This window comes from Youngimonas ophiurae (nom. illeg.) (assembly GCF_049803795.1).
Taxonomy (GTDB): Bacteria; Pseudomonadota; Alphaproteobacteria; order Rhodobacterales; family Rhodobacteraceae; genus Thalassobius.
Genome location: NZ_JBNAGJ010000009.1, coordinates 2,501 through 58,049, shown reverse-complemented (window position 1 = coordinate 58,049; position 55,549 = coordinate 2,501). Strand labels below are relative to the sequence as shown.

General features: G+C 61.1%; 61 protein-coding genes, 2 tRNA genes and 2 rRNA genes (1 of these 65 only partly in view). 42 read left to right on the top strand and 23 right to left on the bottom strand.

Translation table 11 applies throughout. From position 1 onward, the window contains the following. The 3 genes from ACP15O_RS16235 to folK all read right to left on the bottom strand — a co-directional run. Positions 1–532: the 5' portion of a RelA/SpoT family protein gene (locus tag ACP15O_RS16235; RefSeq protein WP_425097168.1), read on the bottom strand. Its footprint begins 1,601 nt before the window's first position; 532 of the gene's 2,133 nt are visible here — the first part of the coding sequence; the start codon lies at positions 530–532; the stop codon falls past the left edge of the window. Between the two features lie 28 nt (positions 533–560). After that, entirely contained in the window at positions 561–920 is a 360-nt protein-coding gene (gene rpoZ / locus ACP15O_RS16230) for a DNA-directed RNA polymerase subunit omega (protein ID WP_425097167.1), read from the bottom strand. A 76-nt stretch (positions 921–996) separates the two neighbouring features. Further along, complete coding sequence (folK, locus tag ACP15O_RS16225; RefSeq protein ID WP_425097166.1) at positions 997–1,563, bottom strand: 2-amino-4-hydroxy-6-hydroxymethyldihydropteridine diphosphokinase; 567 nt, start codon at positions 1,561–1,563, stop codon at positions 997–999. Between the two features lie 140 nt (positions 1,564–1,703). Between folK and ACP15O_RS16220 the strand changes: the two genes are divergently transcribed. The 5 genes from ACP15O_RS16220 to rnhA all read left to right on the top strand — a co-directional run bounded on the left by ACP15O_RS16220 (position 1,704) and on the right by rnhA (position 5,013). Next, entirely contained in the window at positions 1,704–2,270 is a 567-nt protein-coding gene (locus tag ACP15O_RS16220; protein WP_425097165.1) for a LabA-like NYN domain-containing protein, read from the top strand. 135 nt (positions 2,271–2,405) lie between these two features. Beyond that, positions 2,406–3,356, top strand: coding sequence for a 4-hydroxy-3-methylbut-2-enyl diphosphate reductase (gene ispH / locus ACP15O_RS16215; protein WP_425097164.1), 951 nt, complete (start codon positions 2,406–2,408; stop codon positions 3,354–3,356). A gap of 7 nt (positions 3,357–3,363) precedes the next feature. Continuing rightward, positions 3,364–3,978 carry a LysE family translocator gene (locus ACP15O_RS16210; RefSeq protein ID WP_425097163.1) on the top strand — a complete coding sequence of 205 codons (615 nt, stop codon included), beginning with the start codon at positions 3,364–3,366 and terminating at the stop codon, positions 3,976–3,978. Further along, positions 3,975–4,568 carry a class I SAM-dependent DNA methyltransferase gene (locus tag ACP15O_RS16205; protein WP_425097162.1) on the top strand — a complete coding sequence of 198 codons (594 nt, stop codon included), beginning with the start codon at positions 3,975–3,977 and terminating at the stop codon, positions 4,566–4,568. The genes ACP15O_RS16210 and ACP15O_RS16205 overlap by 4 nt, the downstream gene beginning before the upstream one ends. Then, positions 4,561–5,013: a ribonuclease HI gene (rnhA, locus tag ACP15O_RS16200; RefSeq protein ID WP_425097161.1), complete on the top strand. Its 453-nt coding sequence runs from the start codon at positions 4,561–4,563 to the stop codon at positions 5,011–5,013. Before ACP15O_RS16205 ends, rnhA begins: the two co-directional genes overlap by 8 nt. Before the next feature lies 1 nt (position 5,014). Here the strand turns inward: rnhA and ACP15O_RS16195 are convergent, their stop codons facing one another. From ACP15O_RS16195 to def (ACP15O_RS16175), 5 genes are read right to left on the bottom strand one after another with little or no spacing between them, the layout of a single operon-like run. Continuing rightward, on the bottom strand, positions 5,015–5,251 hold the full coding sequence (locus ACP15O_RS16195; protein ID WP_425097160.1) for a GlsB/YeaQ/YmgE family stress response membrane protein: 237 nt from the start codon (positions 5,249–5,251) through the stop codon (positions 5,015–5,017). Between the two features lie 9 nt (positions 5,252–5,260). Further along, the gene (locus tag ACP15O_RS16190) at positions 5,261–5,497 is read right to left on the bottom strand and encodes a hypothetical protein (protein WP_425097159.1); all 237 of its coding nucleotides are present in this window, start codon (positions 5,495–5,497) and stop codon (positions 5,261–5,263) included. Positions 5,498–5,512: 15 nt separating this feature from the next. Continuing rightward, the gene (gene fmt, locus ACP15O_RS16185) at positions 5,513–6,418 is read right to left on the bottom strand and encodes a methionyl-tRNA formyltransferase (protein ID WP_425097158.1); all 906 of its coding nucleotides are present in this window, start codon (positions 6,416–6,418) and stop codon (positions 5,513–5,515) included. Positions 6,419–6,459: 41 nt separating this feature from the next. Then, positions 6,460–6,957: a peptide deformylase gene (gene def, locus ACP15O_RS16180; protein ID WP_425097157.1), complete on the bottom strand. Its 498-nt coding sequence runs from the start codon at positions 6,955–6,957 to the stop codon at positions 6,460–6,462. Continuing rightward, positions 6,954–7,472 (bottom strand): peptide deformylase, encoded by a 519-nt coding sequence (gene def / locus ACP15O_RS16175; protein WP_425097156.1) that lies wholly within the window; start codon positions 7,470–7,472, stop codon positions 6,954–6,956. Before def (ACP15O_RS16175) ends, def (ACP15O_RS16180) begins: the two co-directional genes overlap by 4 nt. A gap of 258 nt (positions 7,473–7,730) precedes the next feature. Between def (ACP15O_RS16175) and ACP15O_RS16170 the strand changes: the two genes are divergently transcribed. Next, entirely contained in the window at positions 7,731–8,900 is a 1,170-nt protein-coding gene (locus ACP15O_RS16170) for a MalY/PatB family protein (RefSeq protein ID WP_425097155.1), read from the top strand. On the opposite strand, the gene ACP15O_RS16165 is transcribed toward ACP15O_RS16170, so the two are convergent. Next, a complete protein-coding gene (locus ACP15O_RS16165; protein WP_425097154.1) occupies positions 8,901–9,260 on the bottom strand; it encodes a hypothetical protein in 360 nt (119 codons plus the stop codon). A 256-nt stretch (positions 9,261–9,516) separates the two neighbouring features. Between ACP15O_RS16165 and ACP15O_RS16160 the strand changes: the two genes are divergently transcribed. The 5 genes from ACP15O_RS16160 to ACP15O_RS16140 all read left to right on the top strand — a co-directional run bounded on the left by ACP15O_RS16160 (position 9,517) and on the right by ACP15O_RS16140 (position 14,214). After that, positions 9,517–10,497 (top strand): glutathione S-transferase family protein, encoded by a 981-nt coding sequence (locus ACP15O_RS16160; protein ID WP_425097153.1) that lies wholly within the window; start codon positions 9,517–9,519, stop codon positions 10,495–10,497. Positions 10,498–10,560: 63 nt separating this feature from the next. Further along, positions 10,561–11,520 (top strand): threonine-phosphate decarboxylase, encoded by a 960-nt coding sequence (locus ACP15O_RS16155; protein WP_425097152.1) that lies wholly within the window; start codon positions 10,561–10,563, stop codon positions 11,518–11,520. Beyond that, a complete protein-coding gene (gene cbiB, locus ACP15O_RS16150; protein ID WP_425097151.1) occupies positions 11,517–12,434 on the top strand; it encodes an adenosylcobinamide-phosphate synthase CbiB in 918 nt (305 codons plus the stop codon). The genes ACP15O_RS16155 and cbiB overlap by 4 nt, the downstream gene beginning before the upstream one ends. A 62-nt stretch (positions 12,435–12,496) precedes the next feature. After that, complete coding sequence (locus ACP15O_RS16145) at positions 12,497–13,669, top strand: lytic murein transglycosylase (RefSeq protein ID WP_425097150.1); 1,173 nt, start codon at positions 12,497–12,499, stop codon at positions 13,667–13,669. Beyond that, entirely contained in the window at positions 13,669–14,214 is a 546-nt protein-coding gene (locus tag ACP15O_RS16140) for a hypothetical protein (protein WP_425097149.1), read from the top strand. Before ACP15O_RS16145 ends, ACP15O_RS16140 begins: the two co-directional genes overlap by 1 nt. Positions 14,215–14,269: 55 nt before the next feature. Here ACP15O_RS16140 and smc read toward each other — a convergent pair whose 3' ends face one another. Then, on the bottom strand, positions 14,270–17,725 hold the full coding sequence (gene smc, locus ACP15O_RS16135) for a chromosome segregation protein SMC (RefSeq protein WP_425097148.1): 3,456 nt from the start codon (positions 17,723–17,725) through the stop codon (positions 14,270–14,272). Positions 17,726–17,914: 189 nt separating this feature from the next. On the opposite strand from smc, the gene ACP15O_RS16130 reads away from it, so the two are divergent. From ACP15O_RS16130 to ACP15O_RS16120, 3 genes are all read left to right on the top strand, one after another. Beyond that, complete coding sequence (locus tag ACP15O_RS16130; RefSeq protein WP_425097147.1) at positions 17,915–18,370, top strand: GNAT family N-acetyltransferase; 456 nt, start codon at positions 17,915–17,917, stop codon at positions 18,368–18,370. A 191-nt stretch (positions 18,371–18,561) separates the two neighbouring features. Continuing rightward, positions 18,562–19,776, top strand: coding sequence for a TsoY family (seleno)protein (locus tag ACP15O_RS16125; protein WP_425097146.1), 1,215 nt, complete (start codon positions 18,562–18,564; stop codon positions 19,774–19,776). A 159-nt stretch (positions 19,777–19,935) separates the two neighbouring features. Continuing rightward, complete coding sequence (locus ACP15O_RS16120; protein WP_425097145.1) at positions 19,936–20,703, top strand: FadR/GntR family transcriptional regulator; 768 nt, start codon at positions 19,936–19,938, stop codon at positions 20,701–20,703. 52 nt (positions 20,704–20,755) lie between these two features. On the opposite strand, the gene ACP15O_RS16115 is transcribed toward ACP15O_RS16120, so the two are convergent. From ACP15O_RS16115 to ACP15O_RS16095, 5 genes are all read right to left on the bottom strand, one after another. Beyond that, on the bottom strand, positions 20,756–21,313 hold the full coding sequence (locus ACP15O_RS16115) for a F0F1 ATP synthase subunit B (protein WP_425097144.1): 558 nt from the start codon (positions 21,311–21,313) through the stop codon (positions 20,756–20,758). 4 nt (positions 21,314–21,317) lie between these two features. Then, positions 21,318–21,854: a F0F1 ATP synthase subunit B' gene (locus tag ACP15O_RS16110; protein WP_425097143.1), complete on the bottom strand. Its 537-nt coding sequence runs from the start codon at positions 21,852–21,854 to the stop codon at positions 21,318–21,320. Between the two features lie 80 nt (positions 21,855–21,934). Beyond that, positions 21,935–22,159, bottom strand: coding sequence for a F0F1 ATP synthase subunit C (locus ACP15O_RS16105; RefSeq protein ID WP_425097142.1), 225 nt, complete (start codon positions 22,157–22,159; stop codon positions 21,935–21,937). 78 nt (positions 22,160–22,237) lie between these two features. Beyond that, positions 22,238–22,996 carry a F0F1 ATP synthase subunit A gene (locus ACP15O_RS16100; protein WP_425097141.1) on the bottom strand — a complete coding sequence of 253 codons (759 nt, stop codon included), beginning with the start codon at positions 22,994–22,996 and terminating at the stop codon, positions 22,238–22,240. Between the two features lie 2 nt (positions 22,997–22,998). Next, positions 22,999–23,328 carry an AtpZ/AtpI family protein gene (locus tag ACP15O_RS16095; protein WP_425097140.1) on the bottom strand — a complete coding sequence of 110 codons (330 nt, stop codon included), beginning with the start codon at positions 23,326–23,328 and terminating at the stop codon, positions 22,999–23,001. A gap of 237 nt (positions 23,329–23,565) precedes the next feature. On the opposite strand from ACP15O_RS16095, the gene ACP15O_RS16090 reads away from it, so the two are divergent. Next, positions 23,566–23,901: an ArsR/SmtB family transcription factor gene (locus tag ACP15O_RS16090; protein ID WP_425097244.1), complete on the top strand. Its 336-nt coding sequence runs from the start codon at positions 23,566–23,568 to the stop codon at positions 23,899–23,901. Here the strand turns inward: ACP15O_RS16090 and ACP15O_RS16085 are convergent. Beyond that, the gene (locus ACP15O_RS16085; protein ID WP_425097139.1) at positions 23,898–24,779 is read right to left on the bottom strand and encodes a DMT family transporter; all 882 of its coding nucleotides are present in this window, start codon (positions 24,777–24,779) and stop codon (positions 23,898–23,900) included. The genes ACP15O_RS16090 and ACP15O_RS16085 overlap by 4 nt on opposite strands. 1 nt (position 24,780) lies before the next feature. Further along, the gene (locus tag ACP15O_RS16080) at positions 24,781–25,656 is read right to left on the bottom strand and encodes a LysR family transcriptional regulator (RefSeq protein WP_425097138.1); all 876 of its coding nucleotides are present in this window, start codon (positions 25,654–25,656) and stop codon (positions 24,781–24,783) included. A 117-nt stretch (positions 25,657–25,773) separates the two neighbouring features. On the opposite strand from ACP15O_RS16080, the gene ACP15O_RS16075 reads away from it, so the two are divergent. Continuing rightward, complete coding sequence (locus tag ACP15O_RS16075) at positions 25,774–26,367, top strand: FMN-dependent NADH-azoreductase (RefSeq protein WP_425097137.1); 594 nt, start codon at positions 25,774–25,776, stop codon at positions 26,365–26,367. Positions 26,368–26,453: 86 nt separating this feature from the next. On the opposite strand, the gene ACP15O_RS16070 is transcribed toward ACP15O_RS16075, so the two are convergent. After that, the gene (locus ACP15O_RS16070) at positions 26,454–26,693 is read right to left on the bottom strand and encodes a hypothetical protein (protein ID WP_425097136.1); all 240 of its coding nucleotides are present in this window, start codon (positions 26,691–26,693) and stop codon (positions 26,454–26,456) included. Positions 26,694–27,063: 370 nt separating this feature from the next. Here ACP15O_RS16070 and ffh point away from each other — a divergent pair, with 370 nt between their 5' ends. From ffh to ACP15O_RS15995, 15 genes are all read left to right on the top strand, one after another. Then, positions 27,064–28,584 (top strand): signal recognition particle protein, encoded by a 1,521-nt coding sequence (ffh, locus tag ACP15O_RS16065; protein ID WP_425097135.1) that lies wholly within the window; start codon positions 27,064–27,066, stop codon positions 28,582–28,584. A 146-nt stretch (positions 28,585–28,730) separates the two neighbouring features. Then, positions 28,731–29,291 (top strand): GNAT family N-acetyltransferase, encoded by a 561-nt coding sequence (locus ACP15O_RS16060; RefSeq protein WP_425097134.1) that lies wholly within the window; start codon positions 28,731–28,733, stop codon positions 29,289–29,291. Then, positions 29,288–29,815 carry a GNAT family N-acetyltransferase gene (locus ACP15O_RS16055; protein ID WP_425097133.1) on the top strand — a complete coding sequence of 176 codons (528 nt, stop codon included), beginning with the start codon at positions 29,288–29,290 and terminating at the stop codon, positions 29,813–29,815. The genes ACP15O_RS16060 and ACP15O_RS16055 overlap by 4 nt, the downstream gene beginning before the upstream one ends. Further along, positions 29,812–30,330: a GNAT family N-acetyltransferase gene (locus tag ACP15O_RS16050; RefSeq protein WP_425097132.1), complete on the top strand. Its 519-nt coding sequence runs from the start codon at positions 29,812–29,814 to the stop codon at positions 30,328–30,330. The genes ACP15O_RS16055 and ACP15O_RS16050 overlap by 4 nt, the downstream gene beginning before the upstream one ends. After that, the gene (locus ACP15O_RS16045; RefSeq protein WP_425097131.1) at positions 30,330–30,932 is read left to right on the top strand and encodes a GNAT family N-acetyltransferase; all 603 of its coding nucleotides are present in this window, start codon (positions 30,330–30,332) and stop codon (positions 30,930–30,932) included. The genes ACP15O_RS16050 and ACP15O_RS16045 overlap by 1 nt, the downstream gene beginning before the upstream one ends. Then, positions 30,925–31,221 carry a chorismate mutase gene (locus ACP15O_RS16040; RefSeq protein ID WP_425097130.1) on the top strand — a complete coding sequence of 99 codons (297 nt, stop codon included), beginning with the start codon at positions 30,925–30,927 and terminating at the stop codon, positions 31,219–31,221. Before ACP15O_RS16045 ends, ACP15O_RS16040 begins: the two co-directional genes overlap by 8 nt. Before the next feature lie 67 nt (positions 31,222–31,288). Further along, on the top strand, positions 31,289–31,666 hold the full coding sequence (gene rpsP, locus ACP15O_RS16035; protein WP_425097129.1) for a 30S ribosomal protein S16: 378 nt from the start codon (positions 31,289–31,291) through the stop codon (positions 31,664–31,666). A gap of 145 nt (positions 31,667–31,811) precedes the next feature. After that, on the top strand, positions 31,812–32,528 hold the full coding sequence (locus ACP15O_RS16030; RefSeq protein ID WP_425097128.1) for a dienelactone hydrolase family protein: 717 nt from the start codon (positions 31,812–31,814) through the stop codon (positions 32,526–32,528). A gap of 77 nt (positions 32,529–32,605) precedes the next feature. After that, on the top strand, positions 32,606–33,124 hold the full coding sequence (gene rimM / locus ACP15O_RS16025) for a ribosome maturation factor RimM (RefSeq protein ID WP_425097127.1): 519 nt from the start codon (positions 32,606–32,608) through the stop codon (positions 33,122–33,124). Then, positions 33,121–33,957 carry a hypothetical protein gene (locus ACP15O_RS16020; RefSeq protein ID WP_425097126.1) on the top strand — a complete coding sequence of 279 codons (837 nt, stop codon included), beginning with the start codon at positions 33,121–33,123 and terminating at the stop codon, positions 33,955–33,957. The genes rimM and ACP15O_RS16020 overlap by 4 nt, the downstream gene beginning before the upstream one ends. A gap of 48 nt (positions 33,958–34,005) precedes the next feature. After that, entirely contained in the window at positions 34,006–34,461 is a 456-nt protein-coding gene (locus ACP15O_RS16015; RefSeq protein ID WP_425097125.1) for a hypothetical protein, read from the top strand. Between the two features lie 28 nt (positions 34,462–34,489). After that, a complete protein-coding gene (trmD, locus tag ACP15O_RS16010) occupies positions 34,490–35,323 on the top strand; it encodes a tRNA (guanosine(37)-N1)-methyltransferase TrmD (RefSeq protein WP_425097124.1) in 834 nt (277 codons plus the stop codon). A 233-nt stretch (positions 35,324–35,556) separates the two neighbouring features. Further along, positions 35,557–35,940, top strand: coding sequence for a 50S ribosomal protein L19 (gene rplS, locus ACP15O_RS16005; protein ID WP_425097123.1), 384 nt, complete (start codon positions 35,557–35,559; stop codon positions 35,938–35,940). A gap of 11 nt (positions 35,941–35,951) precedes the next feature. Continuing rightward, on the top strand, positions 35,952–36,173 hold the full coding sequence (gene rpmE, locus ACP15O_RS16000) for a 50S ribosomal protein L31 (RefSeq protein ID WP_425097122.1): 222 nt from the start codon (positions 35,952–35,954) through the stop codon (positions 36,171–36,173). A 221-nt stretch (positions 36,174–36,394) separates the two neighbouring features. After that, entirely contained in the window at positions 36,395–37,204 is an 810-nt protein-coding gene (locus tag ACP15O_RS15995; protein WP_425097121.1) for a division plane positioning ATPase MipZ, read from the top strand. A 3-nt stretch (positions 37,205–37,207) separates the two neighbouring features. Here the strand turns inward: ACP15O_RS15995 and ACP15O_RS15990 are convergent, their stop codons facing one another. Further along, positions 37,208–37,645, bottom strand: coding sequence for a MarR family winged helix-turn-helix transcriptional regulator (locus ACP15O_RS15990; protein WP_425097243.1), 438 nt, complete (start codon positions 37,643–37,645; stop codon positions 37,208–37,210). An 82-nt stretch (positions 37,646–37,727) separates the two neighbouring features. Here ACP15O_RS15990 and hmgA point away from each other — a divergent pair, with 82 nt between their 5' ends. From hmgA to ACP15O_RS15940, 10 genes are all read left to right on the top strand, one after another. Beyond that, positions 37,728–39,077 carry a homogentisate 1,2-dioxygenase gene (gene hmgA, locus ACP15O_RS15985; RefSeq protein ID WP_425097242.1) on the top strand — a complete coding sequence of 450 codons (1,350 nt, stop codon included), beginning with the start codon at positions 37,728–37,730 and terminating at the stop codon, positions 39,075–39,077. 99 nt (positions 39,078–39,176) lie between these two features. Further along, positions 39,177–40,433, top strand: coding sequence for a fumarylacetoacetase (gene fahA, locus ACP15O_RS15980; RefSeq protein WP_425097120.1), 1,257 nt, complete (start codon positions 39,177–39,179; stop codon positions 40,431–40,433). A gap of 12 nt (positions 40,434–40,445) precedes the next feature. Beyond that, positions 40,446–41,396, top strand: coding sequence for an MBL fold metallo-hydrolase (locus ACP15O_RS15975; RefSeq protein WP_425097119.1), 951 nt, complete (start codon positions 40,446–40,448; stop codon positions 41,394–41,396). A gap of 111 nt (positions 41,397–41,507) precedes the next feature. Continuing rightward, complete coding sequence (locus ACP15O_RS15970) at positions 41,508–43,130, top strand: FAD-dependent oxidoreductase (protein ID WP_425097118.1); 1,623 nt, start codon at positions 41,508–41,510, stop codon at positions 43,128–43,130. Between the two features lie 5 nt (positions 43,131–43,135). After that, entirely contained in the window at positions 43,136–43,327 is a 192-nt protein-coding gene (locus ACP15O_RS15965) for a DUF2783 domain-containing protein (protein WP_425097117.1), read from the top strand. Between the two features lie 105 nt (positions 43,328–43,432). Next, positions 43,433–44,848 carry a pyridoxal phosphate-dependent decarboxylase family protein gene (locus ACP15O_RS15960; protein WP_425097116.1) on the top strand — a complete coding sequence of 472 codons (1,416 nt, stop codon included), beginning with the start codon at positions 43,433–43,435 and terminating at the stop codon, positions 44,846–44,848. A gap of 1 nt (position 44,849) precedes the next feature. After that, entirely contained in the window at positions 44,850–45,617 is a 768-nt protein-coding gene (locus ACP15O_RS15955) for an HpcH/HpaI aldolase family protein (protein ID WP_425097115.1), read from the top strand. Between the two features lie 119 nt (positions 45,618–45,736). Further along, positions 45,737–47,026, top strand: coding sequence for an aspartate aminotransferase family protein (locus ACP15O_RS15950; RefSeq protein ID WP_425097114.1), 1,290 nt, complete (start codon positions 45,737–45,739; stop codon positions 47,024–47,026). Continuing rightward, complete coding sequence (locus tag ACP15O_RS15945) at positions 47,023–47,964, top strand: phosphotransferase enzyme family protein (RefSeq protein ID WP_425097113.1); 942 nt, start codon at positions 47,023–47,025, stop codon at positions 47,962–47,964. The genes ACP15O_RS15950 and ACP15O_RS15945 overlap by 4 nt, the downstream gene beginning before the upstream one ends. A gap of 75 nt (positions 47,965–48,039) precedes the next feature. Beyond that, positions 48,040–48,114: transfer RNA gene (locus ACP15O_RS15940), tRNA-Glu, on the top strand. Between the two features lie 128 nt (positions 48,115–48,242). Here ACP15O_RS15940 and ACP15O_RS15935 read toward each other — a convergent pair. Further along, on the bottom strand, positions 48,243–51,032 hold the full coding sequence (locus ACP15O_RS15935) for a bifunctional aconitate hydratase 2/2-methylisocitrate dehydratase (protein ID WP_425097112.1): 2,790 nt from the start codon (positions 51,030–51,032) through the stop codon (positions 48,243–48,245). A 343-nt stretch (positions 51,033–51,375) separates the two neighbouring features. Here ACP15O_RS15935 and ACP15O_RS15930 point away from each other — a divergent pair, with 343 nt between their 5' ends. Further along, positions 51,376–51,891 (top strand): acyloxyacyl hydrolase, encoded by a 516-nt coding sequence (locus tag ACP15O_RS15930; protein WP_425097111.1) that lies wholly within the window; start codon positions 51,376–51,378, stop codon positions 51,889–51,891. A 132-nt stretch (positions 51,892–52,023) separates the two neighbouring features. Here the strand turns inward: ACP15O_RS15930 and ACP15O_RS15925 are convergent. From ACP15O_RS15925 to ACP15O_RS15915, 3 genes are all read right to left on the bottom strand, one after another. Beyond that, positions 52,024–52,100, bottom strand: a tRNA-Met gene (locus ACP15O_RS15925). 47 nt (positions 52,101–52,147) lie between these two features. After that, a 5S ribosomal RNA gene (rrf, locus tag ACP15O_RS15920) occupies positions 52,148–52,262 on the bottom strand. 94 nt (positions 52,263–52,356) lie between these two features. Continuing rightward, a 23S ribosomal RNA gene (locus tag ACP15O_RS15915) occupies positions 52,357–55,220 on the bottom strand. Positions 55,221–55,549: the final 329 nt, after the last annotated feature.

Here is a 55,549-nt window from a genome sequence, read left to right as displayed (position 1 = left end):
TCCACTGCATCCCCATCCGGCCGGCCAGAGGGGCGAAAATATCCATCGTTTCGCGTGCTTTTTGCACCTGCTTTTCGGGGCGCATGGCCTTGATCGTGCGCATGTTGTGCAGACGGTCGGCCAGCTTGACCAGAATCACCCGCAGATCCTTGGACATGGCCATGAACAGTTTGCGGAAGTTTTCCGCCTGTTTGGTTTCCGAGCTGGACAGCTGTAGATTGGTCAGCTTGGTCACGCCATCCACCAGATCGGCCACATCCCGGCCAAACCGCTTTTCGACTTCGGAATAGCTGGCTTTGGTGTCCTCGATCGTGTCATGCAGCAGCGCCGTGATGATCGTTGCATCATCCAGCCGCTGTTCTGTCAGGATCGCGGCAACAGCGACGGGGTGGCTGAAATAGGGCTCGCCCGAGTGACGGTACTGCCCTTCATGCATCAGGCGGCCAAATTCATAGGCCGCCCGGATAAGCTGTTCGTTGGTTTTCGGGTTGTAGTTGCGAACAAGTGCGATCAGGTCATCAACCGCAATCATACTCACCACTTCCTGTTTTAGGTGGGGCTTAGCCCTGCCCTTGTGCTTCCATCAGCTGACGCAGCAGCATTTCTTCGGACATGTCGTCCTCGGCCGGTTTGTCGGCCGGCTCGCCGCCGCCCATCAGCAGGGCCATGTTGTCGTCTTCGGGCATATCGACCTCGATCTGGGTCTGGTTGCTCTCGATCAGACGTTCGCGCAGCTCGTCGGCGGACTGGGTTTCCTCGGCGATTTCACGCAGGGCGACAACCGGGTTCTTATCGTTGTCACGGTCCACAGTGATCGCGGCCCCGGCCGAGATTTCACGGGCCCGATGCGAAGCCAGCATCACCAGCTCGAAACGGTTCTGAACCTTGTCTACGCAATCTTCAACGGTAACGCGGGCCATGGGGCACTCCAGTCATTGGGACAGCTTGTCTGAAAGGCGCTTTCTATGGGGAAAAATAGGCATTGACAACCCGGTTTCAAAGAGCCCGCACCTCTTTTATCGCCGCCTCGGGCAAATCAGCGCAGATTTCCCGTATTGTCCGGCCCAAAACCGGATGAGTCCAGTCAGGCGCAATATCCAGCAGGGGCACCAGCACAAAGGCCCGGTCTTGCAGGCGGGGGTGCGGCAGAATCAGCTGCTGAGGCGTGAGGCGCATCTGCTGCCCTAGCGGCAAGTCGCGCCAGGATTGAAACACCCCCAGATCCGGCAAGACCAGTTGCCCATAGGCCAGCAGATCCAGATCCACCGTGCGCGCGCCCCATCTTTGCTGTCGCAGGCGCCCCAGGCTGGACTCGATCTCATGCAGAAGCGCCAGCACTTCTGTCGGGGTCAGCCCGGTGCGCAACTGCGCCGCCGCATTCACAAAGTCCGGACCCGCCCCCGCCGGAAAGCACGGCGTCCTGAAAAACCGGCTTTGGCGAACAACTTCCGCCCCTCTTTTACCCAGTTCCGCAAGGGCAAGGTTCAAAACTTCAGCACTGCCCGTGTTTTCAAAGGCTTGATTAGACCCGAGGGCAATCAAGACAGGTTGATCAATTTCCACAGCCACCCTATCCTTTCGAGCGTACTAAGCCACTTGCGCACTGCTTCCGATAAACTTAATTCTTCTCAAGGCCGCACTTTCTTTTTGCACACTCACTCACGGACGGACAGGCGCGGCATTACATCGGAAGGGATTTTTTTATGTTCTACAAGGACGAACGGCTGGCGCTGTTCATCGACGGTTCGAATTTATATGCCGCTGCCAAAGCTCTTGGGTTCGACATTGACTATAAACTGCTCCGGCAAGAGTTCATGCGCCGCGGAAAACTGCTGCGGGCCTTCTACTACACCGCGCTGCTGGAAAATGACGAATACTCGCCCATTCGCCCCCTGGTTGACTGGCTGCACTACAACGGCTTCACCATGGTGACGAAACCGGCGAAGGAATTCACCGACAGCCAGGGCCGCCGCAAGGTCAAAGGCAACATGGACATCGAACTGACCGTGGACGCGATGGAGCTGGCCCCGCGTGTCGATCACATCGTGCTGTTCTCGGGCGATGGCGATTTCCGGCCGCTGGTCGAATCGCTGCAACGTCAGGGCGTCCGGGTCTCGGTCGTTTCGACGATTCGCAGCCAGCCGCCGATGATCGCGGACGAGCTGCGCCGCCAGGCCGACAACTTCATCGAGCTGGACGAGCTGAAAGAGGTCATCGGCCGTCCTCCGCGTGAAATGCCAATGGATCGCGAAGCCGACTATCAATCCTGAGGCGCACACGCCCAAGACAAACGAACCGGGGCCCCTGCCCCGGTTTTTTATATCCCGAACCGGGGCAGCGCAGCGCCTGAACACTGGACCCCGCCCGCCCAACGCCTTACCTGTGAAACCAACAGGAGGCCCCGCATGACCAAATCGCCGCTGACCATCTACCTTGCCGCCCCACGCGGGTTCTGCGCCGGCGTTGATCGCGCCATCAAGATTGTTGAAATGGCGATTCAGAAATGGGGCGCGCCGGTCTATGTCCGGCATGAAATCGTGCATAACAAATACGTGGTGGACAGCCTGCGCGATCAGGGCGCCGTCTTCGTCGAGGAACTGGAAGATTGCCCCGATGACCGCCCGGTGATCTTTTCCGCCCATGGCGTGCCCAAATCGGTGCCCGCCGCCGCCAAAACCCGCAATATGATCTATGTGGACGCCACCTGCCCGCTGGTCTCTAAGGTCCATATCGAGGCCGAGCGGCATTTCGAAAACGGGCTGCAAATCATCATGATCGGCCATGCCGGGCACCCCGAAACCATCGGCACCATGGGCCAGCTGCCCCAGGGCGAGGTTCTGCTGGTCGAAACCGTCGAGGATGTGGCCAGCGTGCCCGTGCGCGACCCTGCGAAACTGGCCTTTGTCACGCAGACCACCCTGTCCGTGGATGATACGATCGACATCATCGCCGCGCTGAACGAACGCTTCCCGCAGATCGTCGGCCCACACAAAGAGGACATCTGCTACGCCACTACGAACCGCCAGGCCTCGGTCAAGGCGATTGCGCCGCAATCGGATGCGCTGCTGGTGGTGGGGGCGCCGAATTCGTCCAATTCGCGGCGCCTGGTCGAGGTCGCCTCGCGCAATGGCTGCGATTATGCCCAACTGGTGCAGCGCGCCACTGAAATCGACTGGCGCGCGCTAGACGGCATTCGCACCCTGGGCATCACCGCCGGGGCCTCGGCCCCCGAAGTGCTGATCAACGAGGTGGTAGACGCCTTCCGCGACAGGTTCGACGTCACCGTTGAAATCGTCGAAACTGCCCAAGAGAATATCGAGTTCAAAGTTCCCCGCGTTCTGCGCGAACCTGCCTGAGGCCCTCATGATTACCGCTCAATTCCTGCTGACCGCTTTGGTTGTCGTCCTCGCCCCCGGCACGGGGGTCATCTACACGCTGGCCATGGGGCTGGGTCAGGGCCGCCGCGCCGCGATCATCGCGGCTTTCGGCTGCACGCTGGGGATTGTCCCGGCCATGGCAGCAGCCATTCTGGGGCTAGCGGCGGTCATGCACAGTTCGGCCCTGTTGTTCCAGGCGGTGAAATTTGCCGGCGTCGCCTATCTGCTGTGGCTGGCCTGGCAGGCCCTGCGCAGCGGGGGCGCCCTGTCAATCGACAGCCAGAAAGCGCGCCAATCGGCCTTTGCCATCGCGCGCCGGGGTATTCTGATCAACACGCTGAACCCCAAGCTTTCGATCTTTTTTCTGGCGCTGCTGCCGCCTTTCCTGTCTGGCACTCCGGACAACGCCACGGCCGAGATGCTGACCCTGGGCGCGGTCTTTATGGCGATGACCTTCGGCGTCTTCGTGCTGTATGGCGTTTTCGCTGCGGCCGCGCGCCGTCTGATCCTGTCCAGCGAGCGGGCGATGCGCTGGATGAACCGCTCCTTCGCCGCCATCTTTGCCCTGCTGGCCGGACGTCTGGCACTGGAGCGCGCATGACCCAGGATTCAGAGACCATCCAGGTCTACGACGCGCGGGCGCAAGAATATGCCGCAGTCACCCAGAACCATATCGAAACACCTTTGTTGCAGGCCTTTATCTGCGCCCTGCCCGCCCGCGCCTGCGTGCTGGATCTGGGCTGCGGGCCGGGACTGTTCGCGCAGGCCATGCAGAAGGCCGGACTGATCGTAGAGGCCACCGATGCCTCGGCTGAAATGGTCGCCCTGGCCAATCAACTGCCCGGAGTAACCGCCCGCCAAGAGAGCTTCTCGGAGCTGACGGCGCAAAGCACATACGATGGCGTATGGGCGAACTTCAGCCTGCTGCACGCCCCGCGCAGCGAAATGCCCAGCCACCTGTCACGCATCCACAGCGCCCTGAAACCGGGCGGACAATTTCACATGACCGTCAAGACCGGCCAGGGGGACAGCCGCGACCGGCTGGGGCGCTTTTACACCTACTATCAACCCGCCGAGATCCGCACCCTGCTGGAAACCGCAGGCTTCACCGTCATGAAAATCTCCCCCGGACGCGACAAAGGGCTGGACGGATCCCTGTCGGATTGGATATCCGTTGCCTCCCATGCCTGAACTCTTTGCATATACGGACGGAGCGTGCTCTGGAAATCCCGGCCCCGGCGGCTGGGGCGTTCTGCTGCGCGCCATGGACGGCGACTCCATCGTCAAGGAACGCGAGCTGTCAGGCGGCGAGCCCGAGACCACCAACAACCGGATGGAACTGCTGGCCGCGATCAACGCATTGGAAACGCTGGCAAAAGCCTCAACCATCACGGTGGTCACTGACAGCGCCTATGTCAAAAACGGCGTCACGGGCTGGATTCACGGCTGGAAACGCAACGGCTGGAAAACCGCCGCCAAGAAACCCGTGAAAAACGTCGAGCTCTGGCAGCGCCTAGACGAGGCCCAAGCCCGCCATAACGTGACCTGGGAATGGGTCAAGGGCCACGCCGGCCACCCCGAAAACGAACGCGCGGATGAACTGGCCCGCGCTGGCATGGCCCCGTTCAAACCGTGATCTATTTCCGCACGTAGATCTGCCACAGCCAGATCAGCAACAGCGCACCCAGGACCGCTCCGATCAGCCCGGCGAACGCGCCCATCACGGCCAGCAGAAACCGCAGCACCAGCCCCCCGATCAGCGCTCCGGCCATGCCAATCACGACGGTGGTCACGATGTCGGTTTCCAGCCTCATCAGCCGCGTCGCCAGAAACCCGGCAGCCGCCCCAATGATCACCAACCAGATAACGCCCATGACGGCCTCCTATTTTCGAAAATGCGTCGGCACGATGATCAGCGCCCCGATCGCGGACACAATCGCATCCACCCCCGCGCTGCCAAACCCCAGCCCGAACATGATCCGGACAAAGTAAAACAGAAACGCCCCGCCGATACAGACGATAACCGAGGGCAAAATCCCGTTCCGGGTAAATCCCGACTTCTCGGACAGATACCCCACGATCCCCGCAATCACGACCGTCCCAATGAGCGTTGGAAACATCTGAGCCTTCCCGAATTAAAGCACGGTGCCCCTGGCCAGAGGCGTCCCGCGCAAGAAATCCCCTGCATCCTGCGCGCCCTTCCCCGCCCGTTGCAAGCGCAAAATCCGAACAGCCCCCGTCCCGCACGCCACCGTCAGAGCATCGTCCAGAATCTCTCCGGGGGTGCCCGCCCCCTCAGCCAGACACGAGCCCAGCAGCTTCAGCCGCCCCCCGTCATGCTCGACCCACGCGCCAGGAAAAGGCGAGAGCCCCCGGATCTTCCGATCCACTTCGGTAGCGGGCGCAGACCAGTCCACAGCCGCCTCCGCCTTATCAATCTTATGCGCATACGTGACCCCGGCCTGAGGCTGCGGCTCAGGCTGCAAATCATCCAACCGGGCCAACGCCTGAACAATCAGCTCCGCACCCATCACGGACAAACGATCATGCAATTGCGCCGTGGTCTCTTGCGGGCCAATCGCCGTTGCCTCGCGCAACAATACGGACCCGGTATCCAGCCCCGCCTCCATCTGCATGATACACACGCCCGTTTCCGCATCCCCGGCCATGATCGCCCGATGAATCGGCGCCGCCCCGCGCCAGCGCGGCAACAAGCTGGCGTGAATATTCAGACACCCCCGCAACGGCGCATCCAACACCGCCTCAGGCAGTATCAACCCATAAGCCACAACCACAGCCACATCCGCCTCCAACGCAGCAAACGCGGCCTGCTCGGCCTCATCCTTCAGGGACACCGGATGACGGACCTCCAGCCCCAGATCGGCCGCACGCACATGCACAGGGGTCGGCCGGTCCTTCTTGCCCCGCCCCGCCTGACGCGGCGGCTGGCAATAAACAGCGGCAATCTCGTGCCCCGCCGCAACCAAAGCCTCAAGCACAGGCACAGAAAACTCGGGCGTCCCCATGAATACAACGCGCATCCGCTTCCCTTCTTTGCTCTTCAAATACTCAAAAACGCGCCCTATCCGCGCAGCTTCCTGGCTTTTCGCAGCAGCATATCCCGCTTCATCTTGGACAGACGGTCAAAATACATCTTCCCGTTCAGATGGTCGATCTGATGCTGCACGCTGGTCGCCCACAGCCCGACGAAATCACGCTCTTCGATCTCACCATCCTCATTCAGAAACCGTACCGTCACCGCGCGCGGACGCTCGATCTTTGCCGACACTCCCGGCAGATTGGGGCTGGCCTCTTCATGCGGGCGCAGCTGCACACTGGCGTGCAGCACTTCGGGATTGGCCATGCGCACCGCCTGCCCCCGCGCATCCGAGGCATCGACAACCGCCAGGCGCTGCATCACTCCGATCTGCACCGCAGCCAGACCAACGCCCGGCATGGCCTCCATCGTGTCGATCATATCATTCCAGATCGCCCGCGTGTCCTCGGTGATTTCAGACACCTCGGCCGCCGCCGTCCGCAGACGTTTGTCCGGCCAGGGAATACAGGTCCGGGCCGTCACGCGCGGGCCCGTTCGCGTTTCAGCTTCTGCATCTTGCGAGTGATCATCTGGCGCTTCAGCGGCTTCAGATAGTCAATGAACAGCTTACCGTTCAGATGGTCGATCTCGTGCTGCACGCAGGTCGCCCACAGCCCGCCGAAATCCTCGGTCTGCTCGTTGCCATTCACATCGAGCCACCGCACCGAGACATCCGCCGGCCGCGTGACCTCGGCATATTGATCGGGGATGGACAGGCAGCCCTCTTCGTAGACATTGGTTTCGTCGGACGCGGCAATGATCTCGGGGTTGAACATGATCAAGGGGCGCGGAGCTTCGCCCTCTTCCTTAACGCAGTCCAGCACGATCAGCCGGTGCATTTTCCCGATCTGAGGCGCGGCCAGACCGATGCCCGGCGCGTCATACATGGTTTCCAGCATGTCATCGGCCAGGCTGCGCAGCTCGTCCGACAGATCCGCAACAGGGTCGCAGACTTTCTTGAGCCGAGGGTCGGGGTGGATCAGGATTGGATGCTTCATGTGGGGCATTTATGATATGGCCAAGCCCCGCGCAATGGGCCAAAGTTTCGCGAAGCGACGGGCGGGGAAAGAGTGCATAAAATAATTTCCCAATAAATATCTATAAATATAAAAATCCCCCCAAACATATAAGATAAAAAGGAACATATTTGCAATATATCACAGAATATGAGAACAATACCACCGCAAAAACCGCCGCCTTGTTCCCCGCCCGTTTATCTGTCTAGGGTGCACATCAGACCACCAAGGAGACCGCGCATGAATTTCGACGAGATCATCAACCGCTTTGGCAGTCACTCTGTCAAATGGGACATGATGGAGAGCATCTATGGCGTTCCGGCGGACGATGGCATTCCGATGTGGGTGGCCGACATGGACTTCCCCGCGCCGCAATGCGTGCAGGATGCCGTGCAGCGGATGCACGATCACGGGATTTATGGCTATTACGGCGATGATACCAGCTATCGCGCGGCGATCTGCTGGTGGATGCAAACCCGCCACAACTGGCAGGTAGACCCCGACGCCATTTTTACCACGCACGGGCTGGTGAACGGCACCGCGATGTGCGTCGAAACCTATACCCAGCCGGGCGATGGTGTCGTGCTGATGACCCCGGTCTATCATGCCTTTGCCAAGGTGATCCGAGCCAATGGCCGCCGCGTGATCGAATGCGATCTGCGCAATGTGGATGGCCGCTATGAAATGGATTTCGACGCCTGGGATGCGCAGATGGATGGCTCGGCCAGGATGCTGGTTCTGTGCTCACCGCACAACCCCGGAGGACGCGTCTGGACCCGCGAAGAACTGCAAGGCGTCGCCGATTTCGCCAAGCGCCACGATCTGATCCTGGTTTCAGACGAGATTCACCACGATCTGGTGTTCCCCGGCACCACCCACACCCCCATGGCGCTGATCGAGGGCATCGCAGACCGCCTGATTATGATGACGGCCACCACCAAGACCTTCAATATCGCCGGCAGTCATTCGGGCAACGTGATCATTCACGACCCGGCGCTGCGCCAGAAATTCGCCGCCCGGATGATGGGGCTGGGGCTGTCTGCGAACGCCTTTGGCCTGCACATGGCCGAGGCCGCCTATTCCCCCGAAGGCGCCGCCTGGGTGGATGAGCTGGTGACCTATCTGGACGGCAACAAACAGCTGTTCGACGCGGCCATCAACGCCATTCCCGGCCTGAAATCCATGCCGCTAGAGGCCACCTATCTGGCCTGGGTCGATTTTTCCGGCACCGGGATGGAGCGCACGGAATTCACCGACCGTGTTCAAAAAGGGGCCAGGATCGCGGTCAATCACGGGCCGACTTTTGGCTCGGGCGGCGAGGATTTTCTGCGCTTCAACCTGGCCACTCCGCGCGCGCTGGTGCAGCAGGCGGTGGACCGGATGCAGGCGGCCTTTGCCGATTTGCAATAATCAGCCCCGCAGCTGATCTGGCAGCAGCGCCACGGCTTCGCGGTCCTCAACGGCGAAATCCACGGGGGCCGCGGTATGCGTTGCGGTCAGACGCTTGAATTCATAGATCATCTGCCCGCCTTCCTTGGCCGAGGCAACGATCAGACACTGATACAGGTGAAACCCGCGATCATAAATATCCACGAAACCGCGCATCTTCGGTGCGTTTTCCGCATCCAGCGCAAAGCCGGTGTCCCAGAACCGCAGGATGCGGAACATCTGTCCGCCTGCCTCGACCATCATACGGCTGGAGCGCTTTAGCCTGGCCTTGCGCGCGGCATCCAAACCCGCCTGGACCTCTTTCGAGATAAATGTCGACATGTGCCTTCCCCTCGTGCTGTCTCAAAGCATGGGCCAATCATGGTTGAGGTCAAGTTAACGTTTCATGACGCAGCGCAGCGTGTTGCATGGCCTTGCGCCCAAGGCCGAACGGCCCGCCCAACTGCCGATCCTGCCTGTGCCCCGCCGCGCGCCGCATAGAATCGCTTGCATGTGCAGCAACGCAGCCTGGCTGCGCGGGTGCGGGGATAGCCCCCTTTTTCCAATCCCATTAGAACGACGCCCAAAGGAGATGCCAATGGGACTTTTGGAGAATGGCACCTGGCGGGAGGACTCGCTGACGGGGCGCAATCAGGACGGGCGCTTCAAACGCACGACCACCAGTTTCCGCAACTGGATCACCCCGGATGGGCGCCCCGGCCCCAGCGGCACCGGCGGTTTCAGCCCCGAAAGCGGGCGTTATCATTTATATGTATCCTATGCCTGCCCCTGGGCCCATCGCACGCTGATCTTTCGTGCTCTGAAAGGGCTGGAGCCCCACATCCCCGTGTCGGTTGTCCACCCCGATATGCTGCGGGACGGCTGGACATTCGGCACCGATTTCGACGGGGCCACGGGCGATCGTCAATTCGGGCTGACCCACCTGCACCAAATCTATACCCGCGCGGCCCCCGACATTTCCGGGCGTGTCACCGTGCCGGTTCTGTGGGACTCGCACACCGGCACCATTGTGTCGAACGAAAGCGCCGAGATCATCCGCATGTTCAACACGGCCTTTGACGGGCTGACGGGCAACACGCTGGATTTCTGGCCCGCTCCCCTGCGCCCTCGGATCGAGGAGTTCAACTCTCGCATTTATGACACGCTGAATAATGGCGTCTACAAATCCGGCTTTGCCACCACCCAGGCCGCCTATGAAGAGGCCGTCGGCCCGCTGTTCGACACGCTGGACTGGCTGGAAACGCATCTGTCGCAGAACCGCTATCTGCTGGGCCCTCAAATCACCGAGGCCGACTGGCGCCTGTTCACCACTCTGATCCGTTTCGATCCGGTCTATCACGGGCATTTCAAATGCAACCGGGCCAAGCTGATCGAATTTCCGAACCTGTGGGCTTATACGCGTGCGCTGTATCAATGGCCCGGCGTGGCCGAAACCACCCGGATAGATCACATCATCCGCCACTATTACTATAGCCACGAAACGATAAACCCGTTCCGGATCGTGCCGATTTCGCCGCTCTTGGATCTGAACCGCCCACATGGACGGGACGCGCTGTAGCGCCCTCTTGTGCTGGACCCTGATTTGAGGGCATTGATCGCGCAGACATTCAAGAGGTTTGGCGTGACGAAAATCAGGGATCATGGCGGAGGCATCGACGCAGCCGTGGCACAATATGGCGGCACGCGCGCAGGCTGGGTGGATCTGTCGACCGGGATCAATCCGGTGCCCTATCCCGTGCCAGAGATTCCGGCGGATGCGTGGATGTCCCTGCCCGATCAGACCGCACAGAGCCAGCTGCTGAACGCCGCGCGCCGGTTCTGGAATGTCCCCGATGGCGCGCAGATCGTTGCCGCCCCCGGAGCCTCGGCGCTGATTGCCAACCTGCCCGCTCTAGCGCAGTCCGGCGGCGTCTATATCCCGCGTCCCACCTATAACGAACATGCCGCCGCGTTCAAGGCGCATGGCATCCCGGTCAGCCCCGATGATCCGGACCAGCCGACGCATGTCTACGTTCACCCCAACAATCCCGACGGGCGTTTGTGGCCCTCGCCTCCGCAGGACCGCGCGCTGACGATCATCGACGAGAGTTTCTGTGATGTGACTCCGGCCGAGACGCATATTCAACGCGCCGCTCGGCCCGGCACGGTGATCCTCAAGAGCTTTGGCAAATTCTGGGGGCTGGCTGGCGTGCGGCTGGGGTTTGCCATCGCGCATCCGCAGACTTTCGCGCCTCTGAACGGTCCCGGTCTGGCCGATCTGCTGGGGCCCTGGGCGGTCTCGGGGCCTGCGCTGGAAATCGGCGCCCACGCCCTAAGCGATCCCGACTGGGCGCAACGGACACGTCGCAGGCTGGCCGCGGATACCGCGCGACTGGATCGCCTGATGATCGCCGCCGGAGCCAAGGTGCACGGCGGCACCCCGCTGTTCCGACTGTATCGCGTCAGCGCGGCCTCTGCCTGGCAAGAGCGCCTGGCCAAACACCGTATCTGGACCCGCATTTTCCCCTATTCCGATCATTTTCTGCGTCTGGGCCTGCCTGCGCCGCAGCACTGGGCCCGGCTGGAGACCGCCTTATCATGACCTTGTTTTTCGCGATGATTCTGGACGCGCTGCTGGGCGAGCCGAAATGGCTCTGGTCCCGAATACCGCATCCTGCGGTGCTGATGGGGCGTCTGATTGCCTGGTGCGACGCGCGGTTCAACGCGGGCGCATTGCGAAGCTTCAAGGGCGCGCTGGTCATGGCCGCGCTGGCCGTGTTCGCCTGGATTCTGGGCGCATTGCTCAGCAGCCTGGGGCCATTGGCGGAAATCCTGATCGCCGCCATTCTGATCGCCCAGAAATCACTGGTGCAACATGTTCAGGCGGTGGCCGACGCGCTGCGCCTGTCCGTGGGCGATGGCCGCCGCGCGGTGGCGATGATCGTTGGCCGCGACACCGCGCAAATGGACGGCCCCGCCGCGTCCCGCGCCGCCATCGAATCCGCTGCCGAGAACCTCTCGGATGGGGTCATTGCGCCGGTTTTCTGGTTCCTGATCGCTGGCCTGCCCGGCCTGCTGTTCTATAAGATCACCAATACCGCCGACAGCATGATCGGGCACCGCACCCCGCGCCATCAGCAATTCGGCTGGGCCGCCGCGCGGCTTGATGATCTGCTGAATCTGATCCCTGCGCGGCTGACTGCGGGGCTGATCGCTGTGGCCTATCATCTGCGGGACTGGCCCGCGATCCGGGCCGAGGCGCTACAGCATCGCTCGCCCAATGCCGGCTGGCCCGAGGCCGCAATGGCCCGCGCCCTGAATGTCGCCCTATCCGGCCCCCGCGCCTACGAAGGCGAAATGCAGAGCTTCCCCTGGGTGAATCCGCGCGGCCAACGCCAAGCCGGCCCCGATGACATCGACCGCTCAGTCAGTGCCCTGTGGCGCGTCTGGGGGCTGACATTGGGCTGTGTGGCCCTGATCACCTTGGGGCAGGCATGGATCTGCTGGATTTTCTGACTTCCACCCGTCGCAGTGCTGCTGATAGGTTCTGACAAAGACTTTAACTTTCCGAGGATTTTATGCGCCTATCTCTTGCCTTGTCCGCCCTTCTGCTATCTGCCACCACGGCCCTTGCCGCGTCCCCCTGCGGAGGCAACTTTAGCGGGTTCGTTCAGGGCCTGCGAAGCGAGGCAACCGCCAAGGGCTATGACAACGGCACCGTACAGCGGTTTTTTGCGGGCGTGCGTCAGGATGCAAAGGTGCTGAAAGCCGACCGCGCTCAGGGCGTTTTCCAGCTGGATTTCACCACTTTTGCCCGTCGCCTGATCTCGGCCGATCGGATGAAGCGCGGCCAGTCCAACGCCCGTAAATACGCCAGAACCTTCGCCCGGATCGAGCGCGACTACGGCATCGCCCCCGGTGTTCTGCTGGCCTTCTGGGCGTTCGAAACGGATTACGGCGCTTTCCAGGGGGATTTCAACACGCTGAACGCGCTGGTCACCCTGTCGCATGATTGCCGCCGCCCGCATCTGTTCCGCCCGCAGGTCTTTGCCGCGCTTGAGCTGTTCACCCGAGGCGACTTCGACCCGGCCCGCACCACCGGCGCCTGGGCGGGGGAAATCGGCATGGTGCAGATGCTGCCCCAAGACATTCTGGATAACGGCGTGGATGGCGACGGTGACGGCCATGTCAGCCTGAAAACCTCGGCCCCCGATGCGCTGATGTCGGGCGGGAAAATGCTGTCGCATCTGGGCTGGAAACACGGAGAGCCCTGGTTGCAGGAAATCACCGTCCCCGCCGATATGGACTGGTCACAAACCGGCATCCACACGCAAATGCCCCTGTCCAAATGGGAGTCCATGGGCATCCGTCCCCGCTCCGGCAAATGGGCGGCGAACCTGCCCGGTTCGGTCATCCTGCCGCAGGGGCATAAGGGGCCGGCCTTTCTGGCCTATCCGAATTTCAACGTCTATTTCGAATGGAATCAAAGCTTTACCTACGTCCTGACCGCCGCTTACTTCGCCACCCGTCTGGAAGGCGCCCCAGTGTTCAACCCAGGAAACCCCGATGCGGGCCTGGCTGGCGCGCAGATGAAACAGCTGCAACGCAAACTGGCCGCGCGGGGCCATGACGTGGGCAAAGTGGACGGCATCCTGGGCGCAGGCACCCGCAAGGCCGTCCAGGCCGAGCAAAAACGCCTGGGCCTGCCCGCCGATGCCTGGCCCACCGCGCAACTTCTGGGGAAACTGTAATGCACGCCAAAACCGCCGAGCTGCGCGCCGCAATGGATCATATCCGCGCCGCCCCCCCGGACAACGCCCCAATCGCCATGCTCTGCCGTCGCCCCGATTTCGGCAAACGCGATTTCGTGCAATCGCTGGACATGACCGTCACAGGCGGCATCCCCGGCGAGCGTTGGGCGACATCCCCCTGGATCACCCGCCCAGATGGCAGCCCCGATCCGCGCATTCAGGTCTCGATCCTGCCCACCCGCGTGATGGAGACCGTCTGGCTGGACCGCGAAACCCAGCCCCATCCGGGCGATCCCATTGTCGCCGATCTGGATTGCTCTTACAGCAACCTGCCCGTCGGCAGCCACCTGCAAGCCGGCACCGCCATCCTCGAAGTCTCGGACGTCTTCAACGACGCCTGCATCAAATGGAAAGCCCGCTACGGAGCCCCCGCCAAAGACTGGATCATGGACCGCCAGAACATCCACCTACGCCTGCGAGGACTGCTGTGCAAAATCGTCCAGGACGGCACCGTCACCCTTCAGGACCGCCTGATCAAACTCTGAATACGGGACGGCGGGCGGGGCGATGTTGCCCACAGGGCAACGAGCGGCGCTCCCGTCACGCCACCAGCTGTTCCGCCTTCTTCAGATCCACGCTCACCAGCTGACTGACCCCCTGCTCCTGCATGGTCACCCCAAACAGCCGATCCATCCGCGCCATCGTCACCGCATGGTGCGTGATGATCAAGAATCGCGTGTTCGTCCGCCGGCACATCTCGTCCAGCATGTCACAGAACCGCGTCACATTGGCATCGTCCAAAGGCGCGTCCACCTCGTCCAGCACACAGATCGGCGCCGGATTGGCCAGGAATACCGCGAAAATCAGCGCCAGCGCGGTCAGCGTCTGCTCGCCGCCCGACAGCAGGCTCAAAGTGCTCAGCTTCTTGCCCGGCGGCTGGCACATGATCTCCAACCCGGCCTCCAGCGGGTCATCCGATTCCACCAGCACCAGATTGGCCTCGCCGCCACCGAACAAATGCCGGAACAGCTGGCTGAAATTCGCATTCACCTGCTCGAACGCCGTCAGCAGCCGTTCGCGCCCCTCGCGGTTCAGGCTGGCAATCCCCTGACGCAAAGCCTTGATCGCCTCTTCCAGATCGGCCTTTTCGCCGATCAGCACACCGTGCTCTTCACGCACTTCCTTGGCGTCTTCCTCGGCCCGCAGGTTCACCGCCCCCAGAGCATCGCGCTGTCGTTTCAGCCGATTCACTTCGGTTTCGATCTGGTCCGATCCAGGCATCTCCTGAGGGTCAGCATCCAATGTTTCCAGCAACTTATCGGGGGTGCTGTCCTGTTCCTCGCTGATCCGTTCGGCTGCGGCGGCCACCGTTTCGCGCGCCGCATCGGCCCGCGCCTCGGACCGGGCGCGCGCCTCGCGGGCTTCGCTGGCCAGCCGCTCGGCATCCCGTTCGGCCTGTTCGGACTGGCGCGCGGCCGTGTCCGCCTCGGCCAGGCTGTCCGCCGCCAGACGGCGCCGCTCTTCGGCCTGTTCAATCGCCTCGTTCAGCTCTTCGCGCTGAATCGCAATCTCTTCGGGGGCCGCGCTGGCCTCGATCAGGTCCTCCTCGGACGCGCCCTTGCGATCTTCCAGCTCGGCCGAGCGGGTCGAGGCAGTGTCCAGACGGTGCCGCCATCCGCTCAGTTCTTTGGTGACTTCCTGACTGCGCCGGATGCGAGCGTCGCCCTCGCGGCGCAGCTCATCATGGGCCGAGCGCTTGGACATCATCGTGATCCGCGCCGCCTCGACCGTCATTTTCACGTCTTCCACCGAGGCCCGCGCGGCCTCCAGATCGTCCAGCTCGGACACCGCCTGCTCGGCCTCATTGACTTGCGCGCGCGCGGCCATCGCATCCTCTTCGTGCCGCGAGACCGCCAGCCCCATCGATTCCAGCTTGGACTGCGCCAGATTGCGATCCGCCTCGGCCCGGCTCAGCTTGCGGTTCGCCTCGTTGACCAGCCGGTCGGCATCGCGCCGCGCCTGACGGGCGGCCTGATCGGCATGGGTCAGATCCGTCAGACGGGCCGCCAGCGCCTCATGCGCCTGACGCGCCGCATCGGCCCGCGCGTTGGCGCGCTCCATCTGTTGTTTCAGTTCTTCGAGACGGTTCAATTGCTGCAAACGCAGCGCCGCAGCCGAGGGCGCATCCTCGGCCCAGGCGCGATAACCATCCCAGCGCCACAGATCGCCCTCTTGACTGACCAGCCGCTGACCGGGGCGCAGTAACGGCTGCAAACGCGCGGCATCCTCGGCGCCGACCAGCCCGATCTGTGACATCCGGCGTGCCAGAACATCCGGAACCGACACATGCCGCGTTAGTGCTGTCACCCCTGCCGGCAGCGGCTGCGTATCCTCGTAATCAGGCAGAACCGCCCAGCCCGAGGGGCCGTCTTCGTCCACCTCAGGGGCGCGCAGATCATCGGCCAGAGCCGCACCCAGGGCCTTCTCGAACCCTTGTTCCACCTGCAAACGGTCCATGATCTGACCGCCCTCGGCCGTGTCCCGTTCCAACAGTTTGGCCAACGCCGTTACCTCGGCGCGCAGGGCGTTCAGCTCGCCTTCGGCCTCGGATCGTTCGGCGCGCACATCCGCTTCGCGCGCCTGCGTGTCGGCGCGGGCGGCCTCGGCCTCAAGCAGCATCTCTTCGGCATTCGAGGCCGTCTCGACCGCGATTGCCTCGGCTTCTTGCGCGGCTTCGAACTCGATCTCGGCGTTTTCCAGCGCGCCTTGGGCGGCATCAACCGCTTCGCGCGCCTTATCCGCTTCGGCCTCGGCGCGTGTCTGGGTTTTCCGGCTGTCCTCCAGCAGGCGGTGCGCCGACTGATGTTTGGCCGCCAGACGGGCGACATCCTCGGTGCGTTCGGACAGATCCGCCTCGCGATCCTGCAAGATGCCCGCCGCCTCGTGCGAGATTTCAGCGGCTGTCTCCAGCTTCTCCATATGGCCTTCGCCGGCTTTTTGCAGCTCGCGGGCTTCCCATTCCAGCCGTTCGATCATTTCGCCGGCATCGCGGTTCAGACCGGCCTCGCGTTCGATGTCACGGGCCAGCTGTTCGATACGGTTGCGCAGCGTTTCAATCGTCTGCACCGCCCGCGCTTCCTGATCCGAGAGCGCATCGCGCTGCACTTGCAGACGTTGCAGGACGGCGGCGGCGATTGCCTCTTCCTCGCGCAGGGGCGGCAGGGCCTCTTCTCGCTCGGCGCGCAGTTTTGCGGCTTTGCGCGCCGTGCCTTCGGCCCCGGCGGCGGCGGTCACACGTTCGCGCAATTCGGCATCGGCCACCAGGCGCGCCTCGTCTGCCTCGCGCCAGCGGCGATACAGCAACAGCCCTTCGGCGCGGCGTAGTTCCTCGCCGATGGCCCGGTAGCGCGCCGCCTGACGTGCCTGCCGATCCAGCTGTGACAGCTGATGCGCCAGCTGTTCTACCACATCGTCCACACGCGCCAGATTCTGTTCGGCGCCTTTCAGTTTCAGCTCGGCTTCGTGCCGGCGTTGATAGAGGCCCGAAATCCCCGCGGCCTCTTCCAGAATGCGGCGGCGGTTCTTGGGTTTGGCGTTGATCAGCTCGCTGATCTGCCCCTGCCGCACCAGCGCCGGCGAATGCGCCCCGGTCGAGGCATCGGCGAACAGCATCTGCACATCGCGCGCCCGCACGTCCTTGGTGTTCACCTTATAGGCACTGCCCACATCGCGAGTGATCCGGCGCACGATTTCCAGCTGATCTTCGTCATTGAACCCGGCGGGGGCCAGACGTTCCTGGTTGTCGATAATCAGGGACACTTCGGCAAAGTTCCGGGCCGGACGCGAGGCCGCGCCGGCAAAGATCACATCCTCCATGCCGCCGCCACGCATGGCTTTGGGCCGGTTTTCCCCCATCACCCAGCGCAGCGCCTCCAGCAGGTTGGACTTACCGCAGCCATTGGGGCCCACGACGCCGGTCAGCCCGTCCTTGATCAGCAGATCGGTCGGGTCCACGAAGCTTTTGAAGCCGGTCAGTCTGAGTTTCGTGAAAAGCAAGCGCGAAGGGTGTCCTGTGATTCCAGTGTAACCCCGATCCTGATCCGCCAAGCCCCTCTGAGTCAACGCCAACACCCCTGATATGGCCGCGCACCCCAAGTTATCCACAAGATATTGCGGATTTCCGCCACTTGACCCAAACGCGGAACATCGCAAAAATCTTCGTCGGATCACAAGGAAGGACCGGGAATGACGCTCTCAATTTCTGTCGAAAGCCCGCTGACGCCCGACGGATTGGCGCTGGTGGACGGTTCAGAGCAGGCCCTGCGCGCGGTCTACAGCGCCGATGAATGTTTTACCTTCTCGGCACGGGAATTGGACAGGCCCGAGATCATATTTCTGGTTGCACGAAGGAATGCGGCCGCTGTGGGATGCGTTGCGCTGGTCGATTGCGGCACCTATGGCGAGGTCAAACGCCTGTTCGTCACCCCAGCTGCGCGGGGCACCGGGGCTGCACGCGCCTTGATGGCCCAGCTGGAGACTACCTCCCGCGCCCAGGGGCACACCCGCGTGATGCTGGAAACGGGTGATAAACTGGCGGCCGCTGTCGCGCTCTATCGTGATCTGGGCTATGCCAAACGGGGGCCTTTCGGGTCATATGCAGATCACCCGGCCAGCCTGTTCATGTCAAAGCCACTCAGTTGACACATGTCCCGCGCCGAGGCCCACGGAATTGGGCCGCGGCCACAGGCGAATAGGAAAAACAACTCTCATACCCGCAGCTTCGCCCCAACAGGTAAAGGCCGCGTTAAGCCGCCTGCGACAACGCATCCCATTACATTCCATATCTTGCATATTAATATACATTCCAGCTACGGAATATTTATGAGGTCACCATGTCCACGCAAATCAAACGCCCGGCGGACAGTTATTCACCGCTTTATTTCCTTGCCTCTTTGGGGGCTGGCGGCCTGGCCGTCACGTTCTTTATGTATCTGATGTTCTGGGTGCCGCACCCCGACCGGCCCGTGCCCATCTTCGAAGACATCCTGGCCGCGTTCCAAACCGGCCAGATCGGGCTGCAAATTGCCATTGCGGTTGCCGTGGTTGGCATCGCGATCTTTGCCTTCCTCAATGTGAAACTGCTGATCTGGAACTTTGCGTCTCTGGGTAAATTCAAGCAAACCGAAGCCTATGAAAAGCTGCGCAACTCGAATGCGGAAACCACACTGCTGGCGGCCCCTCTGGCCACGGCCATGACGGTGAATGCCATGTTCATCGTGGGGCTGGTCTATGTCCCCGGCCTGTGGAGCATCGTCGAATACCTGTTCCCCATGGCGCTGATCGCGTTCCTGCTGATCGGCGTCTGGGCGCTGCGCACGATCGGGGATTTCCTGGGCCGAGTACTGACCAAAGGCGGTGTGTTCGATGTCACTGCGCATAACTCCTTCGCGCAGCTTCTGCCGGCTTTTGCGCTGTCGATGATCGCCGTCGGCCTGTCCGCCCCCGCCGCCATGAGCAGCACCACGCTGACCGTTGGGGTTGGGCTGGTTCTGTCCACCTTCTTTGGGATTGCCGCCATTCTATACACGGTGGTTGCGGCGGTAACGGCGTTCAATTCGATGCTGCACTATGGCACCGCAAAAGAGGCCGGCCCCACCCTGATGGTCATCGTGCCGATCATGACGGTTCTGGGCATCATGTTCCTGCGTCAGGGTCACGGGCTGCACACCAGCTTTGAAGCCCATGTCACCGATGGGGAAACCATGGTCTTTCTGGCCCGGATGCTGACCGTTCAGGTGCTGTTCGTGATGCTGGGAATGCTGGTTCTGCGCCGTCAGGGGTATTTCAAGGATTTCGTGCTGGGGACGAAAACCTCGCCCGGTTCCTATGCGCTGGTCTGCCCTGGTGTGGCCCTGTCGGTGATGATCCATTTCTTCGTGAACAAAGGGCTGGCCGCGGCAGGGGTGATTGACAAGTTCTCGGTTGCTTATTGGATCGTGACGGCTGTGGCGCTGGCCGCGCAGGCGCTGATGATCTGGCTGGTGCTGCGCCTGAACCGCCAGCATTTCGGCAAACCGTCCCAAGCGGTCGCCGTTCCTGCCGAGTAAGGCTTCCTCCGGCTCGGCAAACCCGAGGGCGGTCCGGTTCGGGCCGCCCTTTTGCGTGATCCCGGCTGGGGCTGCGCGCTTCAGGGGCTGTTCAACTTCCGTCTGCTGGCTTGCCAGGATCGGGCTCCGGTCATATAATTTGACCAAAAAGGACGCCCCATGCCCTTTCAGAAAGTCCAGCCCGAGAAGCTCTCGGCCGCCGTTACCCGACAGATTGAGCTGTTGATTTTGCGTGGTATTCTGCGCCCCGGTGAAAGACTGCCCTCCGAGCGGGAACTGTCCGAAAAATTGGGCGTATCCCGTCCGTCGCTGCGCGAGGCGATTGCCGAGCTACAGGACAAGGGCCTTCTGACCACCCGCGCGGGCGCCGGGATCTATGTGGCGGACGTGCTGGGCTCGGCCTTCTCCGAAGCTTTGGTCAAGCTCTTTGCCGCGCATGACGAAGCGGTGTTCGATTATATCTCATTCCGCCGCGACATGGAGGGGCTGGCTGCGGAACGCGCGGCCCGTCTGGCCTCGGATACGGATCTGAAGGTGGTCCAGACCATCTTTGACAAAATGGAGGCCGTCCATTCCAAACGCGACCCCGCAGACGAAGCCCGCCTGGATGCCGATTTCCACCTGGCCATCATCGAGGCCAGCCACAACGTGGTGATGCTGCACATGATGCGCTCGATGTATCAGTTGCTGCGCGAGGGCGTGTTCTACAATCGCACGATCATGTTCCGTCAGCGCACCACCCGCGATACGCTGCTGGATCAGCACCGGGCAATCAACGACGCGCTGCAAACCCGCGATCCAGCCGCCGCACGCCGCGCGGTCGAGGCGCATCTGGACTATGTGAAAGACTCGCTCAGCGACCAGCAAAAGGCCGAGCAGAACGAGAAAATCGCCCTGCAACGGTTCGAACACGAAAAGGCCCGCTAAAACGAAAAACCCGCGCCAAGGCGCGGGTTCTTTGATTGGGGTGTCCCAATGATCAGTGCAGTTTCGCGTCCACTTCGGCGATGGCTGCGTCGATCAGCTTGTTGCCCTCGGTCGCGGTCATCTTCTTGGCGATCACGTCATTCGCAGCGCCAATGGCAATGGCGATGGCCTGATCACGGACGTCCTTGACAGCCGAAGCCTCGGCCGAGGCAATCTGATCCTCGGCGGCCTTCAGACGACGCGCGATCGCGTCTTTCAGATCGACCTTTGCCTGTTCAGCGGCCGCGCTGGCCTCTTCCTTGGCGTGGGCGACGATCCGGTCGGCCTGATCCTGAACTTCTTTCTGTTTGCGCTCATACGAGGCCAGCAGGGTCTGGGCTTCTTCACGCAGGGCGCGCGCCTCGTCCAGTTCCGATTGGATATCCTCGGCGCGTTTGTCCAGCATCTTGCCCAGCATCGAGGGCACCTTGAAGTACACCAGAACCAGCAGGAACAGGATGAAGGCCAGCAGCACGATGAAGTTCGTGTTACCCAGCGAGAAGAACGGACCCGAAGCCGCGAAGGCCGGCGTTGCCGCAGTCAGGGCCAGCAGAGTAGCAAGTTTACGCATTCCCTTAGCCTTTCATACGTGCAGCAACGGCTGCGTCCACGGTTTTCGTGTCTGCCTCGCTGCCCAGGGCAGCGATGATCTCGGCGGTGGTGCCTTTGGCAACGTCCTTGACGCTTTCCAGGGCATTCGCGCGGATCTCGGCGATGACTTTCTCACCCTCGGCCACTTTCTCGGCGATCTCGGCATCCGCCTTGGCGGTGGCTGCGTCCAGATCGGCCTGAATTTCGGCCTTGGTTTCAGCGACGATGCGTTGGGCTTCGGCACGGGCATCTGCCAGCGCTTTGTTATAAGCCTCTTCAGCTTCGACCGCTTTCGCCTTCAGCTCTTCGGCTGCGGCGATATCGTTCGTAATTGTCCCCTGACGCTCGGCCAGAACCGCAGCGATGCGGGGCAGCGCGATGCGCGACAGGACGAAATAGATCACGACCAGCGTGACCAGAAGCCAGAAAATCTGGTTGCCCCAGCTCGATGGGTCCAACTGCGGCATGCCCGAGGCACTCTCAGTTGCCTGACCTGCGGCGTCGTGCGTATTGCTCGCCATTGCGTCCTCCTTGGGAACTTCCGGTTACACCGGGCAGACGCGCTGCGCCCACCCGGCCGTAAGGATGTGTTCCGTTCGGATTAGACGGCGAACATCAGCAGCAGAGCGACCAGGAACGAGAAGATCCCCAGGGCTTCTGCGAATGCGATGCCGATGAACAGGGTTGCAGTCTGCGAAGCAGCTGCCGACGGGTTGCGCAGAGCGCCAGCCAGGTAGTTTGCGGCCACGTTGCCAACACCCAGTGCGGCCAGACCAGTGCCCAGACCTGCAATGCCTGCGCCGATATGTGCGAGTTCGCCTTCCATTGTGAAATCTCCTTACGATTGGAAGTTGACGTTTGGTGTTGAGAGCATGAGCCTCATGCTCTCAGGTATTCGGGGGCCTTAGTGCGACGGATGCAGAGCGTCCTTCAGATACACACAGGTCAGAATGGTGAAAACGTAGGCCTGGATGAAGGCCACCAGGACCTCAAGACCGTACATTGCGGTGATCGCCAGAACCGACAGCGGGCTGACCGCGGCGATGGCTGCAAAGCCTGCGAACACCTTGATCACGGCGTGGCCGGCCATCACGTTACCAGCCAGACGAATGGAGTGGCTGACGGGGCGCACGAAATACGAGATCACTTCGATGATTGCCAGGATCGGGCGCAGGCCCAGCGGCGCGCTGGAGACCCAGAACAGGCCCAGGAAGCTGACACCGTTTTTGACGAAACCAGTGATGGTGACACCGACAAAAACCAGCAGAGCCAGAACCACGGTCACCGCAAAATGCGAGGTGGTGGTAAAGCTCATGGGGATCAGGCCCAGGAAGTTGGCAAAGACGATGAACATGAACAGGGTCATGATATAGGGGAAGAACTTGACCGCATCCTTACCGGCGACGTCCTCGACCATCTTGTAGATGAAGACATAGGCCAGCTCGCCAACCGACTGGCTGCGCGAGGGAACCGTTGCACGGCGCGAGGTGCCCAGAACCATCATCACGACGATCGCGACAACCGCCAGGGCCATCCACAGGGTCACGTTGGTGATGGTGTACCAATGGATCGCATCGCCACCGAACAGGGGCTTTACGATGAACTGATCCATCGGATGGAAAACCAGACCGCCTTCTTCCGCGCCATGTGCTTCGCTTGCCACGTCTATGTCCTCTCGTCCTTCTCGGCCTCATCGGCCAATGTCTGTTCCTGGAGCTCTTTCGACGTGCGGATCATCGTCTGAATCCCCGCCGCAAGGCCCAACAATGTGAATATGACAAGGAAGATCGGGATGGTCCCGAACAGGCTGTCCAGCCCGTATCCTATGCCAAAGCCGATCCCGAGACCGGCGACTAACTCGATCACCATTCGCCAGGCATGATTGGCCAGCGAATAATGTTCGTCCGCGCGGGGTTTCGGGGACTGGGCTGCTTTGACAGCCTCGATCCGGGCTTCCAGACGCTCTAGATCGCGTTTCTGGTCGGGATCGGTCACGCGCAAAACCCCCTTTGGACGGTTGGGCATTTGCTACGGCGCGGCACCGCCCGAGTCAAGCGCCCATTGGACGCGGCTGGAAGTCATTTAAGCCACTGTTATAATGAGTATTTTTATCAGAAAGAAGCAATGGGCGCGCCCTGGCCCCAAGGGCGTTATCGCTACCAGGGCGGATTCCGTATATTCAACTGTTTGGTTGATCTTCGGATTTGGCCCCGTTAACGCGGAGGCATGACACTGGCTGCTTCTCTTGATACCGTCTTTGCTGCGTTGGGCGATCCCACGCGCCGGCAGATCCTGTCTATGCTGCTGGAGGATGACATGGCGGTGACCGATGTGGCCGAGCCTTTTGAGATGTCCTTGGCGGCGATCTCGAAACATCTGGTGATCCTGGCCAATGCGGGGTTGATCAGCCAGGAAAAACGCGGACGGGTGAAATGGTGCAAGCTGGAGCCCGATGCGCTGCGCGAGGCGAGTATCTGGATGCAGAGCTTTGGCCAGTTCGAGGCGGTCAATCTGGATGCATTCGAGCGTTTTCTGCAAAACGAGCTGGGCAGCGGCCCGGCTGATTAACCGTCCCCCCTGAGCAGCATCAGCAGCGCCACGATACTAAGCCCGACGCCCACCAGCACCAGCGGTGTCGGGGCGCCATGCCCCAGGGAAATCTCCCATATCAGCACCCAGCTGGGGGTCAGGTAGGTATAGGCCATCACCTTGGCCGAGGGCAGCCGCAGCGAGGCATATTGCAGCAGCACGAAGGTCACGGCGCTGGCGAATACCGCGACATAAAGGATGGTGATCCAGACGATGCCCGGCAATGCGGCCCAGTCGGTGGCCGTGATATCGCCCCATCCCCAGAGCGTGACCAGCAGGCAGCAGGCCACCAGCATTCCGAAGGTGAAGACGATCGCCGGCTCGCCCCGGTTCAGCCTGCGCACCATGGGGGTATAGATCGCATGTGCCACGCAGCCCCAGAAATAGATGACCTCTCCGGTTCCGATATGGAAGCCCAGCAGCGCTGACAGGTCGGCGCGAAAAATCACCCAGACGGCTCCTGCTCCGCCCAAGGCCAGAGCCATCGCCATCCAGCGCGTGGTGATCTGGCGCAGCATCACGTAGCCGGCAAAAGCGCTGAGAATCGGGGTCAGTGTGAACACGGCTGCTGCGGACACCGGCGCGGCGGTTTTCAGCCCCTCGAACATCAGCACGAAATAGATGGCAAAGGTGCCCCCCAGCAGCAGATAGCGCCAGGGAGAGTGAAACGCAGTACGCGCGATCCCTGTGGTGGCCACGGCCGCCACCCCCACCAGGACCGCCGCAATCGCAAATCGCACCGCATTCAGCGCGGTGGGGGCAATATGCGGCGCAGCCAGCACCCCCAGCGAGAACGACCCCGCCACCAGAGCCGAGAACAGCAGCATCGCCGCATGGCCGCGCATGGCCTGAGACATGTCAGTTCCAGTCCTTGGCACGGTCTTTCAGGAAGCCCAGCAGCGCCTGAACCTTGGTGGTCCGGTGCAGCGCCATATGCGTCACCAGCCAGAGCGGCGATTCCCAATCCTCCTGGGCGGAGCAGACCTGCACCAGATCGGGATAGCGGCGGGCCTCCCACTGGGGCAGAAACCCGATCCCGACACCTTCCAGAACCGCCAGGTTCAGCGCCCGCACATCCGTGCTGCGGAACACGATGCTTTCCGGCGGGACCGTTTCCCACAGCCAGCGGAAAAATGGCGCGCGCGTGTCGCGATTGTCCGAGCCGATAAATTCGTGATCGCCGTAATCCTCGGGGCCTTCGGGCACACCCTTGCGCGCCACATACGAGGGCGCGGCAAACAGGCCGATCCGCTGTGACAGCAGGGGCTGCACCACATTGTCCGGATCCTTGGGCGCGCTGCCGGCGCGGATGGCCACATGCGCCTCGCCATATTCCAGCCGGAACAGCCGGTCGCTGGTCAGATACCGCAGAACCACCTCGGGATAGGCTTTGCGAAACTCAGACAGAACCGGCGTCAGCAAGGGCGCCAGCCCCGACAACGAAGTCAGCACCAGCTCGCCCGAGACATCCTGCCCGCGCCCCTTGATCCGCCCCGCCAGTTGGCTGAACTGATCGTCCGCCCCCTGCGCCACCCGCAGCAAATCCTGGCCGGCCTCGGTTGGGGTATAGCCGCGCGCGTGACGCTGAAACAGCTTCACCCCCAGACGCGTTTCAAGCGCATCAATATGGCGAATCACTGTGGCGTGATGCACGCCCAGAACATCCGCTGCCCCGCTGACCGTGCCCATACGTGCGACTTGATATGCGGTTCGGATTTCATCCCAGTTATCCATCTGACCCTCATCTGTGCGCCTGCAAACACCAACTGTGGGATCAGGCGAATTGTGTTCAACTACGCAAGGGATAACTGATTTAGGACCAAAGGCAATTCACAGAAAAGAGACCAGATCATGCCAAACATCCTTCGAATCGACTCCAGCATCAAAACGCAGGGCTCTATCTCGCGTCAATTGACCGACGAGATTCTGGCCAAACTGACCGCCGCGCATCCGGACGCCACCGTGACCAGCCGGGATCTGGGCGCGCAGCCCCTGCCCGCGACCGATGCCGACTGGCTGGTGGCCGTGAACACCCCTGCCGAGCAGCGCTCGGATTCGCAGGCCGAAATCGCCACGCTGTCCGACACCCTGATCGCAGAGCTGAAAGCCGCCGATATCGTGGTGATCGCGCTGCCGATCTACAATTTTGCCGTGCCCGCCCAGCTAAAAATCTGGCTGGATCAGATGGCCCGCGCGGGCGAGACTTTCCGCTATTCCGAGGCCGGCCCCGAAGGCCTGGTGCAGAACACCCGCGCGATCATTGCCTATTCCTCGAACGGGACGCGCATGGGCTCTGAAATCGACTTTGCCTCGGGTTATCTGCGGCATATGCTTGGGTTTTTCGGGATCACCGACGTGCAGTTCGTCGCGTCGGATCACTATGCCATCGACCCCGAATCGTCGCTGAAACACGCCAGCGACACCATCGCCACCCTGGCCGCCTGATCCGTTCCCACGGGCAAAGAAAAAGCGACGGAGGCCAATGCCACCGTCGCTCTCCAAACTGTCAGCCAAGCTGCCAGTTCGTAATATTAGCTGTCCGAATCGGTGCCGCCACCGGAGTTCAGAGCCGCTGCAACGGCAACTGCAACAACCAGGCCAACTGCAACACCTGCGCCACCCAGCGAACCAGCCGACGACGAAGCAGCTGCAAAGGGATCATCGTCCATTGCGGGCTCGGGATCGGTGTTACCGGGCAGAGCGTTACCTGCCGCGGCGAGGCCGGGCACGAAAGCGGAGCAAACGGCCATAGCCATAGCAAGCTTTTTCATCTTGAAACTTCCTTCTAATGTTTAGGCCAACACGGCCATTACACGAATTAGCGCACAAAAATCTTTCAAGTAAAGGAATTGGTGCACCAACCCACTTAAAGCCCTCTTATATTCATCTAAAGCGATGCAGGTCAACCACACACGCAACCGCCATCGGCGCGATCAGGCCGATCCGGGCCAAGTGTTGACTTATTCACACAGTTCGACTATCCGCGCCCTACCAATCCGGGAGTCCACGAGTCTTCCGGTCCCATGCTACATGCAGGGATCGCCCCCCGTCAGCGCGTTGCGCCCACGGGGGACATTGGCATTTGGGCCGGTCTTGCTTACCTGTAGGGCCATGTTGAAACGGGGTTAAGGAGCCGCGGGAATGTTTGAAAATCTATCCGAACGCCTGGGCGGGGTCTTTGACCGCCTGACCAAACAGGGCGCTCTGTCCGAGGATGACGTTAAAACCGCCCTGCGCGAGGTCCGCGTGGCCCTGCTGGAGGCCGACGTTTCCCTGCCCGTTGCCCGTGACTTTGTTAAAAAGGTTCAGGAACAGGCGACAGGCCAAGCCGTCACCAAATCCGTGACTCCGGGCCAGCAGGTCGTGAAGATCGTGCATGACGCGCTGGTGGACGTGCTGCAAGGCGCCGAAGACCCCGGCGCGCTGAAGATCGACAACCCTCCGGCGCCGATTCTTATGGTCGGCCTTCAGGGCTCGGGTAAGACGACGACCACCGGCAAGCTGGCCAAACGCCTGAAAGAAAAAGAGGGCAAGCGGGTGCTGATGGCCTCGCTCGACATCTACCGCCCCGCCGCAATGCAGCAGTTGCAGGTTCTGGGCACGCAAATCGGCGTGGACACCCTGCCGATCGTCGCGGGCGAAAGCGCCGTGCAGATCGCCAAACGGGCGAAGACGCAGGCCAGCCTTGGCGGCTATGATGTCTATATGCTGGACACCGCCGGCCGGTTGCAGATCGACGAAACCCTGATGCAAGAGGTCGAGGACGTTCGCGATGCCGTTAACCCGCGCGAAACTCTGCTGGTGGTCGATGGCCTGACCGGCCAGGTCGCCGTCGAGGTCGCCGAGGAATTCGACGCCAAGATCGGCATCAGCGGCGTTGTCCTGACCCGGATGGATGGCGACGGACGCGGCGGTGCGGCCCTGTCCATGCGCGCCGTGACCGGCAAACCCATCCGATTCGTCGGCCTGGGCGAGAAAATGGACGCGCTGGAAACCTTCGAGCCCGACCGTATCGCCGGCCGAATTCTGGGCATGGGCGACATCGTGGCCCTGGTGGAAAAAGCTCAGGAAACCATCGAGGCCGAACAGGCCGAACGCATGATGCGCCGCTTCAAGAAGGGTCAGTTCAACATGAACGACCTGAAAATGCAGCTTGAGCAGATGCTGAAAATGGGCGGCATGGAAGGCATCATGGGCATGATGCCCGGCATGGGCAAAATGGCCAAGCAGGCTCAGGCCGCGGGTATGGATGACAAGGTGCTGAAGCGCCAGATCGCCCTGATCCAGTCGATGACCAAAAAGGAACGCGCCAACCCGCAGATCCTGCAAGCCAGCCGTAAGAAACGCATCGCCGCCGGTGCCGGGCTGGAGGTCAGCGAGCTGAACAAGCTGCTGAAGATGCAGCGCCAGATGGCCGACATGATGAAGAAAATGGGCAAGATGGGCAAAGGCGGGATGCTCAAACAAGCCATGAAGGGGATGATGGGCAAGGGCGGAATGCCCGATATGGGTGGGATGGACCCCAGCCAGATGGACCCCAAAGCGCTGGAGCAAGCCGCAAAGGCCATGGGCAGCAAGCTGCCCGGCGGCATGGGTGGCCTGCCCGGTCTGGGCGGCGGCGCGCTGCCCCCCGGCCTCAGCGGTTTCGGCAAGAAGAAGTAAATCATGGCTTTCCTCGTCCCCTCCTCTCTGATGCAGATGCCCCGGCCTGACCGCCGGGCGGCGTCTGCCTGGGTAGGCGCAGAATGCGCCTGCCGGGGGGCAGGCAGGCGCAGCCCGGCACTGCGTGCCGTGCGAGGGGGGCTCAAATGAGCCTGACCAACGCCCCCACCCTGGAAACCGATCGCCTGATCCTGCGCGGTCCGCATCGTAAAGACGCGGAACCGCTGATGGATTTCCTGTGCGATCTGGACCGGGCCAAGGGCTTTGGCGCTTATGACAATCGCAGTGACGCATGGCGCTGGTTCGCGCTGAACATCGGCCACTGGCATCTGCACGGCTATGGCTATCTGACCATCGAGGACAAAGCCTCGGGTCAGGCGGCGGGCATCACCGGCATCTGGAACCCGCATGGCTGGCCGGAACCCGAGCTGGGCTGGGTCGTCTTCGCCGATTTCGAAGGCAAGGGCATCGCCCATGAGGCCGCCCTGCGCGCCCGCGAATGGGCCTATGCGCCCGATGGGCTGGGCATGACCACGCTGACCTCGAATATCGTGCCGGGGAATGTGCGCTCTATCGCTCTGGCTGAACGTCTGGGGGCCACGTTCGAACGCAAATACCAGAACGTCCACATGGGCGAGGATCTGCTCTATCGCCACCCCGGCCCGGCAGATCTGGACACCGACGGCTCGGTGGAGGCCTACGCATGACCTTGCTGACTGTCACCATCCCCACACTGGAAACCGACCGCCTGATCCTGCGCGAATTCCGCGAAAGCGATCTGGACGTGATCGCCGCGTTCTTTGAAAGCACGCGCAGCCATTTCGTCGGCGGCCCCAAGCCACGCGCCGAAAGCTGGCGCACGATGGCCGGGGCCCTGGGCCATTGGATGCTGCGCGGCTATGGGCTCTGGGTGGCTCAGGACAAAGACACCGGCACCCCCGTGGGCGGCGTTGGCTTTCTCAACCCCGAAGGCTGGGACGAGCCGGAACTGGGCTGGCATCTCTATAACGGGCACGAGGGCAAAGGCCTGGCCTATGAGGCCGCGCTGACCGCTCGCGCCTATGGGGCACAACATTTCGGCCTTGCCGCCCCGATCAGCTATATCGACCCGGACAATACGCGCTCGGTGGCGCTGGCCAAACGGCTGGGCGCGATTTTCGAGCGTGAAGGCAGCGTCATGGGGCATCCCTGCCACGTCTATCGCCACCCCGCACCGGAGGCCGCAACATGACCGCAGCCTTCCCCATTCTGGAAACGGATCGCCTGATCCTGCGCGCCCCCGGCCCAGCGGACGAGGCCGCCATTGTGGAATTCCTGCGCTCGGATCGGGCCGAATTCTACGGCGGGCCGATGGATCTGGGCACGGCCTGGGGCAAACTGGCCGCCTATGCAGGCCAGTGGATGCTGCGCGGCTATGGCATGTTCGCAGCCGTCGAGAAAAGCACCGGGCAGACCATCGGCATGGCCGGCCCTTACCATCCCGCGCATTTCCCCCAGCCCGAGATGAGCTGGCTGGTAACCGCGGCCGAACACGAAGGCAAAGGCCTGGCGCACGAGGCCTGCCGGGCCGTGTTGCAGCATCTGTTCTGCGATCTGAACTGGCCGCATGTTGTCAGCTATATCGACCGGAGCAATGCCCGCTCGCGCATGTTGGCCGATCGTCTGGGCGCGCGGATTGCCCCCGAGCTGAGCGCTCCGATCGAGAACTGCGATACCTATCGCCACCTTCCCAGCGAGGGCGCATAATGACCGTTCAGATCCCCATTCTGGAAACCCGGCGCCTGATCCTGCGCGGCCCCGAGCCCGAGGATTACCCGAATTTCAAATCCACTTTCACCAGCTATCGCGCGCGTTTCATGGGCGGGCCGCTGAACGATTACGAAACCTGGATGCTCTATGCCGCAGAAATCGGCCACTGGCAGATCCGCGGCTTTGGCATGTGGATGATCCACGACAAGGTGACCGATAAACCGCTGGGCATGGCCGGCGGCTGGAAACCCGCCAAATGGCCCGAGGCCGAGCTGGCCTGGATCATCTGGCCCGAAACCGCCGGTAAGGGCTATGCTTTGGAGGCCACCCATGCGGTGCGCAACCATCTGTATACACAGATGGGCTGGCAGACCGCCGTGTCCTATGTGGATCCCAAGAACCTGGATTCGATCCGTCTGGCCGAACGTCTGGGCGCGAAACGCGACACCACCGCCACAACCGTGGACGGCAATGACCATGTGTTCCGCCATCCCGCGCCCGATCAGTTGGCCGGCAGCCAGCTGGCCCACGGGATCGAGATGGAAATCGCCAATTACGCCGACCCTCTGTTCAAACCGAAAGGGATGCCCATTGACTGACGCCGTGACCCGCGCCGCGCAAATCCTGAAGGACCACCGCGAAAGCATCGACCGTCTGGATGCGATCCTTGTCTATACTCTGGGCGAGCGGTTCAAACACACCCAGGCCGTTGGCAAGCTGAAGGCCAGCCACGACCTGCCCCCTTCGGACCCTGATCGCGAAGCCACGCAAATCGCGCGGCTGGAAGATTTGGCAAACCGGGCCGATCTGGACCCCGATTTCGCCAAGAAGTTTCTGAACTTCATCATCGCTGAAGTCATTCAGCACCATAAGAAACACCAGGAATAACCCTGGCCCCTAACCCAAGGATCCGCCGGTCCGACACCGGCAAACGCCATCAAAGGAGAACTCAACAATGGCAATGAAAATCCGTCTGGCCCGTGGTGGCTCGAAAAAACGCCCCTTCTACCGCGTTGTGGCTGCTGACAGCCGTATGCCGCGCGACGGCCGTTTCATCGAGAAACTGGGCACCTACAACCCGCTGCTGCCCAAAGACAGCGAAGAGCGCGTGAAACTGGACATGGAGCGCGTTCAGTACTGGCTGGACAAGGGCGCTCAGCCCACCGACCGTGTGTCGCGTTTCCTGGAAGCCGCCGGCACCCTGGAGAAGAAAGAGCGCGCCAACATGAAAAAGGCCGAGCCGGGCCAGAAAGCCAAGGATCGCGCAGAAGAAAAAGCCGCCAAGGCCGCTGAAGCTGCCGAAGCCGCAGAAGAAGCCTCTGCCGAGGAATAAGGCCCACGCGCCTGGCGTGTTGCCTGACCAAAAGAACGGGGCATCGCAATCGCGGTGCCCCTTTTGCATTTTATGGCCCTTATCCGATTGCAACTGGCCGCATGTCGCGTCACTCTGGGTTGCAATAAGAGGTAACGAGGGCAGCATGAAGAACACTCCGCACAGCTATTCGGACGGCGAAACGACTATGCTCGGTCGGCTGATCTGGGATCCCGCGAACACAGACCCGCAGCCGGGTCTTCTGGTCGCTCCGGCCTTTGCCGGGCTGGGGGCGCTGGAATTGCAACGGGCCGAAGAGCTGGCCACCCTGGGATATGCCGTGCTGGCCGTGGATTACTACGGCGAGGGGCGTCATACCTCCGAGCGCGAAGTCGCGCTGGACTGGATGACAGAGCTGAACCAGAATCGCCCCCGCCTGGGGCGCCGGATGAACGCGGCCCTGGAAACACTGAAGGCCCAGCCGATGGTGGATGCGAACCGCACCGGAGCCCTGGGTTTCTGCCTTGGCGGCAAAGCCGTTCTGGACCTGGCCCGCACCGGCGCGGACCTGCGCGCGGTGGCCCCGATTCACGGCCTGTTCGATGCCCCGCCCGAGGTGCAAGACTACAAAGCCGCCGCGCTGATCCTGCACGGTTGGGATGATCCTCTGGCCACGCCCGCCGACGTGCAGGCCCTGACCCAGGAACTGACGCAGCATTGCCCCGACTGGCAGTTGCTGGCCTTTGGGCACACCGGGCATTCCTTTACCAATCCCAATGCCAATATGCCCAAGGCCGGCATGGCCTTCAGCCCGGTCGCCTATGCGCGCGCGTGGCGGGCTCTGACCGATTTTCTGGCCGAGCAGCTGGCCCCCGCGCCCTGACCGAATTGTCCTGACCGAATTGCCCCGCCCGCTTTGACGCGCTATCACCTGAGGCGAACCGCCGAAGGATCCCAGCCATGAGCCACCCAGACGATCTGATTTGTGTCGGAACCATCGCCGGCGCCTATGGCGTCCACGGCGAGGTGCGCCTGAAAAGCTATACCGCCCAGCCCGAGGCGATCGAGGAATATAACCCCCTGCTGACCGAGGACGGCAGCCACAGCTTTGACGTGGGCGTCCTGCGCACGATCAAGAACGGGCTGGCCGTGCGCCTGACCGACGTCACCACCAAGGAAGAGGCCGACGCGCTGAAAGGGGTAAAGCTCTTTGTGCCGCGGGGCCGGCTGCCCTCGTTGCCCGATGACGAATTTTACCACGCCGACCTGATCGGGCTTGAGGTATATGACACCGGCGGAACCCTGCTGGGCCGCGTGAAATCGGTGCAAAATCACGGGGCGGGCGATCTGCTGGAACTACACGGCGCGGGGCTGAAAGCCAGCGTTCTGCTGCCCTTTACCCTGGCCGCCGTGCCCACGGTGGATCTGACTGCCGGCCGGATCATCGCAGACCCGCCCGAGGGCCTGCTTGACGTATGACGCGCGTCATTATCCATGCCGGTTTTCACAAGACGGGCACCACCAGCCTTCAGGCTTTTCTGGAACGCAACGCCCAGCGCCTGCGCCCCCACATGGCGGTCTATCAGAAAACAGAGCTGAAGCGCGCCCGCTATCTGGGCCGCTGGTACGGGCAACGCCCGGTATTCTGGCGGCGCTGGCTGTTTCGTCTGGGGTTTCGCGCGTTTTTGCGCTCGGTTCCCGATGCCCCTGTGATCGTGATCAGCCGAGAGAGCCTGTCCGGCATGATGCTGGGCCTGCGCGGGGCACGGCTGCGTCCGGCCCGGCGCTATGCCCCCATGGCAATTCCCCTTGCCCGTGAAATCATCCGTGAAACCCGCCGCCGCTTCGGCCCGGATGTGCGGATCGAGTTTCTCTATACCACGCGCGCGCCCCGGCCCTTTGTGAACAGTCTATGGCGGCATGTGCTGCGCACCAACAGACTGACCCAAAACGAAGCACAGTTTGCCGCCGGGTTTTCCCCGCTGCCCGATCTTGAGGCCGAGGCTCGGGCCATCCGCCAGGCCATCGCCCCCGTCCCCGTGCACACCGCCGCGCTGGAGGGCTACGCAGATCATCCCTTTGGCCCCGCGCAAGCGCTGCTGGATCTGCTGGACATTCCGCCCCAGACACAGGCCGAGCTGCGCCCGATCGGCCGCCGGAATCCGGGCCAATCCGAGACGCTGAGCCAGGAATTCCTGAAATTGAATCGCGGAAAAATGCGCGGGCGCAAACTCTATGAGACCAAAGAGGCACTGGCCATCGCCGAACACCCGCCCCAGACGCGCCGAAAACCGCAATACCGCAAACCGTGACGGGCTTTGTCATTCGCGGATCGCAGGGATTGCACCTACTCTAAGAGCATGGCTTTTGAAAAATACTCTCTGTCCGGCATCCTTGCCTATGTGATCCCTCTTTATGCCGCGCCGATTTTGGCGGGGCTGTCCGCAGCGCCCTGGGCCAGTGTGCCGGTTTTCGCGCTGTTTTTCTCGGCTCTTTCTCTGAAGACGCGCAAATTGCCCTCTCAGCCCGCTCTTTTGATCCTAAACGCGCTGGTTGCGTTGATCGTGAATGGCGCCATTGCTGCGGTTCTGTTCGGGCTGGGGTATCTGGGCGGGCGTATGACGCAGCCTCTTGGCCTGCCGCTGTGGGGGCCGGTTCTGATCTGCGCGGGGGCCACGGCCTTTGGGATCTGGCGCTACCGCTGGACGCCCCAATCCGCGCAGTTCGAGGCCTTTCTGGACGATGCTCTGGATCAGATCGACCGGATGCAGCCACCAGAGCCAGACGAAAACCGGGAAAATGACCCCTTGGACTAGCCCTGCGGAACCGGGTATGACGCCGGGTATGAGCGATACTCCGACCCCACCGCGCAAAGCCCCCCCCAGCCGGTCACACGGGCGTAAATCCGTGCGCCTGACCCTGCAACCCCAGGATCTGATGAGCGAAACCACCCTGCGCCCCGATGTCTGGACGGCGCGGATCATCACCCTGTTCCCGCAGGCTTTTCCTGGGGTTCTGGGGGAAAGCCTGACCGGCAAGGCCCTGTCTGAACGCAAATGGCAGCTAGAGACCACGAACCTGCGCGATTTCGGGGTTGGACGACATCGCAATGTGGATGACACGCCAGCCGGCGGGGGCGCAGGCATGGTGCTGCGGCCCGACGTTCTGGGCAACGCAATCGACCAAACATTGCGCGGCGCGCGCGGCAATTGCCCGCTGGTGTACCTGTCCCCGCGTGGGAAACGCTTTGATCAGGCGATGGCGCGGGCGTGGTCTCGGGCGGACGGGATCACCATGCTGTGCGGCCGGTTCGAGGGCGTGGATCAGCGGGTGCTGGATCACTATGACATTCAGGAGGTCTCGCTTGGGGATTTCGTTCTGACCGGCGGGGAAATCGCGGCTCAGGCCATGATCGACGCCACGGTGCGACTGCTGCCCTCGGTGCTGGGTAACGCCGAAAGCATCGAGGACGAAAGCCATTCGAACGGCCTGCTGGAACACCCCCAATACACCCGCCCCGCCGAATGGCGCGGACGTCCGATTCCGCAGGTGCTGATGTCCGGCCACCACGGCAACGTCGCCCAGTGGCGTCAGGAAATGGCCGAGCAGATCACCAAAGAACGCCGCCCGGACATGTGGGCCGCGTATAAGGCCGTGAAAGACGCTAAATCCCCTTGATCGCCGCAGCATCTGCCCCTATACACCGCTCGTTCGCGGCCGGAATCGGCCTGCGGGCCTGCTGTGGTATTCCGGGTGCGTCTTCGGCACCCCCAGTGCATCCCCGGCAGTTTCAAAGAAAGACGACCTGAACCCTCTGGCGGGCGCTGCGGCGGACCCGGATGAAGACCAAGAGCTCTGAGGATGTCACAGACCTTTGCGGACCAACCGCAAGCATAGCTAGGAGCAAAGCGATGGATCTGATCGCACAACTGGAGGCGGAACAAATCGCCGACCTGGGGAAATCCATCCCCGATTTCAAAGCTGGCGATACCATTCGCGTCGGCTACAAAGTGACCGAAGGCTCGCGCACCCGTGTGCAGGACTACGAAGGTGTCTGCATCAGCCGTAAAAACGGCAACGGCATCGCCGGCTCGTTCACTGTTCGCAAAATCTCGTTTGGCGAAGGCGTAGAGCGTGTGTTCCCGCTGTTCTCGACCAACATCGACAGCATCACTGTTGTCCGCCGTGGCCGCGTCCGCCGCGCCAAACTGTACTACCTGCGTTCGCGCCGCGGTAAATCCGCCCGTATCGCAGAAGTCACCAACTACAAGCCCAAAGCCGGCGCCGAAGCATAAGGAACGGATTGATGAAAGATGGCATCCACCCCGACTATCACTTCATCGAAGTGAAAATGACCGACGGCACCATGGTCACCATGCGTTCGACCTGGGGCGCCGAGGGCGACACCCTGGCCCTGGACATCGACCCCAGCGTGCACCCGGCCTGGACCGGCGGCACCTCGCGTCTGATGGACGCCGGCGGCCGCGTCTCGAAGTTCAAAAACAAATACGCTGGCCTGGGCTTCTGATCCCGTCTGGCATGTTGTTTCGGAAGGCCCCGCCAATGGCGGGGCTTTTCTTTTGTGCAGGCCCCATTTGCCCGTTTGGTCACCTTCCCTCTTCCAAAATCGCGTCACAGATGCGAAGGAATGCTTTCAAGAAAGCAACAAAGCTTTGAAAAACAGGCCGACCCACAATATCCTGTGGGCACAAGGCATGAGCAAGGCAAGTTATAGCGGGATAGGGTTCAATGGCGCATATTATTGTCGTCGGAAACGAAAAGGGCGGCGCAGGCAAATCCACCGTGTCGATGCATGTGGCGACGGCTCTGGCCCGAATGGGCAAACGCGTGGCCGTGCTGGACCTGGATCTGCGGCAGAAGACCTTTGCGCGCTATGTGACGAACCGAAAGGCGTTTCTGGAACAATCGGGTCTGGATTTGCCCTCGCCTTCGTATTTCGACCTGCCTGAGATTGATCAGTCCCAGTTGAAACCGGGCGAAAACCCCTATGATCACCGGCTGTCGCAGGCGATCGCCACGGTCGAGCCTGACAACGATTTCATCCTGATCGACTGCCCCGGCTCGCATACGCGGCTCAGCCAGGTGGCGCATTCGCTGGCCGACACGCTGATCACCCCGCTGAATGACAGCTTTGTGGATTTCGACCTGCTGGCCCATGTGGACACGGACGGGCGCAAAATCCAGGGGCCCTCGGTCTATTCCGAGATGGTCTGGAACGCGCGGCAACTGCGGGCTCAGGCCGGGCTGAAGCCGATTGACTGGGTGGTTCTGCGCAATCGTCTGGGCGCGCAACATATGGTCAACAAAGAGAAAATGGAGAAAGCGCTGGACGCTCTGGCCAAGCGCATCGGGTTCCGCGTGGCCCCCGGTTTCCACGAGCGCGTGATCTTCCGCGAGCTGTTCCCCCGCGGCCTGACCCTGCTGGACCTGCGCGACATCGGGGTGAAACAGCTGAACATCTCGAATGTCGCAGCCCGGCAAGAGCTGCGCGATCTGATGAAAGCACTGGACCTGCCCGGCGTCGAGATCAACTTCTGATCGTTACCCCATACGCGCCAGTTTGGTCAGGGCCCGGCGCAGGATATGGTTTTCCTCGTCGGTCAGCGCCTGTGACAGGCGCGCGTCGTATTTCTCGGCCACTGCGCGCAGATCGCGATAGGCCGACTGGCCCGCTGCTGTCAGTTCCAGATGCTCCAGCCGGCGGTCTTTTTCGTCCTGATCCCGCGTCAGAAACCGCCGTTCAGCCAGGCGCTGGACGGCGCGGCTGATCTTGGTCTTGTGCATCTTAGAGCGCTGACCGATTTCCTTGGCCGTCATCCGCCCGTAGATGCCCAGATGAAACAGCACCCGCCACTCGGTGCGCAGCATCCCATAGCGGTTCTTATAGACCTGCTGAAACTCCAGGCTGGATTCCTCGGCCGCCTGATTCAACAGGTAGGGCAGGAATTGCTGCAACGGGAAATCATCATTTTTCATGATTCTGGCTCCTCTCGCGCTTGTTAGTTACAAAATCAACCATTAACTCCGCAACCAATAAGGAGGACACGCGATGAATCAGCACATGCAGCCCAAGGGCAGCCCCGTTTCGCAAGCTGGCACCACCTTGGGCACGACGCCGGGGTACATGCCGGGGTTTGGCAATGATTTCGAAACCGAGGCCCTGCCCGGCGCGCTGCCTCAGGGGATGAACAGCCCGCAAAAATGCGAATACGGCCTCTATGGGGAACAGCTGTCAGGCACCGCCTTTACCGCAAACCCGCCCGAGCGCACCTGGTGTTATCGCATCCGCCCCAGCGTGAAACACTCGCATCGTTATACGAAGATCGACCTGCCTTATTGGAAATCCGCCCCCTGCGTGGACCCTGATGTGACCAGCCTGGGCCAGTACCGCTGGGATGCGGTGCCCCATTCGGACACGCCGCTGACCTGGCTGACCGGGATGCGCACAATGACCACGGCCGGGGATGTGAATACGCAGGTCGGCATGGCCAGCCATGTCTATCTGGTGACGGACTCGATGGTGGATGAATATTTCTTCTCGGCGGACAGTGAAATGCTGGTGGTGCCCCAAGAAGGCCGCCTGCGGTTTTTCACCGAGCTGGGGATTATCGATCTGGAGCCCAAGGAGATCGCGATCCTGCCGCGCGGGCTGGTCTATAAGGTCGAGGTGCTGGAGGGCCCCTGCCGGGGGTTCGTCTGCGAAAACTACGGCCAGAAATTCGAGCTGCCGGGCCGCGGCCCGATCGGCGCGAACTGCATGGCCAACCCACGGGATTTCAAGGCCCCCGTGGCGGCGTTCGAGGATAAGGAAGTGCCCTCGAAAATCACGGTGAAATGGTGCGGGCAGTTCCATAGCTCGCAGATCGGGCAAAGCCCGCTGGACGTTGTGGCCTGGCACGGAAACTATGCGCCCTACAAATACGATCTGCGCACCTATTGCCCGGTGGGCGCGATCCTGTTTGACCACCCCGACCCGTCGATCTTTACCGTGTTGACGGCGCCCTCGGGGCAGCCGGGGACGGCGAATATCGACTTTGTGCTGTTTCGCGAACGCTGGATGGTGGCGGAAAACACCTTCCGCCCGCCGTGGTATCACAAAAACATCATGTCCGAGCTGATGGGCAATATCTATGGTCAGTATGACGCTAAACCCCAAGGTTTTGTTCCCGGCGGGATGAGCCTGCATAATATGATGCTGCCGCACGGGCCGGATAAGAACGCGTTTGAGGGGGCCTCGAATTCGAATCTGGGGCCGGACAAGCTGGACAATACGATGTCCTTCATGTTCGAGACCCGTTTCCCGCAGCATCTGACGGGATTCGCCGCCAATGAGGCCCCGTTGCAGGATGATTACATTGATTGCTGGACGGACCTGGAGAAGAAATTCGACGGAACGCCGGGTAAAAAATGAGCTGGGGGGCTCTGCCCCCTTGGCCTTTGGCCAATTCCCCCGGAGTGTTTGGGGAGCAAAGAAAGGGATGCTGCGCCGCATCCAAAGGAAGGACGACCGATGTCATTGATGAAAAGCTGGGTGGAGAGCGCGAACCGTGCCGAATGCCCATTTCCGCTGAACAACCTGCCTTATGGTGTGTTCGAAACCGACGCTCTGGAGCCGCGGTGCGGGGTGGCGATTGGCGATATGATCCTGGATTGTCAGGCGGCCGAAGAGGCCGGGGTGATTACGATTGGGGATGTGCCCCTGTTCGACGTGCCGTTTTGGAACGAGGTCATGGAGGAAGGGGCCGAGGTATGGGCGGCCTTGCGGGCGCGGCTGATCGAGATTCTGGCCGAGGGCAGCGCGGATCAGGCGAGTGTGCAGCCGATGCTGGTGCCGCAATCGGCAGCGCGTTTGCATATGCCGATCCTGGTGTCGGAATATACCGATTTCTATGCGGGCAAGCATCATGCCGTTAACGTGGGGACGATGTTCCGGGGGGCTGAGAATGCCTTGCCGCCCAACTGGCTGCATATTCCGATCGGGTATAATGGGCGGGCGTCCTCGGTTGTGGTGTCGGGCACCGACGTACGTCGGCCCTGGGGGCAGTTGAAGGGGCCGAATGACGCGGTGCCTGGGTGGGCGCCCTGTGCGCGGTTCGATCTGGAACTGGAGATGGGGGCCATTGTTGGTGTGGCCTCGGATGGGCCAATCACGGTGCAAGAGGCTGACGACAACATCTTTGGCTATGTGCTGCTGAACGACTGGTCCGCGCGTGACATCCAGGCCTGGGAGTATCAGCCTTTGGGGCCCTTTCAGGCCAAGGCGACAGCCACCACCATCAGCCCCTGGATCGTGACAAAGGCCGCGCTGGAGCCGTTCCGCTGTGACACGCCGGCGCGCGAAAAAGAGCTGCTACCGCATCTGCGGGACTGCGGGCCGATGCTGTATGACATTGATCTGTCGGTTACTTTGGCCCCTGCGGGGAAAGGCGCCACCACCCTGACCCGGACCAACTATCGCCAGATGTATTATTCGGCCGCGCAGCAGTTGGCGCATCACACCACCAGCGGCTGCCCGATGAATGTGGGCGATCTGCTGGGCTCGGGCACGATTTCGGGGCCGACGAAACCGGAGCGGGGCTCTTTGTTGGAGCTGAGCTGGGGCGGCAAAGAGCCCCTGACGCTGGACACGGGTGAGCAGCGCTGCTTCCTTGAGGATGGCGATACGCTGACCCTGCACGGCGCGGCCAGGGGCGATGGCTATACCGTCGGGTTCGGCGCGTGTTCGGGCACTGTTCTGCCCGCGCTGGATGACCCCTATCAACGCTAAAGGAGCCCCAAAATGGCCAAAGCATTCGCGTCCCAAGGGGACATGACCGAAAAAACCATCAGCTTCACCGAAGTGGGCGAGGGGCTGTATGCCTTCACCGCCGAGGGCGATCCGAACAGCGGCGTGATCATCGGCGATGACAGCGTGATGATCGTCGAGGCACAGGCCACCCCGCGCCTGGCCAACAAGGTGATCGAATGCGTGCGCAGCGTCACCGACAAGCCGATCACCCATGTGGTGCTGACCCACTATCACGCTGTGCGCGTCCTGGGTGCCAGCGCCTTTGGCGCGCAGCAGATCATCATGTCGGACGCTGCTCGCGCCATGGTCGTCGAACGCGGCCAAGAGGATTGGGACAGCGAATTTCAACGCTTCCCCCGCCTGTTTGAAGGCCACGAATCCATCCCCGGCCTGACCTTTCCGACCACCACCTTCAGCGATTCAATGACCGTTTATCTGGGGAATCGCCGCGTCGACATCCGCCAGATTGGCCGCGCGCACACGGCGGGCGATTCCATCATCCACGTGCCCGATCAGAACGTGATGTTCACCGGCGACATCGTCGAATATCACTCGGCCTGTTACTGCGGCGATGGGCATTTCGGCGATTGGGGCACCACTCTGGACAAGATCAAAGCCTATGACGTGGATGCCATCGCGCCCGGCCGTGGCGATGCCTTGGTGGGTAAGGAAATGGTCAATGCGGCGATTGAAAACACCCGCGATTTCGTCACCAGTACCTATCGCCCCGCCGCCAAGGTCGCCGCGCGCAACGGCACCTTGAAAGAGGCCTGGGACGCGGTGCGCGCAGAATGTGACCCCAAATTCGCCGATTACGCCATTTACGAACACTGCCTGCCCTTCAATGTCGCCCGCGCCTATGACGAGGCTCGCGGCATCGACACCCCCCGCATCTGGACCGCCCAGCGCGATCTGGACATGTGGGAGGCCCTGCAAGGCTAACGCATCCCCCGCGCCCAGGCCGGGCGCGGGCCCCAACGCATTCATGCTATCGGGCGTCATGTGCAGGCATGGCCATGGTTTCGTGCGTCCCAAAATCCGGAGGAGACACCCATGTTTGACGACAGATACACGCTGGCCTACCGGCTGTACCCTTACGAAAAATCTGCCGATCAGGATCTGAAAACACCTGTGCGCCATCCTGTCGTGGTGATGGGGGGCGGTCCCGTCGGGATTGCCACCGCGCTGGACCTGGGCCTGCAAGGCATCCCCGTTCTGGTGCTGGACGATCACGAAGGCGTCGGTATGGGCAGCCGCGCGATCTGTTTCGCCAAACGCTGTCTGGAGATCGCCGACCGCTATGGCTGCGGCGAGCCGATGCTGGACAAGGGCGTCGTCTGGAACCTGGGCAAAGTGTTCCATAAAGACGATAAAGTCTTTGAATTCAACCTGCTGCCGGAAGAGGGCCACAAGTTCCCGGCCTTCATCAACATGCAGCAACCCTATTTCGAAAGCTTCCAGATCGAACGTCTGCGCGCGCTCCAGGCCCAGGGTGCGCCGATTGAGATCCGCGGGAAGAACCGGGTCGATAATGTCACGGTCCAAGACGATCACCTGACCGTCGAAATCACAACCCCGGATGGCCCCTATACGCTAATGGCGGACTGGCTGATCGGCGCTGACGGTGCCAATTCCCCCCTGCGGGAAATGCTGGGCTATGATTTCACCGGCAAGGTCTTTCAGGACAGCTTCCTGATCGCCGACATCAAGATGAAAGGCGACGTGTCCTTTCCCACCGAGCGCTGGTTCTGGTTTGACCCCAGCCACGGAGAGGGGGCCTCGATGCTGCTGCACAAACAGCCCGATGACGTCTGGCGCGTGGATTTCCAGATCGGCTGGGACGTGGACCGCAAAGAAGAGATGAAAGAGGAAAACATACGCCGCCGTCTGGATGCTTTTCTGCAAGGGGTGGACTACGATCTGGTCTGGTCCTCGATCTATACGTTTCAGTGCAAACGGATGGACAGCTTCCGCCATGGTCGCGTGTTCTTTGCCGGGGATGCCGCGCATCAGGTCTCGCCCTTTGGGGCGCGCGGGGCGAATTCTGGCGTGCAGGACGTGGATAATCTGGGCTGGAAACTGGGGATGGTGATCAAGGGGCAAGCCCCCGATCGCCTGCTGGACAGCTACAATAACGAGCGTATCCACGGCGCGGATGAAAACATCCTGAACTCCACCCGTTCGACCGATTTCATCACGCCAAAATCGGGCATGTCCAAACTGCTGCGCGACGCGGTGCTGGACCTGTCGGAACAACACGCCTTTGCCCGGCCGATGGTGAACTCGGGGCGTTTGTCCGTGCCATGTATCTATGATGGCTCGCCGCTGAACACGCCCGACGGGCTGGACGGCCCTGCTCGTACCCGTCCCGGCGCGCCTTGCCCGGATGCGCCCTTGGGCGAGGGCTACCTGCTGTCCGAATTGGGCAATGAATTCATCCTGCTGACCATCGACGCAGAGGCGCCCGATACCCTGGACGAAAGCGGCGTTACCATCAAACGCCTGGCCTTATCGGCCAGCGACGACACCACCGGCGCCCTGGCCCAGCGCTATCTGGGCGCGGCCGAATCGGCCGTTTACCTGATCCGCCCCGACCAGCATGTCGCCGCCCGCTTTCAGAGCTATGACGACTCCAAAATCCGCGCCGCCCTGCGCCGCGCCATCGGCAAGGAGTAACCCCAATGTCCGATCTGATCCTGACCCCGAATATCGACGGCGTGGATGATTTCTATGCCGAGTTGATCGCCACCCATGACGGGCTGAGCGACGCAGACAGCCATGCGCTGAATGCCCGTCTGGTGCTGATTCTGGCCAATCATGTGGGGGATCGCGCCATCCTGAGCGCCGCGATGCAGACCGCCCGAGACACGTGATTCCTCTGCCGTCTTGACCTTTTACCGCCCCGGTGATGCTCTGCCCTTGCCGGGGTGCCGTGCTTTCTGCTACTTAACATGTTAAGCGAAAACCGGGAGGGTAAGATGCGCTGGAACGATTTTCCCAAATGGGGCAAATGGGCCGCCGATTGGGCCGCAAATTATCACGCAGGCCTAAAGGACAAACCCGTGCGCGCGCAGACGAAACCGGGGGATATTCTGGCCGCCCTGCCCGCCAGCCCCCCAGACAGCGCGCAGCCGATCGAAGACGTGATTGCCGATTTCGAAAACATCGTCGTCCCCGGCATCACCCATTGGCAGCACCCGCGTTTCTTTGCCTATTTCCCGTCGAATGCCTCGCCTGCGGCGGTACTGGCCGACAATCTGGTCACCGCAATGGCACCGCAATGTATGCTGTGGCAGACCTCGCCCGCCGCAACGGAAATGGAAACCCGCATGATGGACTGGCTGCGTCAGGGGCTGGGCCTGCCCCCGGAGTTTGCGGGGGTTATTCAGGATTCGGCGTCCTCGGCGACGCTGGCGGCGGTGCTGGTGATGCGCGAGCGCGCGCTGAACTGGGATGGCAATGCAAACGGTCTGCCGGGGCAAAAAACGCTGCGGATCTATTGCTCGGACGAGGTGCACACATCGGTGGATCGCGCCATCTGGGTGGCGGGGATCGGTCAGGCCAATCTGGTGCGCATCCCCACCCAAGGCCCCCTGCGTTCGATGGACATTGCCGCGCTAGAGGCGCAGATCCGGGCCGATCTGGACACCGGATACCTGCCCGCCGGAATCGTCGCCTGCGTGGGCGGCACCGGCACGGGCGCCTGCGATGACATCGCCGCTACATGTTCGCTGGCGCAGAAATATACTCTCTATACCCATGTGGATGCGGCCTGGGCGGGCTCGGCCATGATCTGCCCGGAATACCGCGATCTGTGGAAGGGCGTGGACCAGGCCGATTCTGTCGTCTTTAACCCCCACAAATGGCTGGGCACGCAGTTCGACCTGTCCGCCCATTTCGTCAAATCCCCTCAGGCTCTGACCCAAACGCTGGCCATTCAGCCTGAATATCTGAAGACCCACGGCGCGGACGGGATCATCAACTATTCGGAATGGAGCGTGCCTCTGGGGCGGCGGTTCCGCGCGCTGAAACTGTGGTTCCTGATCCGCGCCTATGGCATGGACGGGCTGCGCCAGATGATCCGCAATCATGTTAACTGGTCTCAGGCCCTGGCGGAAAAACTGCGTGCCGCCCCGGATATTGAAATCGTGACCGAGCCGGTGCTGTCGCTGTTTACCTTCCGTTATGCGCCTGCGGGCCGTGACCCCGATCAGGCCATCCTGGATCTGATCAACGCCATCAATGACGACGGGCGCATCTACCTGACCCAGACCCGCACGCAGGATAAGCTGGTGATCCGGTTCCAGGCGGGGCAGTTTGACTGTACCCAGGCGGATATCGACACCGCCTATACCGTGATCACCGAAATCGCTGCCAAACAGAAGGATCTCTGACATGCCGGCTATCAAGAACCCGTTCAAATCTGCTCTGGCCCGTGGCGACATGCAATATGGCTGCTGGTCCGGTTTCGCCGACCCTTTTGCGATCGAGGTGCTGGGCACCGCCGGTTTCGACTGGATCGTCATCGACGGAGAGCACGCGGCCAATGACGTGCGCTCGATCATGGCGCAGCTTCAGGCGCTTCAGGGCTCGGCCTCGCACCCCGTGGTCCGTGTCCCGGTGGGTGAGGATTGGGTGATCAAACAGGCGCTGGATGTGGGCGCGCAGACCGTTCTGGTTCCCATGGTCGAAAGCGCGCAGCAAGCCGCACAGCTGACCCGCGCCATGCGCTACCCGCCCGAGGGCATCCGCGGGGTTGGTGCCTCGATGGCGCGGGCGTCCCGGTTCGGGGCGATTACCGATTATGTGCAGACCGCGAACCAGGAAATCTGCCTGCTGGTCCAGGTCGAAAGCCAAAAAGGCGTAGACGCGCTAGAGGACATCCTGAACATCGACGGTATCGACGGGGTTTTTATCGGCCCGGCCGATCTGGCCGCCGATCTGGGCCATCCGGGCAACGCCGCACACGAGGATGTCCGCTCTGTGATCAAGCACTGCCTGGAACGCATCGCTGCCTCGGACAAGGCCGCCGGCATTCTGTCCCCCGTGGACGAGGTTGCCGCCGAATACCGCGATTGGGGCGCGCAATTCCTGGCCGTCGGGCTGGACGTCAACATGTTTGCACAGGCCGCCCGCGCCAAAGCGGCCAAGTGGAAATCCTGATATTGCTCAGCCCGTCAACAAAACCGGGCTTAAACCGCAGATTGCCCCAGGAAACCCCATGACAATCCGTCCGGTCCGGTCAATAGTCGCCTCAACAGACACCAGACCGGACCGGCATCATGACGGAAACCCTGCTGCAAAAGCGCACGCGCCTGCTGGGCCCCAATTTACCCACATTCTACCAAGAGCCCGTGCACCTGGTGCGCGGCGCGGGGGTGCATCTGTGGGACGCGGACGGGCGGCAATATCTGGATTGCTATAACAACGTCCCGCATGTCGGCCACTGCCATCCGAAGGTGGTGCAGGCAATCTGTCAGCAGGCGGGCACGCTGAACACGCATTCGCGCTATCTGCATGACGGAATCCTGAATTACGCCGAGCGCCTGCTGAACACGCTGGACACCGGCCTGGACACGATCCTGATGACCTGCACCGGCTCCGAGGCCAATGACGTCGCGCTGCGGATGGCGCAGGCCTGGACCGGGAATTCTGGCGTTATTGCAACGGATTACACCTATCATGGGAACACGGCGGCGGTCTCGCAGCTCAGCCGGACGAAGCCTCCGATTGGGGGGTACCAGGATAATATCGCCTTTGTCCCCGCGCCTGACAGCTACCGCCCCTTGGGCGGGCAGCCAGGCATGGAACACGCACGGGCCTTTGCCGCCGCGGTTAAGACGCAGATCCAGGAATTGCAGGCAAAGGGGCATGGCGTTTCGGCGCTGGTGGTCTGTCCGTTCTTCGCAAACGAAGGCTTTCCAGACCTGCCCCACGGCTGGCTGACCCCCGCAATCGAGGCCGTCCGACGCGCCGGAGGCATCGTCATCGCAGATGAGGTCCAGCCCGGTTTTGGCCGTCTGGGCAGTCATTTCTGGGGGCACGAACGCATCGGTTTTACCCCCGAGATCATCACCATCGGCAAACCCATGGCCAATGGCCACCCCGTCGGCGCAGTGATCGCCGGGGCCGGCCCGATGGGCGCGTTCCGCAATGCCTTTGGCTATTTCAACACCTTCGGCGGGAACCCGGTGTCGATGGCCGCATGTCTGGCCACGCTGGACGTTCTTCAGACCGAAGGCTTGCAGGAAAATGCCCGCGATGTCGGTGCCTATGCCAAAACCAGCCTGCAAGAGCTGGCCTCGCGTCACCCTCAGATCGGGGACGTGCGCGGCGCGGGGCTGTTTTTTGGAATCGAGCTGGTTCTGGACCGCGATCAGAAAACCCCCGCCCCCGAGTATACCCTGCGCATCGCCAATGAAATGCGCAGGCGAGGGGTGCTGCTGAACTTCCTCGGGCGGTACAAGAACGTCCTGAAAATGCGCCCGCCGATGGTGTTTTCCCGCGCGCATGTGGATCAGCTGGTGCAAACGCTGGACGCGGTGCTGGCGGAAACTCCGGTCGGGCCATGAGCCACGAAACCGCCCACAAGGCCGCTATGCGGTGGGGCATTGCCCCTGAGACGCTTAGCCTGGCGGCGCGGCGCGAAAATGCAGTCTATCGCGCGGATACACCGGATGGGCCGCGCGCCCTGCGTCTGCATCGCCCCGGTTATCGCAGTCAGGCCCAGCTGCGTTCGGAAATGCAGTGGATGGAAGCCCTGGCCCAGGGCGGGCTGAATGTTCCCCTGCCCCATCCGTCCACCGATGGCCACCTGATCGAGCTGATCGGAGACACGCCGGTCAGTGTTCTCAGCTGGATGCCCGGTACCCAGGCCGGCAAACTCGGCGATCTGGACGTTCCAGACCGCCTGCGCTTTGCTCAGGATCTGGGGCGCACAATGGCACGGCTGCACGATCTGTCCGATGCCTGGGCAAAGCCGGCCGATTTCATCCGGCCACACTGGGATCTGCACGGGCTGCTGGGGGATGCGCCCTTGTGGGGGCCGTTTTGGGACAACCCGGATCTGACACCGGCCCAGGCCGACACCCTGCGCCAGGTTCGGCGCCTGGCCTATTCGCAGCTGGCCGCCCAGCAGAGCGATCTGGACTATGGTCTGATCCACGCGGACATCCTGACCGAGAATGTTCTAGCCCAGGCTGGCGCGCTTTCGTTGATTGATTTTGACGACGGTGGCTGGGGGTTCCGCGATTTTGAGATCGCCACCTTTCTGATGCGTTTCCTTGCTGCGCCCGATTACGAAGACCTGCGCGATGCCGTGCTGAAGGGCTATGCCGTGCGGCGGGTCATCTCGTTGGAAAGCCTGGAGTTTTTCATCATGATCCGCGCGCTGACCTACCCCGGCTGGATCATCCCCAGACGTCAGGAACCCGGCGGCGCCGCGCGGTCACGGGTTGCGGTGGACACGGCCCTGCCGCTGGCAGAAAGATACCTGGCCGCGCACCGATAGAAAATTCCACCAAAGAGGCATTTGGCGCTTGAACCCGGCACAATGTTTTTCTAAACACCGGCTCACGCCAAGGCTGCTCCGTTCGTCTATCGGTTAGGACGCCAGGTTTTCAACCTGGAAAGAGGGGTTCGATTCCCCTACGGAGTACCACTTTTCCCGATCATATTTCTGCAATCGCCCCGCCCGGCATCGGTATGTCACGGCGTTTTTGTCGTGCGTTTGCCAATAAAAAAGGGGCGCACCGGGCGCCCCTCTTAGGTTTCAGACTGAATGCCGGCTTAGAAATGAACCGAACGCGAGGCGCCGGGGATGTCCTTCGGCGGTGCGAACTTAGTCAGGTCGATACCTTCGACGGCGGCCTTGTATTCCTCGATGGTCGGGGTGCGGCCCAGGATGGCCGACAGCACCACAACCGGGGTCGAGGCCAGCAGCGATTCACCCTTTTTCTCGGACGAATCTTCCACGACGCGGCCCTGGAACAGACGGGTCGAGGTAGCCAGAACGGTGTCGCCTTTTTCAGCTTTTTCCTGGTTGCCCATGCACAGGTTACAGCCCGGACGTTCCAGATACAGGATGTTTTCGTACTCGGTGCGGGCGGTGCTTTTGGGGGCCATGTCATCGAACTCGAAGCCCGAGTATTTTTGCAGGATTTCCCAATCGCCCTCGGCCTTCATCTCGTCGATGATGTTATAGGTGGGGGCAGCCACAACCAGAGGCGCGTTGAACTTCACCTCGCCCTGGACCTTCTCCAGGTTCTTCAGCATCTGAGCGACGATTTTCATGTCCCCCTTGTGCACCATGCACGAACCCACAAAGCCCAGATCCACTTTCTTCTCGGCCTTGTAGAACGAGATCGGGCGGATGGTGTCGTGGGTATAGCGCTTGGACACGTCGATGTTGTTCACGTCCGGGTCAGCGATCATCGGCTCGTTGATTTCGTCCAGATCGACGACAACCTCGGCAAAGTATTTGGCGCTGTCATCGGGCGACAGGGCCGGTTTTTCGCCAGACTTGATCTCGGCGATGCGTTTGTCGGCTTTGTCGATCAGGCCTTGCAGGGTCTGCGCCGCGTTGTCCATGCCCTTATCAATCATGATCTGGATGCGCGACTTGGCCAGCTCCAGCGAGCCGATCAGCGTGTCGTCATTCGAGATACAGATCGAGGCCTTGGCCTTCATCTCGGCGGTCCAGTCGGTGAAGGTGAAGGCCTGGTCGGCCAGCAGAGTGCCGATGTGCACCTCGATGATGCGGCCCTGGAAGACGTTATCGCCATGCTGTTTCAGCATCTGCGCCTGGGTGGCGTGCACCACGTCACGGAAATCCATGTGGTCTTTCATGGTGCCTTTGAACGTCACCTTAACCGATTCCGGGATCGGCATGGTGGCTTCGCCGGTGGCCAGCGCCAGAGCAACAGTGCCCGAGTCCGCGCCGAACGCAACGCCCTTGGACATACGGGTGTGGCTGTCGCCGCCGATGATGATGTCCCAATCGTCCACGGTGATGTCGTTCAGCACCTTGTGGATCACGTCGGTCATCGCGTGATACTCGCCCTGCGGGTCACGCGCGGTGATCAGGCCGAATTTGTTCATGAACGCCATCAGCTTGGGGATGTTGGCCTGCGCCTTCAGATCCCAGACCGAAGCCGTGTGACAGCCCGACTGATAGCCCGCGTCCAGCGAGGGCGAGATCACGGTGGCGGCCATGGCCTCCAGTTCCTGGGCGGTCATCGGGCCGGTGGTATCCTGACTGCCGACGACGTTCACCTTCACGCGCACATCCGAGCCAGCGTGCAGGACGGTGCCCGGCGCAACACCGCGGGCGTTGCGGTTAAAGATCTTCTCGACCGCGGTCAGGCCCTGACCGTCGATTGCCACCTCTTTCGAGGGCGCGTAGGCCGATTTCAGCTCTTGGCCCAGGGCTTCGGCTGCGAATGTTTGCAGCTTCTTACCGAAGACCACGGCATAGGAACCGCCCGCCTTGATGAATTCCACCTTCTGCGGGGTCAGCGCGCCCGAGATGTCCACCAGCTCGGTGCCGTCCGCATCGTATAGTTTCTTATCCTTGGTGTTGATCGTCAGCACCTTACCCGTCTCAACCGAGTAAACCTGCTCCAGCACCGGATCGCCGTTGTCATCCATGACAGTGTTGCCGTCGGCGTCCACTTTCTTGACCCAGTTTTTCAGGTCCAGACCGATACCGCCGGTCACGCCCACGGTGGTCAGGAAGATCGGCGAAATGCCGTTGGTGCCAGCCACAACGGGGGCGATGTTCACGAAGGGTACGTAGGGGCTGGCCTGTTTGCCGGTCCACAGCGCCACATTGTTCACACCCGACATCCGCGACGAGCCCACACCCATGGTGCCCTTTTCCGCGATCAGCATGACGCGCGCGCCGGGGTTGGCTGCCTGCAACGCCTGAATTTCGGCCTGAGCTTCGGGGGTGATCATACATTTGCCGTGCAGCTCGCGGTCTGCGCGGCTGTGCGCCTGGTTGCCGGGCGACAGCAGGTCGGTCGAGATGTCGCCCTCGGCGGCGATATAGGTGACGACTTTGATCTCTTCTTCAACTTCGGGCAGTTCGGTGAAGAACTCGGCCTTGGCATAGCTTTCCAGAATGTCGGTGGCGACAGCGTTGCCTGCGGCATGTGCCTCGGCCAGGCGATCCATGTCTGCCTCATAAAGGAAGACCTGGGTTTTCAGCACCTCGGCCGCCTGAGCAGCCAGCCCCGCGTCCGCGCCCAGGGCGATGTCCAGCAGCACCGCAATCGAGGGGCCGCCCTTCATGTGCGACAGCAGTTCAAATGCGAATTCCGAAGTGATTTCAGCCACTTCAACCGCACCCAGAATGATGTCTTTCAAAAAGGCCGCTTTCACGCCAGCGGCGCTCGTGGTGCCGGGCAGCGTGTTGTAGATGAAGAACTTCAACGAGTCTTCGCGATGCGCGTTCCCGGTGTCCTTGATCTGTGCGATCAGCTCTTCGACCAGAGCACCATCGTCGATGGGTTTGGGGTTCAGGCCCTGCTCTTTGCGAGTTTCAATCTCAGTAAGGTAGTCTGTGTACAAGCTCATGACATTCCCGGCGCTTAAGTTCTGTTACGCTTGCCCACAGGGCCGCAGAAGCGTCTGGCGAGCCGGGACAAGCTTGCTGTATGCGATAGTATACCAGCCAATATAGGCATGCAAGGTGATTCCCTTACTAGCAGGACACCAGCCTGCCTGCATTCGCGGCGCACTTCGCGCGGCAATATGCTGCGGAGCCCCCGGAAATGCCACAGCTATTGGGGCGCGTCAGCCGTTTTTCATCGCGGTGGGCTCTGCCTTAGAACACCCGGACGCGATGTCGTGATCAGTTCATCGGTGACATTTTCAGCCCCGTGGTGTACCCAAGCCCTAACAGCGTTCGGAGGATGACATGGACGGTACCTTTGCGGTTCTTTTTCTGATTGCCGGCCTGGCCGACATGAAAGCCAGTCACTGTCCGGTCTCGGGCTGCCTGACCGAACGCGACACCCCGGCGCGCATTGCCTTATCCGCGGGGGATGTGCAGTTTCAGAAAGACAGCATCGCCGAAGAAGTCTATGTCCGCTACGATTTCGGACGCGCCTATGGGCCGTTTCAGCCGGCTTTTGGCCTGTCCGCCACCAGTGATGGCGACGCCTGGATCGGGTTTGGCGCAACCTGGACGGGCTATTTCGCCCGGAACCGAGGCTATGTGCAATTGCATTTGATGCCCGGCCTTTATGCACAGGGGGATGGCCCGGATCTGGGGTCTCCGCTAGAGTTCCGTTCCGGCGCAGAAATCGGATATGAAACCCGCAAAGGCGTTCGGATCGGCCTGTCCTACGATCATCGTTCCAATGCGGACATCGAAACGGTGAATCCAGGCCTGGAAACCGTTCAATTACGTGTCAGCATCCCACTGAAATAACCTCTGGCTGATCCACCATAGCCCATGCAGTCGCGATATTGGGGTTATTGCTCACATGAGGGTGTTATCAGCCGCTGGCGACAACACAAAATCAAAACGCCCCGCGGGAAACCCGAGAGGCGTTCAGAATTTTGGTTGCGGGAGCAGGATTTGAACCTGCGACCTTCAGGTTATGAGCCTGACGAGCTACCGGGCTGCTCCATCCCGCGCCATTCTTTTCATCTATTTAGAGGGATCATAGTTTGGTTATTACTAGGTTTGGCGGTTACCTACTCTCCCACACCTTAAGATGCAGTACCATTGGCGTTAGAGCACTTAACTTCCGAGTTCGGGAAGGGATCGGGTGTTTTGCTTCTGCTATGACCACCAAACCGAGTAATAACCAAGTGTCCAAGTCAGTACGCTGTACATTGTGTTGTGTATGCTTTTGATATGATTGAGTAACTAGTCTTGCTGTTACTGGATCAAATCAAGCCTATCGGACCATTAGTACCGGTCAACTGAATGCATTGCTGCACTTACATCTCCGGCCTATCGACGTGGTGGTCTACCACGGTCCTCAGGGATACCTTGTTTTGAGGGGGGCTTCCCGCTTAGATGCCTTCAGCGGTTATCCTGTCCGTTCATAGCTACCCAGCACTACCGTTGGCACGATAACTGGTCCACCAGTGGAACGTTCACCCCGGTCCTCTCGTACTAGGGGCAACTCCTCTCAAGTATCCTACACCCACGGCAGATAGGGACCGAACTGTCTCACGACGTTCTAAACCCAGCTCACGTACCTCTTTAAACGGCGAACAGCCGTACCCTTGGGACCTGCTCCAGCCCCAGGATGAGATGAGCCGACATCGAGGTGCCAAACACTGCCGTCGATATGGACTCTTGGGCAGTATCAGCCTGTTATCCCCGGCGTACCTTTTATCCGTTGAGCGATGGCCCTTCCACACGGGACCACCGGATCACTATGGCCGTCTTTCGACTCTGCTCGACTTGTCAGTCTTGCAGTCAGGCTGGCTTCTGCCATTGCACTCAACGAGCGATTTCCGACCGCTCTGAGCCAACCTTCGCGCGCCTCCGTTACTCTTTAGGAGGCGACCGCCCCAGTCAAACTACCCGCCACACAGGGTCCCGGATCCGGATAACGGACCGCGGTTAGACATCAAGCAAAGCAAGGGTGGTATCTCAAGGGAGGCTCCACCAGGACTGGCGTCCTGGTTTCAAAGCCCACCACCTATCCTGCACATGCTTGGCCTGATGCCAGTGTGAAGCTGTAGTAAAGGTGCACGGGGTCTTTCCGTCTAACCGCGGGAAGCCTGCATCTTGACAGGCAATTCAATTTCGCTGAGTCTATGTTGGAGACAGCGGGGAAGTCGTTACGCCATTCGTGCAGGTCGGAACTTACCCGACAAGGAATTTCGCTACCTTAGGACCGTCATAGTTACGGCCGCCGTTTACTTGGGCTTCAATTCAAGGCTCTCACCTCTCCTTTTAACCTTCAAGCACCGGGCAGGCGTCAGACCCTATACGTCGTCTTGCGACTTCGCAGAGCCCTGTGTTTTTAGTAAACAGTCGCCACCCCCTGGTTTGTGCCCCCAGTCAATACTTGCGTAGAAACCGGGCCTCCTTCTCGCGAACTTACGGAGGTATTTTGCCGAGTTCCTTCAACATAGTTCTCTCAAGCGCCTTGGTATTCTCTACCAGTCCACCTGTGTCGGTTTAGGGTACGGTCTTATAGGAGGGCTATTTCCAGGAACCGATCAGCAGCCCAATCAATCCGATAAGATTGAACTACCTTCACGATCCGTCACCACTCCACGGCTCAGGAATATTAACCTGATTCCCATCGACTACGCATTTCTGCCTCGCCTTAGGGGCCGGCTTACCCTGCTCAGATTAGCTTTAAGCAGGAACCCTTGGACTTTCGGCGACAGTGTCTCTCACACTGTTTGTCGCTACTCATGTCATCATTCTCACTAGTGATCTCTCCACCGGATGCCTTACAGCCCGGCTTCACAGAAAGCACTTGATCTTGTGCTACCGCCTTCGGCTACTTGAGCACAGTTACCTGCGCCAAGACCTTTGGCGATAATAAAGATCAGTGCTATGTCACACTACGCTCCGCTACCATGCACTATGTGCATCCTCAGCTTCGGCTCATGGCTTGAGCCCCGTTACATCTTCGCCGCAAGACAACTTATTTAGACCAGTGAGCTGTTACGCTATCTTTAAAGGATGGCTGCTTCTAAGCCAACCTCCTGGTTGTTTTGGTCGTCTCACCTGCTTTCCCACTTAGCCATGAATTAGGGGCCTTAGCTGGAGGTCAGGGTTGTTTCCCTCTCCACCACGGACGTTAGCATCCGTGGTGTGTCTGCCATCTAGTACTCCCGGGTATTCGGAGTTTGGTTAGGATCAGTAAGCCTGTGGGGCCCCATTACCCATCCAGTGCTCTACCCCCCGGGGTATTCGGATGACGCTCTACCTAAATAGATTTCGCGGAGAACCAGCTATCTCCGAGTTTGATTGGCCTTTCACCCCTAGGCACAACTCATCCCGACCTTTTTCAACAGGTGTGGGTTCGGCCCTCCAGTAAGTGTTACCTTACCTTCAGCCTGGTCATGCCTAGATCACTCGGTTTCGGGTCTGATCCCACGAACTCGACGCCCTATTAAGACTCGCTTTCGCTGCGCCTACACCTATCGGCTTAAGCTTGCACGTGAGACCAAGTCGATGACCCATTATACAAAAGGTACGCTGTCAGGCCGCAAGGGCCCTCCAACTGATTGTAGGCGTTCGGTTTCAGGTACTGTTTCACTCCCCTCGTCGGGGTGCTTTTCACCTTTCCCTCACGGTACTGGTTCGCTATCGGTCAGTAAGGAGTACTTAGCCTTCGAAGGTGGTCCTCCGATCTTCAGACAGAATTTCACGTGTTCCGCCCTACTTAATACGTCCAATCATGCTTCTTATACGGGACTGTCACCCACTTTGGTCACGTATTCCAACGTGTTCTAATCACAATCATGGCTCGGCTGGTCCCCGTTCGCTCGCCGCTACTAGGGGAGTATCAATTGATTTCCTTTCCTCCGGGTACTTAGATGTTTCAGTTCCCCGGGTTTGCTCTTAAAACCCTATGTATTCAGGTTTTAAGTACCTGGTTAAGAATGTTATTGATTACCGAAGTAACAATAACAAACTTTCAGGTGGGTTGCCCCATTCAGAGATCCATGGATCAAAGCTTATTCTCAGCTCCCCATGGCTTATCGCAGAGTATCACGTCTTTCATCGCCTCTTACTGCCAAGGCATTCACCAAACGCCCTTCTCGCGCTTGATTTGATCCAGAAAGAGCAAGACTTGTTGGATGCGCTACCGCTTCGCTACTTGAGCGCGTTGGTAACACTGCGCTACCGCTTCGCTACTTGAGCGCAGGGCAGAGCCAAATCTCATTGCCGCCAGGCTGGTTCGACTGGCAGCTCTCAATCCGGTCAAAAGCATACTTTCCCGCCTGAACAGATGTCGGTCTGTTCAGACAATAGTGACACTTTCTTTCGAAAGTGCACTTGGTTAGTGTACTTGACTTGGACAACACCGTCGTTTTCGAAGCGATATGCTGCAAACCTCCAAGGAAAGCGGGTTTGCAACACCGGCCTTGCGAACAAGGCA

Coding starts and splice junctions, on each gene's coding strand:
- rpoZ (WP_425097167.1), bottom strand. CDS start 920: ATGGCCCGCGTTACCGTTGAAGATTGCGTAGACAAGGTTCAGAACCGT.
- ACP15O_RS16220 (WP_425097165.1), top strand. CDS start 1,704: ATGTTCTACAAGGACGAACGGCTGGCGCTGTTCATCGACGGTTCGAAT.
- ispH (WP_425097164.1), top strand. CDS start 2,406: ATGACCAAATCGCCGCTGACCATCTACCTTGCCGCCCCACGCGGGTTC.
- ACP15O_RS16210 (WP_425097163.1), top strand. CDS start 3,364: ATGATTACCGCTCAATTCCTGCTGACCGCTTTGGTTGTCGTCCTCGCC.
- ACP15O_RS16205 (WP_425097162.1), top strand. CDS start 3,975: ATGACCCAGGATTCAGAGACCATCCAGGTCTACGACGCGCGGGCGCAA.
- rnhA (WP_425097161.1), top strand. CDS start 4,561: ATGCCTGAACTCTTTGCATATACGGACGGAGCGTGCTCTGGAAATCCC.
- ACP15O_RS16195 (WP_425097160.1), bottom strand. CDS start 5,251: ATGGGCGTTATCTGGTTGGTGATCATTGGGGCGGCTGCCGGGTTTCTG.
- ACP15O_RS16190 (WP_425097159.1), bottom strand. CDS start 5,497: ATGTTTCCAACGCTCATTGGGACGGTCGTGATTGCGGGGATCGTGGGG.
- fmt (WP_425097158.1), bottom strand. CDS start 6,418: ATGCGCGTTGTATTCATGGGGACGCCCGAGTTTTCTGTGCCTGTGCTT.
- def (WP_425097156.1), bottom strand. CDS start 7,472: ATGAAGCATCCAATCCTGATCCACCCCGACCCTCGGCTCAAGAAAGTC.
- ACP15O_RS16170 (WP_425097155.1), top strand. CDS start 7,731: ATGAATTTCGACGAGATCATCAACCGCTTTGGCAGTCACTCTGTCAAA.
- ACP15O_RS16165 (WP_425097154.1), bottom strand. CDS start 9,260: ATGTCGACATTTATCTCGAAAGAGGTCCAGGCGGGTTTGGATGCCGCG.
- ACP15O_RS16160 (WP_425097153.1), top strand. CDS start 9,517: ATGGGACTTTTGGAGAATGGCACCTGGCGGGAGGACTCGCTGACGGGG.
- cbiB (WP_425097151.1), top strand. CDS start 11,517: ATGACCTTGTTTTTCGCGATGATTCTGGACGCGCTGCTGGGCGAGCCG.
- ACP15O_RS16145 (WP_425097150.1), top strand. CDS start 12,497: ATGCGCCTATCTCTTGCCTTGTCCGCCCTTCTGCTATCTGCCACCACG.
- ACP15O_RS16140 (WP_425097149.1), top strand. CDS start 13,669: ATGCACGCCAAAACCGCCGAGCTGCGCGCCGCAATGGATCATATCCGC.
- ACP15O_RS16130 (WP_425097147.1), top strand. CDS start 17,915: ATGACGCTCTCAATTTCTGTCGAAAGCCCGCTGACGCCCGACGGATTG.
- ACP15O_RS16125 (WP_425097146.1), top strand. CDS start 18,562: ATGTCCACGCAAATCAAACGCCCGGCGGACAGTTATTCACCGCTTTAT.
- ACP15O_RS16120 (WP_425097145.1), top strand. CDS start 19,936: ATGCCCTTTCAGAAAGTCCAGCCCGAGAAGCTCTCGGCCGCCGTTACC.
- ACP15O_RS16115 (WP_425097144.1), bottom strand. CDS start 21,313: ATGCGTAAACTTGCTACTCTGCTGGCCCTGACTGCGGCAACGCCGGCC.
- ACP15O_RS16110 (WP_425097143.1), bottom strand. CDS start 21,854: ATGGCGAGCAATACGCACGACGCCGCAGGTCAGGCAACTGAGAGTGCC.
- ACP15O_RS16105 (WP_425097142.1), bottom strand. CDS start 22,159: ATGGAAGGCGAACTCGCACATATCGGCGCAGGCATTGCAGGTCTGGGC.
- ACP15O_RS16085 (WP_425097139.1), bottom strand. CDS start 24,779: ATGTCTCAGGCCATGCGCGGCCATGCGGCGATGCTGCTGTTCTCGGCT.
- ACP15O_RS16080 (WP_425097138.1), bottom strand. CDS start 25,656: ATGGATAACTGGGATGAAATCCGAACCGCATATCAAGTCGCACGTATG.
- ACP15O_RS16075 (WP_425097137.1), top strand. CDS start 25,774: ATGCCAAACATCCTTCGAATCGACTCCAGCATCAAAACGCAGGGCTCT.
- ACP15O_RS16070 (WP_425097136.1), bottom strand. CDS start 26,693: ATGAAAAAGCTTGCTATGGCTATGGCCGTTTGCTCCGCTTTCGTGCCC.
- ffh (WP_425097135.1), top strand. CDS start 27,064: ATGTTTGAAAATCTATCCGAACGCCTGGGCGGGGTCTTTGACCGCCTG.
- ACP15O_RS16060 (WP_425097134.1), top strand. CDS start 28,731: ATGAGCCTGACCAACGCCCCCACCCTGGAAACCGATCGCCTGATCCTG.
- ACP15O_RS16055 (WP_425097133.1), top strand. CDS start 29,288: ATGACCTTGCTGACTGTCACCATCCCCACACTGGAAACCGACCGCCTG.
- ACP15O_RS16050 (WP_425097132.1), top strand. CDS start 29,812: ATGACCGCAGCCTTCCCCATTCTGGAAACGGATCGCCTGATCCTGCGC.
- ACP15O_RS16045 (WP_425097131.1), top strand. CDS start 30,330: ATGACCGTTCAGATCCCCATTCTGGAAACCCGGCGCCTGATCCTGCGC.
- rpsP (WP_425097129.1), top strand. CDS start 31,289: ATGGCAATGAAAATCCGTCTGGCCCGTGGTGGCTCGAAAAAACGCCCC.
- ACP15O_RS16030 (WP_425097128.1), top strand. CDS start 31,812: ATGAAGAACACTCCGCACAGCTATTCGGACGGCGAAACGACTATGCTC.
- rimM (WP_425097127.1), top strand. CDS start 32,606: ATGAGCCACCCAGACGATCTGATTTGTGTCGGAACCATCGCCGGCGCC.
- ACP15O_RS16020 (WP_425097126.1), top strand. CDS start 33,121: ATGACGCGCGTCATTATCCATGCCGGTTTTCACAAGACGGGCACCACC.
- ACP15O_RS16015 (WP_425097125.1), top strand. CDS start 34,006: ATGGCTTTTGAAAAATACTCTCTGTCCGGCATCCTTGCCTATGTGATC.
- trmD (WP_425097124.1), top strand. CDS start 34,490: ATGAGCGATACTCCGACCCCACCGCGCAAAGCCCCCCCCAGCCGGTCA.
- rplS (WP_425097123.1), top strand. CDS start 35,557: ATGGATCTGATCGCACAACTGGAGGCGGAACAAATCGCCGACCTGGGG.
- rpmE (WP_425097122.1), top strand. CDS start 35,952: ATGAAAGATGGCATCCACCCCGACTATCACTTCATCGAAGTGAAAATG.
- ACP15O_RS15995 (WP_425097121.1), top strand. CDS start 36,395: ATGGCGCATATTATTGTCGTCGGAAACGAAAAGGGCGGCGCAGGCAAA.
- hmgA (WP_425097242.1), top strand. CDS start 37,728: ATGCAGCCCAAGGGCAGCCCCGTTTCGCAAGCTGGCACCACCTTGGGC.
- fahA (WP_425097120.1), top strand. CDS start 39,177: ATGTCATTGATGAAAAGCTGGGTGGAGAGCGCGAACCGTGCCGAATGC.
- ACP15O_RS15975 (WP_425097119.1), top strand. CDS start 40,446: ATGGCCAAAGCATTCGCGTCCCAAGGGGACATGACCGAAAAAACCATC.
- ACP15O_RS15970 (WP_425097118.1), top strand. CDS start 41,508: ATGTTTGACGACAGATACACGCTGGCCTACCGGCTGTACCCTTACGAA.
- ACP15O_RS15965 (WP_425097117.1), top strand. CDS start 43,136: ATGTCCGATCTGATCCTGACCCCGAATATCGACGGCGTGGATGATTTC.
- ACP15O_RS15960 (WP_425097116.1), top strand. CDS start 43,433: ATGCGCTGGAACGATTTTCCCAAATGGGGCAAATGGGCCGCCGATTGG.
- ACP15O_RS15955 (WP_425097115.1), top strand. CDS start 44,850: ATGCCGGCTATCAAGAACCCGTTCAAATCTGCTCTGGCCCGTGGCGAC.
- ACP15O_RS15950 (WP_425097114.1), top strand. CDS start 45,737: ATGACGGAAACCCTGCTGCAAAAGCGCACGCGCCTGCTGGGCCCCAAT.
- ACP15O_RS15945 (WP_425097113.1), top strand. CDS start 47,023: ATGAGCCACGAAACCGCCCACAAGGCCGCTATGCGGTGGGGCATTGCC.
- ACP15O_RS15935 (WP_425097112.1), bottom strand. CDS start 51,032: ATGAGCTTGTACACAGACTACCTTACTGAGATTGAAACTCGCAAAGAG.
- ACP15O_RS15930 (WP_425097111.1), top strand. CDS start 51,376: ATGGACGGTACCTTTGCGGTTCTTTTTCTGATTGCCGGCCTGGCCGAC.